The sequence below is a fragment of the Streptomyces sp. NPDC052301 genome (assembly GCF_044593395.1).
Lineage (GTDB): Bacteria > Actinomycetota > Actinomycetes > Streptomycetales > Streptomycetaceae > Streptomyces.
Map to the genome: position 1 here is coordinate 1 of NZ_JBIUBE010000026.1, position 55,042 is coordinate 55,042.

The following is a 55,042-nucleotide window of genomic DNA, read 5'->3' on the forward strand; positions in this document are numbered from 1 at the left end:
AGGATGCGGCGAGGCTCGCGGCCGGCAGGAAGGTCCCGGGGACGCGGCCCGGGACGCGGGGCCGGCAGAGATGGGCGGGACTGCAGGATGCGGCGAGGCTCGCGGCCGGCAGGAAGGTCCCGGGGACGCGGCCCGGGACGCGGGGCCGGCAGAGATGGGCGGGACTGCAGGATGCGGCGAGGCTCGCGGCCGGCAGGAAGGTCCCGGGGACGCGGCCCGGGACGCGGGGCCGGCAGAGATGGGCGGGACTGCAGGATGCGGCGGGGCTCGCGGCCGGCAGGAAGGTCCCGGGGATGCGGCCCGGGACGCGGGGCCGGCAGAGATGGGCGGGGCTGCAGGATGCGGCGGGGCTCGCCGGGTCGACGGATCCGCCGGAGGCGCTACCGAACGGCTCGTACCGCAGTGGCAGCCGGGCCCCGCGGGTCCGGCGGGGCAGGCCGAGCCGACCGGTCCGGCAGGCGCGCTCCCGGCGACTGATCCCGCGAGGGCGCTCCCGGCCGACAGGCCGACAGAGACACTCCGAGCCGACCGGTCCCGCAACGGCAGCCCGCGGGCGACTGCCGCAGGAGCCACCCGGACCACGGAACCGGCAGGCGCGCGCCGGTCCGACCGGTCCGGCACAGGCGCACCGGGTCGACAGAGCCGGTCGAGGCAGCACGGGCCGGCGGAACCGCAGGGCAGCCCCGGCCCGCCCAACCGGTTCGGCAGCCGCGTCTGCCGGTGGCGGCCCGGGGTGCTTTCCCCGGGCTCGGGAAACTTCCTCGTGGAGCGGGAACCCGGGCGGGGCGAGCGGTGTATGAGAGGTAGAACCTGCCGCCGGACCGCGGTCCCGAAGGGGACCGCCCGCTGCCTCGAAGGGACCATGATCGTGCAACGTCGAGCTGTGTCGGCCGTGTTGGCCACCGCCGCCCTCCTGCTGACGGCCGGCTGCTCCTCCGACGGCCCAGGCCCCCCGGGCACCGGCGGGGGTGTGACGTCGAGAGGCACGGCACCGGGCAGCTCTCCCTCCGCCGGGGCCGGCGAGACGACCCCGCCGGCCAAGGGCTCGGTGAAGGTGCTGCGCACGGTCGCCGAGGGACTGAAGACCCCGTGGGGCCTGGCGCCGCTTCCCGGCGGAGGCCTCCTGGTCTCCTCGCGCGACGACGGGACGATCATCCGGATCGACGAGAAGACGGGCCGGAAGACCGAACTGGGCACGGTCTCCGGGGTCTCCCCGGCCGGGGAGGGCGGCCTGCTGGGCATCGCCCTCTCCCCCGACTACGCCTCGGACCACATGATCTACGCCTACTTCACCTCGGCCTCGGACAACCGCATCGTGCGCATGCTGTACGACGGGCACAAGCCGGCCGGTGAGCAACTGGGCGCCCCGGACACGGTGTTCAAGGGCATCCCCAAGGGTGTGATCCACAACGGCGGCCGGATCGCCTTCGGACCGGACGGGATGCTGTACGCGGGCACCGGTGAGAGCGGCAAGCGGGGCCTGGCGCAGGACAAGGACTCCCTGGGCGGCAAGATCCTGCGCCTGACCCCGGAGGGCGACCCGGCTCCGGGCAACCCGTTCCCGGACTCGCCGGTGTACTCCTACGGCCACCGGAACGTGCAGGGCCTGGCCTGGGACGGCAGACAGCGGCTGTTCGCCTCGGAGTTCGGCCAGGACACCTGGGACGAGCTGAACGCGATCAAGCCGGGCGGCAACTACGGCTGGCCGGACGCCGAGGGCAAGGCCTCCGACGCCCGCTTCCAGAACCCGATGGCCCAGTGGCACACCGACGACGCCTCTCCCAGCGGCATCGCCTACGTGAAGGGCGTGATCTGGATGGCGGGCCTGAAGGGACAGCGCCTGTGGCGCATCCCGCTGAAGGGCACCGAGGCCTCTGCGGCACCCCAGGCCTTCCTCGCCGGGGAGTACGGCCGGCTGCGCACGGTGCTCGCGGCGGGCGGCGACAAGGTCTGGCTGGTGACGAGCAACACGGACGGACGGGGGACGCCGAAGAAGGGAGACGACCGGGTGCTGGAGGTGCGGGTGAGCTAGGGGGTTTCGTTCGGATCAGGTCGGATCAGGCCGCGGCGTCCGGTGCGCTGCATCGCAAGGCGGAGGACCACCCGCGTCCCAGCCCTTGCGCACGCCTTCAGTCCTCGCTCGGCTCCGCCTCGGCGGGCGGTGGTTCGGGGAGCCGTATCACCACCGTCCCCGAGGTGAGGTCGATGGGACCGGAGCCGGGGTCGGCATCGCCGACGTCCTCGCGGGTCAGCTCCAGTCGGTTCTGCTCGTCCCGGGTGTGTTTGCGGCCGGGCGCGAACAGTTCCTCGAAGGCGTTGAACACGGCCCCTCCCCCGTCCTCTCCCCTGTGCCGGTCTCTTCAGCGTAGTCTCAGCCCGCCGTTCCGGCAGGGAGCGTCTCGGCCGGGAACAGCCCCAGCCGGTGCGCCACCGCCGCTGCCTCCCCGCGGCCCGCGACGCCCAGCTTGCTCAGGATGTTGGAGACGTGGACGCTCGCGGTCTTCGGGGAGATGAACAGTTCCTCGGCTATCTGACGGTTGGTACGGCCGGCCGAGACCAGGCGCAGCACGTCCCGCTCCCGGCTGGTCAGGCCGAGGGCCGCGGCCGGGTCGGCGGCGGCGAGGGCCTGTTGCGGGGTGCGGGGCAGGGGAAGGCGGGCGCGCTGGGCGAGCCGGGCGACGGCCTCGGCGAGGGGGCGGGCGTCGAGGTGGGCGGCGACCGCCGCGGCCGACCGGAGCAGTTGCACTGCGCGGTCGCGTTCCTTCTCGCCGCCGACGGCGAGGAGGGCCCCGGCGAGGCGGAGGCGGACCCGGGCGAGGTCGTAGGGGCGGTCCAGGCACTCGAAGGCGGCGACCACCGGCGTCCAGGTGTCGACGGTGTCCCGGCCCTCCGCGCGGAGGAGTTCGGCGCGGGTGTACTGGCTGTAGGCGTCCCAGAGGGGGGCGGCGGTGGTGAGTGTGCGGGCGGTCCGCGTGAGGTGGTCGAGTATCTCGGCGCGGCCGGGCAGGGCGGCGGGCAGGGAGCAGGCGTCGGCCTCGGCGGTGGCCGCGGCCAGCAGCAGGGGCCAGCCGTAGCGGTGGGTGCCGGGTGGGAAGCCGATCTCCAGGGCCCGGAGCAGTTCGGCGCGGGCGTCGTCGATGCGTCCCTCCGCGGCGGCGACCCCGAGGGCGATGCGGGCCAGGGGCAGGGACTGCTGGGGCATGGGGTCGTGGGTGCCGTAGTGGGCGCGGGCGGTGGCGAGGCACCGGCCGGCGTCGGCGAAGTCGCCGCGGGCCAGGGCGAGATGAGCCAGTTTCAGGGCGCCCGCGCCGCGGGGCTTGGCGCTGTGCCCGCGCCGGGTCGCGTGTGCGGCGGCCTCGGCGGCCTCCTCCCACTGGCCGAGTGAGTACAGCGCGTCGGACAGGTTGCCCCACACCCAGGCCTCGGAGTCGAGCAGCCCGTACTTCCGGGTGAAGGCGATGCCCTCGCGCAGGAGGGGGGCCGCCTCCCGGTCGCGGCCGACGCTCTGCAGCTCGGACGGCAGGTTCACATAGGCGCGGCCGGCGACATGGTGGACGCCCTCCGCGAGGGTGTCCCGCAGGACCTGCCGCAGCTCCGTGAGTCCCAACTCGTGGTCGCCGGCGTCCACCATCAGGCAGCCCAGGGTGAGGCGGGCGTGCAGTTCGATGTCGCGGGCGCCGACCATGCGCGCGTACTCCACGGCCTGCTCGGCGGCGGCGGAGGCCTCCGGTCCCGGCCGGTGCAGCATGGACCAGTTGGCGGCGAGGGCCAGTACCTCGGCGTGCACCTCCGAAGGCGGCAGGCCGCGCACCAGGTCCTGGGCGGTGGCCAGTTCGTGCCAGCCGTCGCCGCGGGCCTGGGCCTGGACGAGCCGGGAGCGCTGCACCCAGAACCAGGCGGCACGCAGCGGGTCGGGCTCGTCCTCGAGCAGGCGCAGGGCCCGCTTGGTGATCTTCAGGGCGCGTTCGCGCTCGCCGCCGAAGCGGCCGGCGACGGCCGCCTCGGCCATCAGGTCGAGATAGCGCAGCGGGGTGGTGGCCGGGTCGCAGCCGCAGGGGGGATAGACCTCGGTGTAGTCGACCGGGCGCAGGGCGGAGCGCACCTCCTCCGGGGCGCTGTCCCACAACTCCATCGCCCGCTCCAGCAGCCCGAGTTGTTCGGTGTAGGCGTGCCGGCGGCGGGCGACGACGGAGGCGGCCAGGACGGCGGGCAGGGCCTTGGCCGCGTCGCGGGCGTGGTACCAGTAGCTGGCCAGGCGCATCACGCGTGCGTCGGCGCCCACGAGCGTGGGGTCGGCCTCCAGGGCCTCGGCGTAGCGGCGGTTGAGCCGGGAGCGTTCGCCGGGCAGCAGGTCGTCGGCGACGGCCTCGCGGACCAGGGAGTGCCGGAAGCGGTAGCCGTCGCCGGCCGGGGTGACGGTGAGGATGTTGGCGCCGACGGCGGCCCGCAGGGCCTCGATGAGGTCGTCCTCGGGGAGCTGGGCGACGGCGGCGATCAGCCGGTACTCCACGGTGGAGCCGCCCTCGGCGACGATCCGGGCGACCCGCTGGGCGCTCTCGGGCAGCGCCTCGACACGGACCAGGAGCAGGTCGCGCAGGGAGTCGGTGAGGCCGGTGCAGTTGCCGTCACAGCCGGCGACGGCGAGCTCCTCGACGAAGAAGGCGTTGCCGTCGGAGCGTTCGAAGATGTCGTCGACCTGGGCCGGATCGGGTTCGGCGGCGAGGATGCCGGCGATCTGGCGGCCGACCTCCTCGCGGGTGAAGCGGGCCAGTTCGATGCGGCGGACGGTGCGCAACCGGTCGAGTTCGGCGAGCAGGGGGCGCAGCGGGTGGCGGCGGTGGATGTCGTCGGAGCGGTAGGTGGCGAGGACGAGGAGCCGGCCGGCGCGCAGGGTGCGGAAGAGGTAGGCGAGCAGATGGCGGGTGGAGGCGTCGGCCCAGTGCAGGTCCTCCAGGACGAGGACGACCGGGTGGTCGGCGGCGACCCGCTCCAGCAGCCGGGCGGTGAGCTCGAACAGGCGGGCCATGCCCTGTTCGTCGTGGCGGCCGGCGGTGGTCTCGCCCAGGTCGGGCAGCAGCCGGGCCAGTTCCTCCTCCTGTCCCGACGCCGCGGCGGTGAACTCCTGGGGCAGGGCGTCGCGCAGGGCGCGCAGCGCGCTGGAGAAGGGCGCGAACGGCAGACCGTCGGCGCCGATCTCCACACAGCCGCCGACGGCCACGACGGCACGCCGGGCCATGCCGTCGGTGAACTCCTCGACGAGCCGGGTCTTGCCGACGCCCGCCTCGCCGCCGAGCAGCAGCGCCTGCGGCTCTCCCGCGGCGGCACGGGCGAACGCCTCGTTCAAGGTGTCCAACTCGTCGTTGCGGCCGACGAACACGGGACTCACGGACCTGTTCTCCACGGGCCCGAGCATCGCATGAGGTCCGGGCGCCGGGGCAGCGCTTTTCCACAGATCCGGTGTGATCGTCGTACCGGCGGTCGGGAGAGTCGTACCGCCGTACGGAAGGGCCGTACGACTCCGCTGGGAAGCCGTACGGCCCTGCTGCGGCGGGCCGCCCACCCCCGTGGGGCGGCCCGCCGCTCCGTCGTCACCGGCGCGACCGGCGGCCGCGGGCACGGTGGTCATGCCGTGCGCGGCAGCCGGTTCCGGCGCGGGCGGTCGATATGGGACTCGGCGGCCGGGATGTCGGCGCCGGCGGAGGCCGTGCGGCGGGCGGCGCGGCGGGAACGCGCGACCTCGCGGGCCAGGCGCTCCCGCTGGGCGACGCGGCGCAGCTCGGCGGAACGCATCTCGTGGATCTCGAACTGGTACATGGTGTGCCCTTCGGGAGAGTCGGTGTGGCGGTTCGCTGTTCGCGATGCCTCCACTTTCGTCTCCCAGAGGGGTGCGCCACATCGGGAGAGTTCCGCATCTTCGGGCGGCGCCGGGGCCTTACGCGCCCGTAAGGGGCCTTAGGGAGCCCGTAAGGCGGGCATGGATTCCCTAAGGCCCCTCAGGCCTGCGGTTTCTCAGCTCGCCGAGGGCAGGGCGAGCAGAGCGTCGGAGTACTTCAGGACGGCCAGCAGCAGACCGATGACGCCGAGCGCGACCCCCGCCCAGGCGACCGACTTGATCCAGGGGGCCTGCGGCCGTCCCGGGGTGCCGAAGGCGGGCCGGGCGAGCACCACGACGCCGGTGAGCAGCGCGGCCAGTGCGAACAGGCCGGCCCACAGGGCGGTGGTGTGCCAGGAGTTGCCGTAGACCGCCTTGATCTGGGTGGCGACGCTCGCGGTGGAGGAGGTCCGCAGCTGGCCGACGAGCTGCTCACGGGCCCCGGCGACGGTGCCGATCCAGCCGCCGCTGAGCGAGACGAAGCCGAGCGCCGCCGCGACGACGGCACCGGCGCCCTGGCCGACCCCGGAGGGGACCTTCTCCCTCTCGGGTTCCTGCTCCCCCGCGGCGCCGGGTTCCTGCTCCTTTTCGGCTGCGGGGTCCTGCTCCCCCGCCGTCTCCTCCTCGACGGCGTCCGTCTGCGCGGCCTCCCTCTCGGTGGCGGCGTCCACCATCGTCTCGTCGCCCTGCGCCTCGGTGCCGGCCTCGGCGCCTTCCTGTGTCTTCGTTGCCATGCCTGGCACCGTACGGACGCTGTCTGAGAGGTCTCTTAATGATCGTTGTGAGCGGTACGCGCGCGTGCCGCGCGCCACTCGGCGGCGAGGACGGACCAGATCTCGGTGTCGTGGCGGACGCCCCCGTGGAGGTGGTTCTCGCGCAGCACCCCGTCCCGTGACATGCCCAGCCGCCGGGCGACATTGATGCTCGGCAGGTTGCCGGACGCCGCGTGCCACTCCACGCGGTGGATGCCCCGGTCCTCGACGGCCCAGTCGATGAGGATGCGCATCGCGCGGGTGATCAGTCCGCGCCCGGTCGCGGCGGGCTCCAGCCAGCAGCCGACCTCGGCGTTGCCCCGCTCGGCGTCGAAGTTCAGCGTCAGCACCCCGCCCACGAGCTTCCCGTCCAGCCAGATGCCGTGGTAGGAGGCGGTGTCGGCGGCGCGCAGTTCGGCGTACCGCCGCAGCGTCTCGCGCGCGGAGGCCACGTCCGTGACCTGCGAGCCGAACGGAATGAACTGCCCGATGAACTCCCTGCCCCGGTCCAGGTGGGCGAGGAACTCCTCGGCGTGCCAGACCTCCAGGGGGCGCAGTTCGGCGCCGTCGTCACCCAGGGACATCGTGTACATCGTGCTGCTGTTCCTTCCGCAGTTCGTCGACGGGGACCCGGCCGAGCCTCTCATGTGCGGCGCGGCACTCGGGCGGCTCGATGCTGATGCGGGGCAGCCGGCGTTCCAGCCACCCGGGCAGCCACCAGTTGGCGGCACCGAGGAGGTGCATCAGGGCGGGCACGAGCAGGGTGCGCAGCACGAACGCGTCGAGGGCGACGGCGGAGGCGAGCGCGATGCCGAACATGGCGATCACGCGGTCGCCGCTGAGCACGAAGGCGAGGAACACCGAGATCATGATCACCGCGGCGGAGTTGATCACTCGGCTGGTCTCGGCGAGGCCGACACGGACGGCGCGCCGGTTGTCGCCCGTCTCCAGCCACTCCTCGTACATCCGGCTGACCAGGAAGACCTGGTAGTCCATCGAGAGCCCGAAGAGCACCGAGACCATGATCACGGGCAGGAAGGGCTCGATGGGGCCCGCGCGGCCGAGGCCGAGCAGTTCGCTGCCCCAGCCCCACTGGAAGACCACGACGACGACGCCGAACGCGGCGGCGACGGCGGCGATGTTCATCACGGCGGCCTTCAGCGGGATGCCGAGCGAGCGGAAGGCGACCAGCAGCAGGAGGCAGCCGAGCCCGACGACCGCGCCGACGAACAACGGCAGTTTGCCCACGATCACAGCCGCGAAGTCGTCGTGGCCGGCGGTCACCCCGCCCACCTCGATGCCGAGGGAGGTGCCGCTCTCCGCCCCCGGCAGCACCTCGGTGCGCAGCCGGTCGACGAGGTCGCTGGTGTCCCGCGACTGGGGTGCGGAGTCCGGGACGACGGTGAGGTAGGCGGTGTGACCGCCGCTGCCGTAACGCACCGGGGTGACGGAGGCGACGCCCCGCGTGGCGCGCAGGGTGGTGTCCAGGTTGTCGAGGGCGAGCTTGTCGTCGGCACCGTCTACGCGCGTCACCAGCGTCAGCGGCCCGTTGACTCCGGGTCCGAAGCCCTCCGCGAGCAGGTCGTAGGCCTTGCGGGTGGTGGAGGTGCTCGGGTCGTTGCCCTGGTCGGAGGTGCCGAGGTGGAGGGTGAGGGTCGGCAGGGCGAGCAGCGCGACGACGGCGACGGCGAGCGAGCCGAGCAGCTTGGGGTGCCGTTCGACCAGCGCGGACCAGCGGGCGGCGAGCCCGGTGGGCAGCTCGGGCCGCGGCCCGTGCTCGGCGAGCCGGCGCCGCTCGCGGCGGCTGAGGGCGCGGGGGCCGATGTACGACAGCAGGGCGGGCAGCAGCGTGACCGAGGCCGCGACGGTGAGCACGACCGTCAGGGAGGCGGCCACGGCGACCCCGTTGAGGAAGCTCAGACGGAGGATCAGCATGCCCAGCAGAGCGATGCACACCGTCGCACCCGCGAAGACCACGGCGCGGCCGGTGGTGGCCACGGCGTTCACGGCGGCCTCGGTGACGCTCAGGCCGCGTTTCAGCCCGCGCCGGTGCCTGGTCACTATAAACAGCGCGTAGTCGATGCCGACGCCGAGACCGATCAGCATGCCGAGCATGGGCGCGAAGTCGGCGACGGTCATCGCGTGGCCGAGCAGCCCGATGCCGGCGTAGGCGGTGCCGACGCCGACGAGGGCGGTGCCGATGGGCAGGGCCGAGGCGGCGGGCGAACCGAAGGCGAGGAACAGCACGACGGCGGCGACGAGCACGCCGACCGCCTCGGCGGTGTGCTCGCGCGGGGGCTCGGTGAGGCCGATCGCGCTGCCGCCCAGTTCGACTCGGAGCCCGTCGCCCTCGGCGGACTTCGCGGCGCCCACCACGGCTAGGGCCTCGTCCTTGCCGATGTCCTCGGCCTGCTCCGTGAAGGTGACGTCGGCGTAGGCCGTACGGCCGTCCTCGCTGATCCGGTGGGCGCCCTGGCCGCCGTACGGTCCTGACACCGAGGCCACGCCGGGCAGTGCGGCGATCCGGTCGAGGGCGCGGGTCATGGTCCGCTCGACGGAGTCGGCGCGGACGGTGCCCGTGGCGGTGTGCCAGACGACGGTGTCGCCGTCCCCGCCCAGGCCCGGGAAACCCTCCTGGAGCAGCTCGGTCGCGCGCCCGGCCTCGGTGCCGGGGACCTCGTAGTCGTTCGAGTAGGAGGAACCGGCTGCGGCGGCGGCAGCGGTGACCCCGCCGAAGGCGAGGAGCCACAGCAGGACGGCGATCAACCGATGCCGGACACACCAACGCGCGAGGGCTGCCACGGACGTGCTCCCAGAGGACGATTTGTAGATCTTTGGCCGGGAAAAATCGTCCATGAACTGAACAGCCCGCAAAGAATGTATGAGCAATCAAAGATACTCTCGCAGGCAAAAGTGATCGTTTGCCGCGTTCCTCGGCCTCTTCGCAGGAGTGGGAGGGACGTCACAGGACGGTTCGGCGAACCCTGTCGCCTCCCGCGGCACTTCAGTCGGACTGGTCTCCGAACGCCATGACCATCGTCCCCGCGACCAGGAGCCACAAGGCCCTGCGTGTATGGCCCCTGGCGCCGAGGACCGCGGCGAGGGCGCAGACGGCGGCACCGAGTCCGTAGGCGGCGGGCACGAGCGCCGGCGCGGAGCCGGTGAGCCGGAGCAGTGCGGCGGCCAGCCCGGCGAGGGTGAGCAGTCCCCCGGTGCCGGCGGCGGCCCAACGGGCTCTGCGGGCGTCCCCGATGTACTCCTCCGCCTCTTCGGCCCCGGTCGCCGCGGCCTCGGATGCCGCGGGGTCGGTCGTCGGGGTGTCGTCGCTCGCGGCCTCGGTTATCGCGGGGTCGGTGTCGGAATCGGTGCGTCCACTCATGGCGGGCGAGCGTAGCGCCTCCGGCCGGGAGACAGACGTACGGCCCCGGAAGGCAGCCTTCCGGGGCCGTACGGCGGAGTGCGGGATCAGCCCTCGCTGACGCCCAGCTTCTCCAGGATCAGCTCCTTCACGCGGGCCGCGTCGGCCTGGCCACGGGTGGCCTTCATGACCGCGCCGACCAGGGCGCCGACCGCGGCCACCTTGCCGCCGCGGATCTTGTCCGCGATGCCCGGGTTGCCGGCGATGGCCTCCTCGACGGCGGTGGTGAGCGCACCCTCGTCGGAGACGACCTTCAGGCCGCGCTTGTCGACCACCTCGTCCGGAGTGCCCTCGCCCGCGAGGACGCCCTCGATGACCTGGCGGGCCAGCTTGTCGTTCAGGTCGCCCTTCACGACGAGCTCGGCGACCCGGGCCACCTGTGCCGGGGTGATCGCCAGCTCGTCCAGCGCCTTGCCGGACTCGTTGGCGCTGCGCGCGAGTTCACCCATCCACCACTTGCGGGCGGAGGCCGCGTCGGCACCGGCGTCGATCGTGGCGACGATCGGGTCCAGCGCACCGGCGTTGAGGATCGCCTGCATGTCGGTGGCGGAGATGCCCCACTCGGCCAGGAGCCGGGTACGGCGGGCCAGCGGCATCTCGGGAAGCGCGCCGCGGATCTCCTCGACCCACTCGCGCGAGGGCGCGACCGGGACCAGGTCGGGCTCCGGGAAGTACCGGTAGTCCTCGGCCTCCTCCTTCACGCGGCCCGAGGTCGTGGACCCCGTGTCCTCGTGGAAGTGGCGGGTCTCCTGGACGATCGTGCCGCCGGAGGACAGCACGGCCGCGTGCCGCATGATCTCGAAGCGGGCCGCACGCTCCACCGAACGCAGGGAGTTGACGTTCTTCGTCTCGGAGCGCGTGCCGAACTTCTCGGCGCCCTTGGCCATCAGCGACAGGTTCACGTCGCAGCGCATCTGGCCCATCTCCATGCGGGCCTCGGACACGCCGAGGGCACGGATGAGTTCGCGCAGCTCACGGACGTACGCCTTCGCCACCTCGGGGGCGCGCTCGCCGGCACCGACGATCGGCTTGGTGACGATCTCGATGAGCGGGATGCCCGCGCGGTTGTAGTCGAGCAGGGAGTGGGACGCGCCGTGGATACGGCCCGTGGCGCCGCCGACGTGCGTCGACTTGCCGGTGTCCTCCTCCATGTGGGCGCGCTCGATCTCCACGCGGAAGGTCTCGCCGTCCTCCAGCTGTACGTCGAGGTAGCCGTTGAAGGCGATCGGCTCGTCGTACTGGGAGGTCTGGAAGTTCTTCGGCATGTCCGGATAGAAGTAGTTCTTCCGGGCGAAGCGGCACCACTCGGCGATCTCGCAGTTGAGCGCGAGACCGATCTTGATCGCGGACTCGACGCCGGTCGCGTTGACGACCGGGAGCGCGCCCGGCAGGCCGAGGCAGACGGGGCAGGTCTGGGTGTTCGGGTCGGCGCCGAGCGCCGTCGAACAGCCGCAGAACATCTTGGTCTTGGTGCCGAGTTCGACATGGACCTCGAGGCCCATGACGGGGTCGTACGACGCCAGCGCGTCCTCGTACGACACCAGGTCGGTCGTGGTGGTCACGGTGAAAACTTCCCTCTCAGCCCAGCAGGACGTCGTCGTCGCCCAGCCGCTTCAGCTCGCGGTAGAGGATGGCGAGGCCGGTGACGATCGCGACGGCGGAGACCGTGGCGTCGATCAGCCGCAGCGTGTCGTGCTCGGCGCGGGCCTTCTTGATCTGCTTGGCGACACCCAGCGCGCCGAACGCGGTGGTGGCCATCGACAGGTACGTACCGGACTTGGACTTCTTGAAGTCCTTGGCCTTGGACAACTTGCTCACAGCGACGGAGCCTCCTCCAGCAGCGGGTGACCCCACTTTTCCACGAAGGCGGCCTCGACGGCGGCGCCGACCTTGTACAGCCGGTCGTCCTGCATCGCCGGGGCGATGATCTGCAGGCCCACCGGGAGGTTGTCCTCCGGGGCGAGACCGCAGGGCAGGGACATGGCCGCGTTGCCCGCCAGGTTGGTCGGGATGGTGCACAGGTCCGCGAGGTACATCGCCATCGGGTCATCGGCGCGCTCGCCGATCGCGAAGGCGGTGGTCGGGGTCGTCGGGGAGACGATCACGTCGACCTGCTCGAAGGCCTTCTCGAAGTCGCGCGTGATGAGCGTGCGGACCTTCTGCGCGGAGCCGTAGTAGGCGTCGTAGTAGCCGCTCGACAGGGCGTAGGTGCCGAGCATGATGCGGCGCTTCACCTCGGGACCGAAGCCGGCCTCGCGGGTGAGGGAGGTGACCTCCTCGGCCGAGTGGCCGCCGTCGTCGCCGGTCCGCAGGCCGTAGCGCAGGCCGTCGAAGCGGGCGAGGTTGGAGGAGCACTCGGACGGCGCGATCAGGTAGTACGCCGACAGGGCGAGGTCGAAGGACGGGCAGTCCAGCTCGACGATCTCGGCGCCCAGCTCCTTCAGCAGCTCGACCGACTCGTCGAAGCGCTGGATGACACCGGCCTGGTAGCCCTCGCCGCGGAACTGCTTGACCACGCCGACCCGCATGCCCCGGACGCTGCCGTTGCGAGCGGCCTCGACGACCGGCGGGACCGGGGCGTCGATGGAGGTGGAGTCCATCGGGTCGTGGCCGGCGATGACCTCGTGCAGCAGGGCCGCGTCCAGGACCGTACGGGCGCAGGGACCGCCCTGGTCGAGGGAGGAGGAGAAGGCCACCATGCCGAAGCGGGAGACCGCGCCGTACGTCGGCTTCACGCCGACCGTGCCGGTGACGGCCGCCGGCTGGCGGATCGAGCCGCCGGTGTCGGTGCCGATGGCGAGCGGGGCCTGGAAGGAGGCGAGCGCGGCGGAGGAACCGCCACCGGAGCCACCGGGGATCTTGGTGAGGTCCCAGGGGTTGCCGGTGGGGCCGTAGGCGCTGTTCTCGGTCGACGAGCCCATGGCGAACTCGTCCATGTTGGTCTTGCCGAGGATGACGACGTCGGCGGCCTTCAGCCGCTTGGTGAGCGTCGCGTCGTACGGCGGGATCCAGCCCTCGAGGATCTTCGAGCCGACGGTCGTGGGCACGCCCTCGGTGGTGAAGATGTCCTTGAGTGCGAGCGGGACGCCGGCCAGCGGGCCGAGCTTCTCGCCGCGGGCCCGCTTCTCGTCCACGGCGCGGGCCTGGGCGAGGGCGCCCTCGCGGTCGACGTGCAGGAAGGCGTGCACCTTCTCGTCGACGGCCTCGATGCGGGCGAGGTGGGCCTCGGTGACCTCGACGGCCGTGAGCTCGCCGGAGGCGATCTTCGCGGCGGTCTCGGCCGCGGTGAGCTTGATGATGGGACTGTCCGTCATGGTCGTCACTCCTCCCCCAGGATCTGCGGCACCTTGAAACGCTGCTGCTCCTGGGCCGGGGCGCCGGAGAGCGCCTGCTCGGGGGTGAGCGAGGGACGGACCTCGTCCGGCCGCATGACGTTCGTCAGCGGGAGCGGGTGCGAGGTCGGCGGTACGTCTTGGTCGGCGACCTCGCTGACGCGGGCGACCGCGCCGATGATGTCGTCCAGCTGTCCCGCGAAGTGATCGAGCTCTTCGGGCTTCAGCTCCAGACGCGCCAGCCGGGCGAGGTGGGCGACCTCCTCGCGCGTGATGCCAGGCATGCAGCGTTCCTCTGGGGTGAGTGTGTGTGGTTTGAGCCCAATCCTATGGGGCGGGGGCCGGTGCCCGTGAAACGGTTTGCCGGGCCCCCCGCGCTCAGCGGTGCCGGCCGTCCCAGGCGTCGCTCTCGAGGAAGTGGTTGTCGTACCGCTCCTGGACCTCCAGCAGGCTCTCCACGGTGGCCTCGCCGAGCCGGATGCGCTGGAGGTGGCGGAAGTACTCGAAGCGCTCGACGCCCGGGGTGATGACGATGAGCAGATCGGCGGTGGCGCCGGGAGCGGCGGCGAAGGCGTGCGGCCGGTCCGGCGGGACGATGATCAGGTCACCGCGCTCGGCGGTGACGACGTCGTCACCCGAGAGGACCTCGGCGGCGCCGTCGAGCAGGTAGAACATCTCGGCGGAGTTGTGGTGCACATGCGGGCGGGCTCCGTCGGCGCCCTCGGCGAGGGTCACACGGACGGTGGACAGCGCGCCGCCGCAGGCGCTGCTGTCGGCCAGCAGCCTGACGGCGACCGGGTCCCCGCCGACGGCCTCGGCCTCGGCGCCGCGGACCAGCACGGTCTCGTCGAACTTCGGTACGAACAGTGACATCTGGATCTCCCCCTGAGTGGTGTCGTGCCGAGTGGTGTCGCACGTAGTGATGCCGTCAGACCGCGAAGAGCAGTCCGGCACTGATCAGTACAACGACCGCGGTGGCGAAGTGGATCCCGTAGGCGACGGCCTTGGCACCGCCGTGACGCAGGACTATCAGGGTGTCGACGAACGGGATGAGCGCCACGCAGACCATGAACCACGCCTCGGCGCGGGCACCGGCGGAGGCGAGCAGGGCGAGGCCGATCAGCCCGAGGGTGCCGTCCCTCAGCCCCTTGATCGACAGGTAGGCGCCGGCGTCGCCGTGCGGGTCGGCGGGGACGCCGTAGCCGGCGGCCGCCGGGCCGGGCCGGAACCAGAAGCGGTAGCCGAGGAACACACAGAACAGGTCGAGCAGCACAGCCAGGGTGTACGCGGTGACGGTCATGACCCCTCCGATTTCTAGCAACGCTAGGAACAAGAGCGAAGCTATCAGAGCGTCGACAGAAGCGCTAGCGCTGCTAGATTCCTTGGTGTGACGATCCAGACGCGCCGGGAGCGCGAGCGAGCGGAGCGCGAGCGGCTCATCGTGGCGGCCGCCAAGGAACTGGCCGAGGCGGAGGGCTGGGGCGCGGTGACCACACGTCGGCTGGCCGCCGAGATCGACTACAGCCAGCCCGTGCTCTACAGCCACTTCGAGGGCAAGGACGCGATCATGGCGGCGGTCGCGGTGCAGGGCTGCGCCGACCTGGCGACGGAGCTGCGGGCGGCGCGGTCGGCCGCACGGGGCACGCGGGAGGCGCTGGCAGCGGCCGCGGAGACGTACACGTCCTTCGCGCGGCGCCGACCGGCACTCTACGACGCGATGTTCACCCACCTGGTGGATCTGCCGTTCGCCACGCAGGAGGCCCCGGCACCGCTCGAGGACGCGTTCGGTGAGCTGCTCGCCGTCGTGGATCCGGTCGCAGCCGACGGGGAGGAACCGGGCCTGCTGACGGAGACGTTCTGGGCGGGGCTGCACGGGCTGGCGACGCTGATGAGGAGCGGACGGTTGCCGGAGCACCGGCACGAGCGACGGCTTGCGTTGTTGGTCGCGTACTTCGCGGGCGGCTGAGGACGGGCAGCCGCCTGCGGCGAGGTGCCCCGTGGGAAGGGGGAAGCCTCCGGCCGGGCGGACTACTCGGCCGCCGGCAGAGCCGCTCGCGGCCGTTGCCACCCGCGCGACCCCCGCGCCAGCAGCCACGCCGTCGCCTCCTCGGGAGGCATGGCCGCGGCGACGAGCCACCCCTGGACCGCGTCGCAGCCCAGGTCCCGCAGCCGCTCCCACGTCTCGTCGTCCTCCACGCCCTCGGCGACCACGAGCAGCCCCAGCGAATGCGCCAGGTCGACCGTGCAGCGCACGATCTCCGCGTCCTCGGTGTCCACCGCGAGCCGGGCCACGAAGGACCGGTCGATCTTCAGCTCGCTCACCGGCAGCCGCCGCAGATGCACCAGGGACGAGTACCCGGTGCCGAAGTCGTCCAGGGACATCTTCACGCCGTGCCCGGTGAGTCCGGCGAGCGTGTCGGCGGCGCGCTGCGGGTCCTCCAGCAGGACGTGCTCGGTGATCTCCAGCTGCAGCGCCCCCGCGGGGACCCCGTGCCGGGCCAGCCGGGCGGCGACCGAGCCCGCGAAGCCGGGCGTGTGCACATCGCGCGGGGAGACGTTCACGGCGACCGGGACCCGCAGGCCCTGCGCCCGCCACCGGGCGACCTGCCCGAGCGCGGTCTCCAGGACGTACTCCGTCAGATGGGGCATCAGCCCCGAGGACTCGGCGATCGCTATGAACTCGTCCGGCGGCACCTTCCCGCGCTCCGGATGCACCCAGCGCACCAGCGCCTCGAGCCCGGCGACCTGACCGTCGAAGCGGACCTTGGGCTGGTAGTGCAGCTGCACCTCCTGCGCGTCCAGAGCGCGCCGCAGGTCGCCCAGCAGGCCCAGCCGGTCGGGGGTGTTGGAGTCCCGCTTGGACTCGTACACCTCCACGCCCGTACGGTCCCTCTTCGCCTGGTACATCGCCACGTCCGCGCGCCGCAGCAGCCCTTCCGCGTCCAGCGCGTGGTCCGGGAAGACGGCGACGCCGGCGCTGGCCTCCAGCACGAGGGTGAGCCCGTCGAGGTCGAGCGGGGAGCCCAGCGCGGAGACGAGGCCGCGGGCGACCCGGGTGGCCGACGTGGTGGAGTCGGCGACGGGCAGTAACACCGCGAACTCGTCACCGCCGAGCCGGGCGGCCTCCGCGCCGTGCGGCAGCGCCAGCCGCAGCCGGTCGGCGATCTGCAGCAGCAGCCGGTCACCGGCCAGATGACCGAGGGTGTCGTTGACCGACCGGAAACGGTCGAGGTCGATCAGCATGAGGGCGGAGCGGGCGCCGATGCGCTCGGCGTCGTCGAGGGCGGTCCAGATCCGCTCCAGCAGCCACTGCCGGTTGGGCAGTCCGGTCAGCGGGTCGCGCAGCTGCTCCTCGGCGCGGGCCCGGGCCATCCACAGGGTGGAGTCGAGCGCGATGAGCGGGATGGCGAACAGCGGGAGCAGGATCGGCTGGGCGTCGGCGACCACGCACACCAGGGGCGCGATGCCGAGCAGGGCGACGGCGACCAGGCCCTGCCTGACCAGGGCGGTGCGGGCGATGGTGGGCACCCCGCCGCCTCGCGGGGCGTGCAGGTACCACAGCAGGCCGCGGCTGACGGCGAGATAGGCGACCGCGACGAGGACGACCTCGGGTGCGGTGGCGACGCTCCAGCTGCCGGGCCGCCAGGGCTCCTCGACGCTCGGGACCCGGCCGAACGCGCCGAGCAGCAGGGCGCCGGCGCCGATGCCGAGGATGTCCACCGCACCGTGCAGCACGCCCTGCCGCCAGCGGTGGCGCCGCGCGACGCCGACCAGGACGACGACGGTGAGGCTGACCATGCCGGCCGGCACCCAGCCGTAGAGCAGCAGCACGGCGAGGGTGAGGGCGGCGCCGGAGCCGGTGCCGCCCCACCAGCGGGCGCGGCCCAGCATGACGAGGTGACCGACGATGACGCCGGTGAGCAGGGCCAGCGACCAGCCGATCGTGCCGCACGGGAAGAGAGCGTGGTGGCCGGTGAAGGCGCGGTAGAAACCGGCGCCCAGGACGAACCCCGCGGCGGCCACCACGGCGGCGGGCAGCGCGGGCCAGGACAGGTGCCGTTCGGCGTCGGTGTCGGCGCCGGCCAGGCCGGGGGCGGGCTCGACGGTCAGGGGTATGTGGGTGGGGACGTCGGGTGCCGGTCCGGCCGGGCGTGGCGACATGCCCGCGCGCCCGCCGCCCCGTGCCGTCCACCGGGTCCCCCGCCAGGCACCCGCACGGCGGCGCAGGCGCAGCCGTGAGTCCGGGGCGACGCTCTCGGTCGGTTCCATTCCCGTCCCTCTCACAGCCGGCGGTGCCCACGCCACGCGGCCCGATGTCCGACAACCATCAGCAGCTCCGCGTCGAAGAAACCTTCCCCGCGCCCCCGAAGGGCACGAAGATGCCCCGACCGCAGCTGGGCACGGCAGGCGCACACCTCAACAGTAGGCCGCGGAAGGCTTTCACGGGCAGCGGTCGTCGACGGTTGCCCGAATACGCCCGGGCCACCCGTATGCATCTGATATGCGCCGATCGGGTGGCCTTCAACCGCTACTCCCCGGTCGGAAGCGCGACTTCGGCCGCCGCTTCCGGGCCCTGCTCCAAAAGGACGGCGAAACCGTCCTCGTCGAGCACCGGAACCTTCAGCTGCATCGCCTTGTCGTACTTCGATCCCGGGTTGTCACCCACCACGACGAACGAGGTCTTCTTCGACACGGAGCCGGTCACCTTCGCGCCCCGGCTCTGCAGTGCCTCCTTGGCGCCGTCGCGGGTGTGGCGCTCCAGCGTCCCCGTGACGACGACCGTCAGCCCCTCCAGCGGACGCGGCCCCTCGTCCTCGCCCGACACCTCGTCCTCCAGCGGGACTCCGGCGGCCTTCCACTTGCGGACGATCTCGCGGTGCCAGTCCTCCGCGAACCACTCCTTGAGCGCGGCGGCGATGATCGGGCCGACGCCGTCGGCGGCCGCCAGCTCCTGCTCGGTCGCCTGTTCGATCCGGTCGATGGACCGGAACTCGCGGGCCAGCGCCTGCGCGGCCACCGGGCCGACGTGCCGGATGGAGAGGCCGTTGAGGAAGCGGGCCAGCGGGCGGGACTTGGCCGCCTCGATGTTCTCCAGCAGGGCGAGGGTGTTCTTCTTCGGTCCGCCCTCCTTGTTGGCGAAGACGGTGGCGACCTTGTCCTCACCCGTCCTGGGGTCGCGTTTGGGCAGGCCGCTGTCCGGGTCGAGGACGTAGGCCTTGATGGGCAGCAGTTTCTCCACCGTCAGGTCGAACAGGTCGCCCTCGTCCACCAGCGGCGGGTCGGCCGGCTCCAGCGGGCGGGTCAGCGCGGCGGCGGCCACCTGGCCGAAGTGCTCGATGTCCAGGCACTCGCGGCCGGCGAGATAGGAGACGCGCTCCCGCAACTGGGCCGGGCAGGTACGGGCGTTGGGGCAGCGGAGGTCGATATCGCCCTCCTTCATGGGCCGCAGCGGGGTGCCGCACTCGGGGCACTCGCCCGGCATCACGAACTCCCGCTCGCCGCCGTCCCGCAGGTCGACGACCGGGCCCAGGATCTCCGGGATGACGTCACCGGCCTTGCGGATGACCACGGTGTCGCCGATGAGCACGCCCTTGGCCTTGACGACCTCCTGGTTGTGCAGAGTGGCGAACTCCACCTCGCTGCCCGCGACCGTGACCGGCTCGACCTGGGCGTACGGCGTGACACGGCCGGTGCGGCCGACGCCCACCTTGATGTCGATGAGCTTGGTGTTGACCTCTTCCGGCGCGTACTTGTAGGCGATCGCCCAGCGGGGAGCCCGCGCGGTGGAGCCGAGGCGGCCCTGGAGGCGGATCTCGTCCAGCTTGACGACCACTCCGTCGATCTCGTGCTCCACGGAGTGGCGGTGCTCGCCGTAGTGCGCGATGAACTCCCGGACGCCGTCGAGGTCGTCGACCACGCGGTTGTGCGGGGAGGTGGGCAGGCCCCAGGTCTTCAGCAGGTCGTACGCCTGGGACAGGCGGGTCATGCCCGTGAAGCCCTCCAGGGCGCCGATGCCGTGGACGACCATGTGCAGCGGGCGGGTGGCGGTGACGCGCGGGTCCTTCTGGCGCAGCGAACCGGCCGCCGCGTTACGCGGGTTGGCGAACGGCTTGTCGCCGGCCGCGACCAGGCGTTCGTTGAGCTCGAGGAACTTCTCCATCGGGAAGTAGACCTCGCCGCGGATCTCCACCAGGTCCGGGACGTCGTCGCCGTGCAGCCGGTCCGGGATCTCCGCGATCGTACGGACGTTGGGCGTGATGTCCTCGCCTGTGCGGCCGTCGCCGCGGGTGGCCGCGCGCGTGAGGCGGCCGTTCTCGTACGTCAGGTTGACCGCGAGGCCGTCGACCTTCAGCTCGCACAGGAAGTGGTACTCCTGGTCGCCCAGCTCCTTGGCGATGCGGTCGGCCCAGGCGGCCAGCTCGTCGTCGTTGAAGGTGTTGTCGAGCGAGAGCATCCGCTGGCGGTGCTCCACCGCGGTGAACTCCGTCTCGTACGCCCCCGCGACCTTCTGGGTCGGCGAGCCCGGGGTGCGCAGCTCCGGGTACTCCTCCTCCAGTGCCTCCAGGGTCTTCAGGAGCTTGTCGAAGTCCGCGTCGCTGATGACGGGAGCGTCCTTCACGTAGTACCGGAAGCGGTGCTCCTCGATCTGCTCAGCGAGCTGCGCGTGCTTCTCACGTGCCTCGGCGGGCACTGCCGTCTCCGCCTGCTGCTTGTCGCCGGCCACCGTGTCGTCCTCCCGTTACTCTGGGTTGTCCGCGAGGGATCTCGCCGCCCGGACGCAGTGGGCGAGCACCTGGCGCGCGTAGGCGGGGGAAGCGCCCGCCAGACCGCACGCCGGGGTGACCGTGACCGCCTCGGCGAGCAGCCCCGGACGCAGGCCCAGCCTGCGCCACAGCGTCCTGACACCCATGACGCTACCGGCAGGGTCTGACAATGGGCCGTCCGTGCCCGGCACGACACCGGCGAACAGTCCGGTGCCGGCCTCGACCGCCTCGCCGATCGCGTCGTCGTCACGTTCGGTGAGGAGCGCGAAGTCGAAGGAGACCGCGGCCGCACCGGTCCGCCGCAGCAGGGCGAACGGCACGTCCGGGGCGCAGGAGTGGACGACCACGGGTCCGCCGTCGTGTGCGCCCACGACGTCCCGGAGCGTGGCCTCGACGATCTGCCGGTCCACGGACCGGTGCGTGCGGTAGCCGCTGGCGGTGCGGACCTGGCCGCGCAGCACGGCGGTGAGGGAGGGCTCGTCGAGCTGGAGCACGATCCGGGCACCGGGCACGCGCCGCCGGACCTCGGCGAGGTGGAGCCGGAGGCCCTCGGCGAGGGAGGCGGCGAGGTCGCGGCAGGCCCCGGGGTCGGAGAGGGCGGCCTCGCCGTTCCTCAGCTCGAGCGCGGCGGCCAGGGTCCAGGGCCCGACCGCCTGGACCTTCAGATCGCCCTCGTAGTCCTGCGTGAACTCCTCCAGGGCGTCCAGGTCCTCGCCCAGCCAGGACCGGGCCCGCTTGGTGTCCCGCCCCGGCCGGTCCCCGAGCCGCCAGCCGCTGGGCTCCACGCGCGCGTACAGCTCGACGAGCATCCCGGCGGTCCGGCCGATCATGTCGGCACCGGGTCCGCGGGCGGGCAGCTCCGGCAGGAACGGAAAGTCCTCGAAGCTGCCGGTGACCGTCCTGGCGGCTTCCCGGGCATCGGTTCCCGGCATGGACCCGACCCCGGTGGCGGCGCCGAAGCGCGTGTTCTCGTTCACGGGTGAAGCCTACGTAGGTGCGGCCGGCCGGTGCCGCGGTGGTCAGCGCCCCGGCCGCACCGTCAGGTCGTTGATCTCCGCGTCCCTCGGGAGGTCCAGGGCCGTCAGGATCGTCGTGGCGACCGACTCGGGGTCGATCCAGCGCGAGGCGTCGTACTCCTTGCCCTCCTGCTGGTGGACCTTGGCCTGCATGGGGCTCGCCGTGCGGCCGGGGTAGACCGAGGTGACCCGGACGCCTGCCGCGTGCTCCTCGTGGCGCAGGGAGTCGGCGAGGGCCTTCAGGCCGTGCTTGGAGGCGGCGTAGGCGGACCAGCCCGCGTGGGCATTGAGGCCGGCACCGGAGTTGACGAAGATCACATGGCCGCGGGCGGCGCGCAGCTGGGGCAGGAAGTGCCGGGTCAGTTCGGCGGGGGCGATCAGGTTGACGTTCAGCTGGTGGTGCCAGGACTTGGGGGTCAGCTCGCCGACGTGGCCCAGGTCCACGACCCCGGCGACGTGCAGGAGGGAGTCGACGCGGTCCGGCAGGCTCTGGTGGGAGAAGGCCCAGGAGAGCCTGCCGGGGTCGGCCAGGTCGCCCACCAGGGTGCGGGCGCCGGGGAACTCGGCCGCCAGTTCCTTCGCCCGGCCCGCGTCGCGCGCGTGCAGCACGAGTTCGTCCCCGCGCGCGTGCAGACGGCGGGCCACGGCCGCGCCGATGCCGGAACCGGCCCCGGTGATCACATGAGTAGCCATGCCCGCCATGCTCGCATCAGCGGGCGGAGAGCGACTCCTCGAGGTGGGCCAGCGCGGCCGCCGGCTCCGTGGCGAAGAACATCAGCTCGGACAGCGGGCGCGGCAGGAAGCCCTCCTCGTCCATGCGGCGGAACTGCTGCTGGAGACCGTCGTAGAAGCCCGCGGTGTTCAGCAGGACGACCGGCTTCGCGGTGCGGCCGTGCTTCTTCAGCTCCAGGATCTCGGTGGCCTCGTCCAGCGTGCCGGTGCCGCCCACCATGATCACCACGGCGTCGGCCTTCTCCAGCAGCAGCTTCTTGCGTTCGGCGAGGTCGGCGGCGACGAACATCTCGTCGGTGCCGGGCCGCGCCTTGTTCGCCAGGAACTCCACCGACACGCCCAGCAGCCGGCCGCCCGCCTCCTGCACACCGTCGGCGACGACCTTCATCAGACCGCTGTCGGAGCCGCCCCAGACGAGGGTGTGACCGGCCTTGCCGATCAGTTCCGCGAACTCGCGGGCGGGACGGGTGTAACGGTCGTCGAGGTCGGCGGCGGACAGGAAGACGCAGATGTTCATGGCCCCCACCGTACGGCCCCCGCCGCGGGCGGGAAGAAGCACGGGCCCGCCGGTGCTGTTCCGGTATGACCCGAGGACACACGATCACCATCGAACAGGGCGAGCGGCACGTGCGCGTGGTGCACGGCGACCAGGTGCTCGCGGAGACGGACCGGCCCCTGGTGCTGCGCGAGACGGGCTGTCCGCCGCGGTACTACATCCCCGCCGAGGACGTGCGCGTCGACCTGCTGACGCCTTCCGACACGCACACCGAGTGCCCCTTCAAGGGCACGGCCTCCTACTGGTCGCTGCCGGACGCGCCCGACCTGGTCTGGGCGTACCCGGATCCGAAGCCGGACGTCGCCGGGATCAAGGATCACTTCTGCTTCTACGAAACCGACGTGTCGTGACCCGATGAGTCCTCGCCGGTGCGGCAGTCTGCACGGGCATGGACAAGAAGACGACTTCCCGCGACGGCACCTCCCTCGCATACGGAGTGATCGGCCAGGGGCCCACCGTGATCCTGGTGAGCGGCGCGATGTCCACCGGGGGCACCGTGGCGCCCCTGGCCCAGCGGCTCGCGGACCGGTGCACGGCCGTCGTCTACGACCGGCGGGGGCGCGGGGGAAGCGGTGACACGAAGCCGTACGCGGTCGAGCGCGAGGTCGAGGACCTGGCCGCGCTGATCGACGCCGTGGGCGGTGATGCGGCGCTGTTCGGGGTCTCCTCCGGCGGCGCGCTGGTGCTCGAGGCGGCGGCGAGCGGGGTGCCGGCCTGCCGGGCCGCCGTCTACGAGGTGCCGTACGCGGACTTCCTGCAGGGGGGCGCCGAGCGGGAGGCCGTCTACAAGGAGCAGCTGAACAAGGCGCTCTCGGAGGGTCGCCGCGGGGACGCGGTGGAGCTGTTCCTGCGGCTGACGGGCCTCGCCGAGGAAGTGATCCGGGGCGCCCGCCAGTCGCCGATGTGGGCCGGCATGGAGGCCGTCGCGCCGAGTCTCGCGTACGACGACGCGGTGATGGGTGACGGCCTGCTGCCCCGGGACCGGCTCGCCGGGATCTCCGTGCCCGTGCTGGTGGTCGCGGGCGGGGCCAGTCCGGACTGGATGCGCGAGGTGAACCGGGAGATCTCCAGGGCGGTGCCCGAGGGCGCCTGCCGGGTCCTGGAGGGGCAGACCCACATGGTGGAGCCGGACGTGCTGGGGCCGGTGCTGGCCGAGTTCCTGACGGAGGGATGAGGGAGGGGGCGCAGCCCGGGGCGCCGGGGAGGTGTGCCCGCTACACCGTCGCCGCCGTCGCGCGCGTGGTCGACGCGATCGTCGCCGAGCCGACCACGCGCGTGCCGTCGTACAGGACGATCGCCTGGCCGGGGGCGACCCCGCGGACCGGCTCGGTGAAGGTGACGCGCAGTTCGCCGTCGGCCGGCACCGCGGTGACCTCGGTCTCGCCGCCGTGGGCGCGCAGCTGGGCGGTGTAGGTGCCGGGGCCGGTGGGGGCGGTGCCGCACCAGCGGGGCCTGATCGCGGTCAGCGCGGTGACGTCCAGGGCGGCGGCGGGACCGACGGTGACGGTGTTGTCGACCGGGGAGATGTCGAGGACGTAGCGCGGCTTGCCGTCGGGGGCCGGGGTGCCGATGCGCAGGCCCTTGCGCTGACCGATGGTGAAGCCGTACGCGCCCTCGTGCGTGCCGACCTTGGCGCCGGACTCGTCGACGATGTCGCCCTCCGCCTTGCCGAGCCGCCGGGCGAGGAAGCCCTGGGTGTCGCCGTCGGCGATGAAGCAGATGTCGTGCGAGTCGGGCTTCTTGGCGACCGCGAGACCCCGGCGCTCGGCCTCCGCGCGGATCTCCTCCTTGGTGGTGACCGTGTCGCCGAGCGGGAACATCGCGTGGGCGAGCTGCTTCTCGTCCAGCACACCGAGGACGTAGGACTGGTCCTTGGCCATGTCGGAGGCGCGGTGCAGCTCGCGGGAGCCGTCCTCGCGGACGATCACCTGGGCGTAGTGGCCGGTGCAGACCGCGTCGAAGCCGAGGGCCAGGGCCTTGTCGAGCAGCGCGGCGAACTTGATCTTCTCGTTGCAGCGCAGGCACGGGTTAGGGGTGCGGCCGGCCTCGTACTCGGCGACGAAGTCCTCGACGACGTCCTCACGGAAGCGGTCGGCGAGGTCCCAGACGTAGAAGGGGATGCCGATGACGTCGGCCGCGCGGCGGGCGTCGCGGGAGTCCTCGATGGTGCAACAGCCCCGGGCGCCGGTCCGGAAGGACTGCGGGTTCGCGGAGAGCGCGAGGTGGACGCCGGTGACGTCGTGGCCCGCTTCCGCGGCACGCGCGGCGGCGACGGCGGAGTCGACTCCACCGGACATGGCGGCGAGGACGCGGAGGGGGCGCTGCGGGGTCTCAGTCATAGCCCCTCCAGGGTACGGGGCCGCGGGAACCGGGTCCGCCGGATATCCGTTGGAGATCACATGGGGGCGACTCAGGAGCGCGCGGGAGCCGCGCGGGGCGACGAGGACCGGCGGCTGGGGCGGCGGGCACTGCTGGTCGGCGGGGCGGCGGCGGCCGTGGGCACCGCCGTGCTGGCCCGGGAGGAGCTGTCGCACCTGTGGTGGCGGCTGCCGGGCGTGGAGAAGCCCCGGGTGGCGGGCGCGGTGGACTTCAGGGGCGCGCGCTGGGTGGCGGCCTCCCCGGCGAACTACCGGCGGGCGGACCGGCCGGACGACTATCCGGTCGACCGGGTCGTCGTCCATGTCACGCAGGGCGGCTACGCGAGCGCGGTGAAGGTGTTCCAGGACCCGGCGCACGGAGCGGCGGCGCACTACATCGTGCGCAAGGACGGCCGGATCACCCAGCTGGTCCGGGAGCTGGACGTGGCCTTCCACGCGGGCAACCGCGCGTACAACGAGCGGAGCGTCGGCATCGAGCACGAGGGTTTCGTGGAGGACGCCTCCTCCTTCACGGACGCGATGTACGCCGCCTCGGCGCGGCTGACGGCGGCGATATGCGGGCGCTACGGCATCCCCGCGGACCGCGAGCACATCGTCGGGCACGTGGAGGTGCCGGGCACGGATCACACGGATCCGGGGCCGCACTGGGACTGGGAGCGATATCTGAAAAAAATCAAGGCGTAACCCCTTTTTTGTCCGGCAGTGACCGTTTTATCCTGAAGGCCAGACCTACGAGACGAGTGAGGGAGTTCAAGCGGAGTAGCCGACGTCAGCGAGAGAACAGAGAATCTCTTCAACGAGAGGTACAACGATCTCCGCTGGTGCCGACGTCGACGCTCGGGCTGAGAGGCCGGAAGGTCGCAAGGACTGGACCGGAAGGCGACCCCTATTACCTGATCCGGACAATACCGGCGAAGGGAACCCGCCTCGTAGGTCGCTGTCGTGTGCGGTCCGGCCTCAGCTGAGTCCCGCCGCGCGCGCCCGTTCCACCGCCGGGCCGATGGCCTTGGCTACCGCCTCGACGTCCGCCTCCGTGGAGGTGTGACCGAGGGAGAAGCGCAGGGTGCCGCGGGCCAGGTCCGGGTCGGCGCCGGTGGCGAGCAGCACATGGCTGGGCTGGGCGACGCCCGCGGTGCAGGCGGAGCCGGTGGAGCACTCGATGCCCTGTGCGTCCAGCAGCAGGAGCAGGGAGTCGCCCTCGCAGCCCGGGAAGGTGAAGTGGGCGTTGGCCGGCAGGCGGCCCCCGGGGGCCGGGTCCCCTCCGAGGATCGCGTCCGGTACGGCGCTGCGCACGGCGTCCACCAGCTGGTCGCGCAGGGAGCCGATCTCACGGGCGAACCACTCCCGCCGCTCGGCGGCGAGGCGGCCGGCCACCGCGAAGGAGGCGATGGCCGGGACGTCGAGGGTGCCGGAGCGGACGTGGCGCTCCTGGCCGCCGCCGTGCAGCACGGGTACGGGGCTGTACTCGCGGCCGAGGATGAGCGCGCCGATGCCGTAGGGGCCGCCGACCTTGTGGCCGGAGACGGTCATCGCGGCGAGGCCGGAGGCGGCGAAGTCCACCGGGACCTGGCCGAAGGCCTGGACCGCGTCGGCGTGCAGGGGGATGCCGAACTCCGCGGTGACCTCGGCGAGTTCGCGGACCGGCAGGACCGTGCCGATCTCGTTGTTGGCCCACATCACGGTGGCCAGGGCGACGTCGCCGGGGTTGCGGGTGACGGCCTCGCGCAGGGCCTCGGGGTGGACGCGGCCGTGGGAGTCGACGGGCAGGTACTCGACCGTGGCGCCCTCGTGCTCACCGAGCCAGTGCACGGCGTCGAGGACGGCGTGGTGCTCGACGGGGCTGGCCAGGACGCGGGTGCGGGCGGGGTCGGCGTCGCGGCGGGACCAGTACAGGCCCTTGACGGCGAGGTTGTCGGCCTCGGTGCCGCCCGAGGTGAAGACGACCTCGCTGGGGCGGGCGCCCAGCGCTTCCGCGAGGGTTTCGCGGGATTCCTCGACCGTGCGGCGTGCCTGGCGGCCGGACGCGTGCAGGGAGGAAGCGTTGCCCGTGATGCTCAGCTGGGCGGCGAGCGCCTCTGCCGCCTCCGGGAGCATCGGGGTGGTCGCGGCGTGGTCGAGGTAAGCCATGGTGTGCCCGATTCTACGGGCCCGTCGCGGACGGATCCGGCCTACCCGCGGCGGTCGGGCACGGTTCCCCGTCGTCCTCGGGGACCTGTGCAGCGCCTCTCTGCCTCACAGGCTCCAGGACAGCGTGTGGGACACCTGCATCGCTGTCGCCAGGACGGCCAGGTCGGCGATGCCCAGGGCGAGGCCCAGATACGCGCGGCCCCGGCGGGCCGTGCCGCGCCAGAGGGACACCCCTGCCAGGGCGATGGCGATCGGGCCGAGGAAGAGGTTGAGGACGAGCAGGCCGAGGAGGCCGAGGATGAAGGACGCCACGGCCATGCCGTCGGCGTCGCGACCGGGGGAACGGGTGTCGGTGCGGGGTGTGGCCGGTGCGGTGAGTTGCATGGTGCTCAGCTCCTGGGGGTGCGTACGGACGGTCAGTTGGCCGAGGTGCGGCGCCGGCGGCCGTAGCGCTCGCGGATCGCGAAGACGCCGAGCCAGACGGCGATGACGGCGGCCAGGCCGACGGTGACGGTCAGCGGTGCGTGGGCCACGGTGCCCAGCACGACGCCGAGCAGCATGAGTGCGGCGACGAGGAACAGCATGGGATTGGATCCCCCCTCCGAGATGCCTCGTGTGAAGGCCCTGTCGAGGCCTCGTGTAAAGTTTGAGTGAACAGTTGTAGTAACAGTTGTTCACTGACTTCTACTCTAGCGCGTCCCACGGCTTTTCAATTCCAGAGAACAGTTGTTAACTGGATGACATGAGTCACACGCTCGGCATCCGGCAGGCCCAGAAGCAGAAGACCCGGCAGGCGTTCCTCGACGCGGCGCTCGCGCTGCTGGAGGAGCAGAGCCTGAGCAGCCTGGGCCTGCGTGAGGTCACGCGGGCCGTCGGCGTCGCGCCCACCGCCTTCTACCGGCACTTCCGTTCGACCGCCGATCTCGGGGTGGCGCTGGTCGACGAGGCGCTGGGCAGCCTGCACCCGATGGTGCGGACGACGGTGTCCACGGCGGGCGACAGCGAGGAACGCATCGCCCGGGCCATCGAGCTGATCGCCGGCCACGTGGACACCTATCCCGCGCACGTCCGGTTCATCGCCCGTGAGCGGCACGGCGGGGTGCAGCCGGTACGCGAGGCCATCCGGTCCCAACTCGTCCGGTTCGCCGAGGAGGTGAAGGACGAGTTGGCCAAGGACCCGGAGGCGGAGGGGTGGGACGACGACGACCTGCTGATGCTCGCGCATCTCTACGTCGACCAGATGCTGATCACCGCCTCGCTGTTCCTGGAGGCGCTGGAGGCCCCCGCGGAGGAGCGGGACCGGGTCACCCAGCTCGCCACCCGTCAGCTGCGGCTCATCAGCATCGGCCGCAGCCACTGGCACGGCTGAGGGCCCCGAACCCGCGGCCGTGCGCCCCCGGCGGTCACCCCTGCCGGGCCCGGCCCCCGGCCTGGCCCTCCCCCGGCCCCCCGCAGCCGCCACCGGGACCGCCCTGCCCGCCGGACGCGCCGGCCGGCATGTCCGAGGGCGCACCCGACGGCATGCCCGACGGCACCCCCCTCGGCACCCCCGGAGCCGCTTTCGAAGGCGCACCGGACGGCGCCCCGCCCAGTCGGCCGGACGCGCCGCCCGTCGGCATGCCGGACGGCGCCCGGCAGCCCTGCTGCCGACCGGAGTCGCCGCCGGTGGCGGAGGACGGGCTGCCGGAACCGCACGCGGTCAGCAGCAGCGGGGACACCGCCAGCAGGGCGACGGCGGGCAGAAGGCGGGCACGCTTCATGAGAGTCAGCTCCGAGAACGATGAGGAAGTCCTGAGGAGCCGCACTCAACCAACCGTGCCTGGGGAGTGCTTGGGCTCGCCCTGTCCGTGGGCTGTCAATCCGTACAGGGTCACGACGGAACGGGCCGCCGCGAGCAGTTCCGCACGGGCCTGCGGCGGGTCCAGGACCTCCACCCGGTCGGAGAGGGCCAGGAGTTGGCGTACCGCGGGCAGCGCCGGGTACGTCAGCCGTGCGGTGACCCAGTCGCCCTCGCCGTCGTCGTCGGGCAGGGCGGCCAGCTGCGGGGCGAACATCCGTCGGAACATGTCGAGCCGGTCGCGCCCGACCCGTACCGTCACCTCGATCCCCTCCCCCCGCTCCTCGACCTGGCGGCGCAGCACCTCCCAGACGTCGGCGAGTTCCACGCCCGGCCTGCGCCGTACGGGGTCGTCCAGCAGCCGGGCCGAGTGCACCCGGTCGGCGCGGAACAGCTGCGGCGCGGCGCGCCGGTCGGCGACCAGGTACCAGACCCCGGCCTTGGCTACGAGACCGTACGGGTCGACGGTGTACGTCCGGGGCTCCCGCTCCCCGCCGTGCCGGTAGCGCAGCCTGAGGCGCCGGTCGGAGAAGACGGCGTCCTGCAGCGCCTCCAGGTCGACGGCCTGCTGCGGGCCGCTCTTCCAGCGGGTGGCGTCGACCAGGATCCGGCGGCTGGTCACCTCGGCGGCGGGACGGTGCGGCGCCGGAAGCGCGGCCATCACCTTGCGCAGGGCCGAGCCGAGGGCCGCGTCGAGACCGAGCGCGGCATGGGCACCCTGTGCGGCCAGGATGAACAGGGCGCGGGACTCGTCGGCGGTGAGGCCGGTGACGTCGGTGCGGAAACCGGCGAGGAGTTCGATGCCTCCGTGCCTGCCTCGCTCGGCGTAGACCGGCACTCCGGACGCCGACAGCGCCTCGACGTCCCGGTAGATGGTGCGGACCGACACCTCCAGCCGGTCGGCGAGTTCGCGCGCGGGGACGCGGCCCCGGGTCTGCAGGAGCAGCAGGATCGACAGCAGCCGGTCGGACTTCACGCGCCCAAGAATCCCGCCCTCGCGAGGGCCCGCGCAAATGTTGACGGAAACTGTCAGGTTATCCGGACACTCTCGTCCCACAGACGCACGGACCCGACGCACCGGCCCGGCGCACCGACCGAGAGGCAGACCATGACCAGCACCGGCTTCACCGACCCCCGCCCCGTCCACGCCCGCGCCACCGAGCAGGCGGCGGCCCTGATCAAGACGGTGCGCCCGGAGCACCTCGGCGGCCCGACGCCGTGTTCCGAGTACGACGTACGGACCCTGCTGAGCCACATCGTCGGCGGCACCCTGCGGAACGCGGTGATCGGGGAGGGCGGTGACGGGCTCGCCGTGCACCCGTTCGCCGAGGGCGTCGGGGACGACGGCTGGGCCGCGGCCTACGACGAGGTGCGCGTCCGTGTCCTCAGGGCGTGGGAGAGCGACGAGCGGATGACCTCCCTGGTGCGGGTTCCGTGGGGGGAGGTCCCGGGGCACGCGGCACTCTCGGGCTATGTGATGGAGATCGTCACCCACACCTGGGACCTCGCCGAGGCGCTCGGCCGGGCGGACGAACTCGACCCGGCTCTCGCCGGGTTCGCGCTCGCCACCGCCCGTCGGGTCCTGCCCGGCGACCGTCCGGGCGACCACCACTTCGCCGCCTGCCGTGAGGCCGGCGACGGAGCCGGTGTCCACGAGCAGTTGGCGGCCTGGCTGGGGCGCGCCCCGCTCAGCCGAGCCTGACGCGGGCCAGCTGGCGGGACTGGGCGACCAGGCGGTCGTCGGAGTCCCAGACCTCGGCGTCCTCCTCGAGGAAGCCGCCGGCCAGGTTGCGGGTGGTGATCGACACCCGCAGCGGGCCGGGGGCCGGGCGGTGCCGGACGTGGACGGTGAGCTCCACCGTGGGGACCCAGCCCTTCAGGCCGATCTCGAAGGCGGTGGGCGGAAGCGCGTCCACCGCGAGGAGGAGGGAGAGCGGGTCGGGGTCCCGCCCGTCGGCGAGGCCGAACCAGGCCCGCATCTCGCCCTTGCCCGAGGGCGCGCCGAGGGCCCAGCCGAGGGTCGCCGGGTCCAGCTTGATCATCAGGCGGTCGGCGATCTCCGAGCCGCTGTCCATGGGCGCGGGACCGTCCTCGGGGCCGAAGCACTGCTCGAGCGGCGGGATCGCGGGCGGCGTCGCCGTCGTACGGACGTCGTCGGGGAGGGCGGAGAGGTCGCCGTAGGAGGCGAGGACACGGATGCGTTCGACCTCGTTGCCCTCGTCGTCGTACTGGAGGAGCGAGGCCTGACCGGTGGACAGGGTGCGGCCGGTGCGGACCGTCTCCGTGCGGATGACCGCCGGGCCGGGCCGGGAGGCGGTCAGGTAGTGCGCGGTGAGGGTGAAGGGGTCCGGGTGCGGGAGCGTGTCCGCGAGGGCCCGGCCGAGCACGGCCAGCAGGTAGCCGCCGTTGACGGCGTTGAAGATGGTCCAGCCGGCCGAGAGGTCGACGGTGTGGACGCCGGGCTCGCGCCGGCTGACCGCGGTGTCGCGGTCGAACTCGCTGTCGCCGATCACGGCCGACGCCGCAGGTGCGGAAGCTGCTTCTGGCATGAATGAACGGTACAACAGGAAATTACTGAGCGGTAGCTTTGTCTGCTCGGGGTAGCCGGCTGACCCCACCGGGTGAGGCTCCGGCAATTTCTCGGTAAGTGTCCGGACACGTCACCAACCCCGGGCCTCCGATTCCCCTCTATGGGGACATGAGCCTCACCGGGACTCCGTTCCTCTACTCGACCGCCGTGCTGGCCGTGGTCGCGCTGATACTGCCACTCGTGCTGTGGTCGCGCGTGCGCGGGCCCAAGCCCCTGCGGGCCGCGGCCCGGCTGCTGATGCTGCTGTTCGCCCAGGGCACCGCCGTCACGCTGATCTTCGTCCTGGTCAACAACCAGAACAACCTGTACGACAACTGGGCCGATCTGCTCGGCACCGGCAACCATGTCCAGCAGGCGCAGGACCTCGGCCGGGACGGCACCGGTGGCATAGCAGTGAAACGGTTGCCCAAGGTCAAGCAGACCTTCACCGCGGCCTCCGGGCCCGCCATGGGGTCGGCCGGCGGCGTGCGCGTCACCCAGCTCAAGGGCCGGGTCTCCGGGGTGAACGCCGAGGTCTACGTCTGGCTGCCGCCGCAGTACGACGACCCGGCCTACCGCAACAAGAAGTTCCCGGTGGTGGAGCTGCTGCCGGGCTACCCCGGCTCGGCGAAGGCCTGGTACGGGTCGCTGAAGGTGCACGAGCAGCTGCTGCCGCTGATGCGGAGCGGGCAGGTGGCCCCCTTCATCCTGGTCGCCCCGCGCACCAACCTGCTGGCCGGTGTGGACACCGGCTGCGCCAACATCCCCGGCCAGGTCAACGCCGACACCTGGCTCAGCATCGACGTGCCGAAGATGGTCGTGGACAACTTCCGCGCCCAGCCCGCGCCGCGGGGCTGGGCCGTCGCCGGCTACTCGGCGGGCGCGCACTGCGCGGTCAAGCTGGCCGTGGCGCACCCGGACCGCTACCGGGCCGCGGTGAGCCTGTCCGGCTACAACGACCCGATCGGCGAGCGCAACTCGCTCGCCGCGCAGAGCCCCGCCCTGCGCGCGGAGAACAACCCGTATCTGATCCTCAAGAAGTCGGCCGTCCCGCCGCGCATCGCGCTGTACATCTCCGGCGAGTCCGGTGACGGCTATCAGGCGGGGGTGGCGCTGGAGTCCATCGCCAAGGCGCCGACGACCGTGCACGTGGTGTTCCTGCCGCGCAGCGCGGGCGGTCACAACATGGCGCTGTGGCGGCCCCAGGTGGACACGGTGTTCCGCTGGCTGACCCTGCAGATGGGCCAGAACCACGCCCAGGGCCGCGACGGATCTGTCACCGGCGGCACGGGCCCTGTCACCGGGAGCGCCGCCGGAACCACCGGGACTACTCCTCGGTCACCGTCGACCGCCGGTTCCACGCGCGCGGAGCTCGCCAGTGGAACCGCATCGCGAGCAGGCGCAGCACAAAAGCGGTGACGACCGCGAGCCCACTGGTGAGGGGGGTCAGCGCGTCGTAGCGGATGCACAGCACCACCATCGTGGCGCCGACGATCGCCGGGACCGCGTACAGGTCGCGGTCCCAGCGCAGCAGGGAGGGCACCTCGTTGGCGAGCACGTCGCGCAGCACACCGCCCCCGACGGCGGTGGCGAGCCCGAGCGTCGCGGACGCGGTCAGGTTGAGGCCGTAGCTGTACGCCTTCGTCGTGCCGCTGACGCAGAACAGGCCGAGGCCGGCCGCGTCGAAGACCAGCACGCCCGTCTGGATGCGCTCCACGTGCGGGTGCAGGAAGAAGACCACGAGCGCGGCGAGCAGCGGGGTGAAGAAGTAGCCGAGGTCGGTGAAGGCGGCCGGCGGCACGGCCCCGATGACCAGGTCACGGAACAGTCCCCCGCCCAGCGCGGTGACCTCGGCGAGGACGGCGATGCCGAAGACGTCGAAGTTCTTCCGGACGGCCAGCAGCGCGCCGGAGATCGCGAACACGAAGATGCCGACGACATCGAGCGTGTGCTGGACGGAGGGACTGAAGAGTTGCTGGAGCTGCACCCCTACATTCTCACCCGTCGAGAGGTGTGAACCTTACAATGCCAGGCTCACAGGGCGGGCTTCCCTGTGGTGAAGAGCCAGGTGTCGAAGAGGTCGTCCAGCTGCTGTCCGCTGACCCGCTCGGCGAGGCGGATGAAGTCGGCGGTGTCCGCGTTGCCGTACCGGTGGAGCTTCGTCCAGGCGGGCAGCAGCCGGAAGAAGTCCTTGTCGCCGATCCGCTCCCGGAGCATCTGCAGCGTCATCGCGCCGCGGTCGTACACGGCGGAGGCGAACATCGTGTCCCGCCGCGGGTCGGCCACCTCGATCTGCCAGAAGGAGGAGGTGGCGGGGCGGGCGGTGTAGTCGGCGAGGAAGGAGTCGTGGGCCGAGCGGGTGCCCTGGTGCTCCGCCCACAGCCACTGGGCGTAGGTGGCGAAGCCCTCGTTGAGCCAGATGTCCTTCCACCGCGCGACGCTCACCGAGTCGCCGAACCACTGGTGGGCCAGCTCGTGCACGATGGTCGACTCGCTGCGCACGGCCGAGTACGCCGGCTTGCTCTGCACCTCCAGCGAGAACCCGGCCTCCGGCATGTCGTCCACGATCGCGCCGGTCTCCTCGAACGGGTACGGCCCGAAGACCTTCGACCAGTAGTCGGTCGCGGCGGCCGTGACGGCGTACACGTCGACCTTGTTGCTGTCCTTCAGGACGGGGTCGACGGCGACGTAGATCGGGGTGCCGCCGGGGGTGCGGCCGGTGCGCACGTCGAACCTGCCGACGGTGGCGGTGGCGAGGTAGGTCGCCATCGGCCTCGACTCGCGCCAGTGGGTGTACGTCGCGCCGTGCCTGTCGTACGTCGAGACCAGCCGGCCGTTGGAGACCCCGGTCAGGCCCTCGGGCGCCTTGATCCGGATGTCGTAGGTGGCCTTGTCGGAGGGGTGGTCGCTGGACGGGAACCAGGTGGAGGCGGCGTTGGGCTCGCAGGCGACGAAGACGCCGTCGGCGGTCTCCATCCAGCCGTACTTGGAGCCGAACACGATGGGGCCGCCCAGGGGCTGGGGGACGCCTCCGTAGGTGACGGAGACGGTGAAGGTCCGGCCGCGCGGCAGGCCGGCGCGCGGGGTGACGGTGACCTCGTCGCCCTCACGGGTGAACTCGGCGCGCCTGCCGTTCACTTCGACCTTCGTGATCTGCAGCTGCTGGAGGTCGAGGTCGAAGGAGGACAGGTGCTGCGTGGCACGGGCGGTGAGGGTCGTACGGCCGTCCAGGCGGCCGGTGTCCGGAGCGTAGGCGACGTCGAGGTCGTAGTGCAGGGCGTCGAAGCCGCCGTTGCCGAGCCTCGGGAAGTAGGGGTCACCGATGCCGGGGGCGCCCGGGGTCGGGGCGGAGGAGGCGCCGATGACGAGGAAGGAGGCTGCTGCGGTCGCGACAGCCCCCAGACGTGCCGAACGGGAGAGTGCCATGGTCGTCCCTTTCGAGCGTGTACCGATCAGTGGTCGGACACGGACGACTGTGCGCTCTCCCGTTCGGGCATGTACATGACTTTGCCCAGTTGTCATGTGCTACTTGCCGGTTGACTCCTGCGCGCCGGAGCCGGAACCGGACTCGGATCCGGGCTCGCTCGCCTCGGCAGCCTCGGCGGCTTCAGAAGCCTCGGCGGCTTCAGCAGTCTCGGCGGCCTCGGACTCGGACGCCTCGGCAGGGGCTTCCGCGGCGGTCTCCTCGGAGGACTCCTCGGCCAGCTCCGCCGCCACCGCCGCCGACGTCTCCGCCGACTCCGCGAGCACCTCGTCGGCGACCAGTTCGGCCGCCTCCTTCGCCGCGGTCAGCAGCACGGTGTCCTGCGGGGCCTGGTCCTCGAAGTTCTCCGGGTGGTGGCAGGCCACCCGCTGACCGGGCCTCAGCTCGATCAGCGCCGGCTCGGTGGTGCGGCAGATCTCCGTCGCCTTCCAGCACCGGGTGTGGAAGCGGCAGCCCGAGGGCGGCGAGATCGGCGAGGGCACGTCACCCTTGAGCAGGATGCGCTCGCTCTTCGCGTTCTTCCGCTTCGGGTCCGGGATCGGCACCGCCGACATCAGCGCCTTGGTGTACGGGTGCATCGGCGACTTGTACAGCAGGTCCCGGTCGGCGAGTTCGACGATCTTCCCCAGGTACATCACCGCGATCCGGTCCGAGACGTGCCGGACGACCGAGAGGTCGTGCGCGATGATCACGTAGGTCAGGCCGAGCTCCTCCTGGAGGTCGTCCATGAGGTTCACGACCTGCGCCTGCACGGACACGTCCAGGGCGGAGACGGGCTCGTCCGCCACGACCATCCTCGGCTTCAGCGCGAGCGCACGGGCGATGCCGATGCGCTGGCGCTGACCGCCGGAGAACTCGTGCGGATAGCGGTTGTAGTGCTCGGGGTTGAGGCCGACCACCGACAGCAGCCGCTGCACCTCCTTCTTGATGCCGCCCTCGGGCTCGACGCCCTGCAGCCGGAAGGGGGCCCCGACGATGGTGCCGATGGTGTGCCGCGGGTTCAGCGACGAGTACGGGTCCTGGAAGATCATCTGCACGTCGCGGCGCAGCGGACGCATGCCGCTCACGCCGAGGTGCGTGATGTCCTTGCCCTCGAACTCCACCGTGCCCGCGGTCGGTTCGAGCAGCCGGGTGATGAGCCGGCCCATCGTCGACTTGCCGCAGCCGGACTCGCCGACGACACCCAGGGTCTCGCCGGCCCGCACCTCGAAGTCGATGCCGTCGACCGCGCGCACGGCCCCGACCTGCCGCTGGAACAGGCCCTTCTTGATCGGGAAGTGCTTCTGCAGCCCCGTCACCTTCAGCAGGACCTCGCCGGGAGCGGCGTCCTTGGTGAGCGTGGCCGTACCGGCGGACTTCTCTTCCGTGCCGTCGCTCTGTGCAGGGATGCTCACTGCCTTGTCCTCTGCGTTCTCACTCACAGCTTCGGCGCAATCTCTTCGGTCCAGATCCGCTCCCGCTGCTCCTGCGACATGTGGCAGGCGGCCCAGTGCTTGCTGCCGACCTCGGTCAGCTCGGGGCGGACCGTGCGGGTGACGTCGTCCTTCGGAATGTCCGCGTACGGGCAGCGCGGGTTGAAGGCGCACCCGGACGGGATGTTGATCAGCGACGGCGGGGAGCCCTTGACCGGGGTCAGGCGCTCCTGCTGGTCGCGGTCCAGTCGCGGCATCGAGCCGAGCAGACCCCAGGTGTAGGGGTGGCGGGGCTCGTAGAACACCTTCTCCGCCGGTCCGCGCTCGACGCAGCGGCCGCCGTACATCACCAGGATGTCGTCGGCCAGTTCGGCGACGACGCCCAGGTCGTGGGTGATGATGATGACCGCGGAACCGAACTCCTTCTGCAGGTCCCGGATCAGGTCGAGGATCTGCGCCTGCACGGTCACGTCCAGGGCCGTGGTCGGCTCGTCCGCGATGAGCAGCTCGGGGTTGTTGACCAGCGACATGGCGATCATCGCGCGCTGGCGCATACCGCCGGAGAACTCGTGCGGGTAGCTGTCCACCCGCTTGTCCGGCTGCGGGATGCCCACGCGGTCGAGCATCTCGACCGCACGGCGCTTGGCGGTCTTCTTGTCGACGTCGTGGTGGATCCGGTAGGCCTCCACGATCTGCGCGCCGATCGTGTAGTACGGGTGCAGCGCCGACAGCGGGTCCTGGAAGATCATCGCCATCTCCCGGCCGCGCAGCTTGCGCACGTGGTCGGGGTCGGCGGAGAGCAGCTCGGTGCCGTTCAGCCAGATCTCGCCGGATATCTGCGCCTTGCGCTTGCCGTACTGGCCGGCGGTGTGCAGGCCCATGATGCCGAGCGAGGTCACCGACTTGCCGGAACCCGACTCGCCCACGATGCCGAGGGTCTTGCCCTTCTCCAGCGTGAAGCTGAGCCCGTCGACGGACTTCACCAGGCCGTCGTCGGTCGGGAAGTGCACCTTCAGGTCGCGCACTTCGAGGAAGGAGGACGGCGCGGGCGAGGAGCCGGTGGGCTCGCCCACGGCCGCTCCGGTCTTGCTGAGGTCGGTCATGCGAGCCTCACTCGGGGGTCGATCACGGCGTACAGCACGTCCACCGCGAGGTTGGCGAGGAGCACCGCGAGGGAGGTGATCAGGGTGACGCCCAGGATGATGGGAAGGTCCTGGTTCTTGATGGCGGTCAGCACGGCCTGGCCGAGGCCGGGGATGCTGAACGTGGTCTCGGTGAGGATCGCGCCGCCGATCAGGGCGCCGAGGTCCATGCCGAGCATGGTCAGGATCGGGGTCATCGTCGAGCGCATGGCGTGCTTGCCGATGACGACCTGCTCCGTGAGGCCCTTGGCGCGGGCGGTGCGGATGTAGTCCTCGCCGAGGATCTCCAGCATCGTGGCGCGGGTGATACGGGCGTACATCGCCGCGTAGAGGAAGGCGAGCGTGATCCAGGGAAGGATCATGCCGCTGAACCACCCGCCGAAGCTGTCACCGATCGAGACGTACTTGCCGTCGATCCAGTGCAGCCCGTAGCTGAAGATCGCCAGCGAGAGCAGGCCGGTGAAGTAGATCGGGAGCGAGACGCCGCTCAGGGCGACGACCATCGCGCCACGGTCCCAGATGCTGCCCCGCTTGAGGGCGGAGAGCACACCCGCCGCGACACCGAAGATGAGCCACAGCACCGCGGCACCGATCGCGAGACCCAGGGTCACCGGGAAGCGGTCGGTCAGCACCGGCCAGACGGCCTGCTCACTGCGGAAGGAGTAGCCGAAGCACGGGGCGGCACAGTGGGTGACGTCGCCGCCGCCCGAGTAGGTGCGGCCCACGAAGATGCCCTTGAAGAACTCCCAGACCTGCTGGTAGATCGGGTCGCTCAGGCCCAGCTTCTCCCGCACCGCCTCGACGGCGTGAGGGTCAGCCTGCTTGCCCACGAAGCTCGTGGCGATGTCCACGCCCGCCCACTTGGGGACGAGGAAGAAGATGCTGAAGACCACCAGGATGATGACGACCAGCATCACTGCGGCGGCGAACAGCCGCCTGATGAGGTAAGCGAGCACAGCTAACGGCCCGCTGCGGACCACGGGCCGCCGGAGGTCTTCCGGCGGCCCACGGTCGCGCCGCGCCGGCCTTCACCTGCCTTTCGTGCCGTACGGCGGGTGTGCCGGGTTTACTTCGTGGACTTCAGGCCGAGGTTGACGAAGTCGTAGTAACCGCTGTACGCGTTCGTCGTGTACACGTTGGCCAGACGCGAGGAGCGGATGTTGAGCAGCCGCTCGAAGGTGAAGGGCAGGTAGTACGCGCCCTCCATGACCGCATGGTTGATGTCCGTGGCGATCTGGGTCTTCTTGGAGTCGTCCAGCGTGCCGGTGTACTGGTCGAACAGGCCGTCGATCTTCTTGTCCTTGATCAGAGCGTAGTTGTTGTTACCGCTCTGCAGGATGTAGTGGCTGCTCCACAGCGGGATGCCGTAGCCCTGGACGGTCGGGAAGTCCGGGCCCCAGCCCATGATGATGATGCCGAGCTTCTTCTTCGCCACGTTCGAGGGCGAGCCGATGATGCCCGGGGACTGCGAGCCGTCGTACTGGTAGATGTCGGCGGTGATGCCGACCTTCTTCAGCGCGGCCTGCAGGGACTCGGCCGTGGCCACTTCCTGCTGCTTGTTGTTGCGGACCGCGATGGTGGTCTTGAAGCCGTTCGGCTGGCCGCAGGCCTTCAGCTCCTGCTTGGCCAGGTCCGCGCTGCCGTTCTTGTTCTTCGTGGCGATCTGGTACGGGTCGTACTTCTGGCCCTCACCACCGGCGACCGACGGCGGGAGCATGTTGGTGCCGATGTCGCCACCGGCGACCGGGCCACCGCGGGCGGTCTGCAGCGACACGTGGTCGGCTGCGTAGATCACGGCCTTGCGGCAGTGGAGGTTGTCGAACGGCTTGACGCTCTGCGGGAAGACCGCGTAGCGGATGAAGCCGGAGACCGGGTTGTCCAGGTTCGCCTTGTGCTCCTTCAGAGCGATCTGGCGGCCCTGGGCGCCGAGACCGGTCTGGGAGGCGTCGACGTCGTAGTCGCCGTTGATGAGGCGCTGGTCGGAGTCCGCCTGGTTGGTGGAGATGTCCAGGGTGATCTTGTCCGGGTACGCCTTGCGGACCGGGTCCGAGGACGCCTTCCAGCTGGTGTTGCGGACGAGGACGAGGCCCTTGCCCGGGTTGTACGACTGGAACTTGTACGGACCCGAGGAGAACGGGTGCAGGCCGTACTTGGACTTGGTGTCCTTGTCCTGACGGACCGGGGAGCCCGTGGTCATCGCCAGGGTCTGGAGGAAGTCCGAGTTGGGCGTCGGCAGGTGGAAGACGATCGTCTTCGCGTCCGGCGTGGAGATGGCCTTCAGACCCAGGTGGTCCTTGGCGGAGTCCTTGTACGGACCCTTGTAGGTGTTCTTCGGGTCCAGCATCTGCTGGAGGTAGATCGGACCGCCGGACAGCACGTCCTGCGCCCAGACGCGCTCGATGCCGTACTTGATGTCCTGGGAGGTGATCGGCTTGCCGTCCTCCCACGTGACACCGTCGCGCAGGGTGAAGGTGTAGGTCTTGCCGCCGTCCGAGACCTTGCCCATGTCGGTGGCCAGGTCCGGGGTGAGCTCGGCGCCCGCGGCACCGGGCTCGGTCTTGTACGTGACCAGCTGGCGGCTGTAGTAGCGCGAGAAGTCCCACATGAACCCGTAGTAGCCGCGCGTGGTGTCCCACGAGTCGGCGTCCTGCGTGCTCACGAACTTCAGCGTGCCGCCCTTCTTGACCTGGTCGGCCTGGGCGACCTTGTTGACCGCCGCGTTGAAGCCGGCAGCGCCGTTCTTCGAGCCGCCGTCGCCATTGCCACCGCCGCACGCCGCCGTGGTCAGCAGCCCGGCGACCACTGCGGCAGCGGCAAGGGCCTGCTTGCGCCGCCCTGAGGTGCGTTGGGTAGTCACGATCTCGGATCCTCCGGATTTGATGAGAGACCCCGTGGATGAGCTCACGGGACGCTTGGGGTACGGCACTTCAGCGGGACGCCTTCGGGTCGAGCGCGTCCCGCACGCCGTCGCCGAAGAGGTTGAAGGCCAGAACCGTGATGAAGATCGCCACGCCCGGGATCACCATGTACATGGGGTCCGAGTCGTAGTAGTCGATCGCGCTCGAGAGCATCTGTCCCCAGGACGACGTGGGCGGCTTGACGCCCACGCCCAGGAAGCTGAGTGCCGCTTCGGTGAGGATGTTCGTGGGGATCATCATCGTCGTGTACACGATGATGGGCGCGACGAGGTTGGGCAGCAGTTCCTTGAAGAGGATGTAGAACCGCCCGGCGCCGAGCGAACGGGCCGCCTCGACGTACTCGCGCTCACGCAGCGAGAGCGTCTGGCCACGCACCACGCGGCCGATGTACGGCCAGCCGAAGAAGCCGATGACCAGGATCATCACGAAGACGCGCACGCCCGTACCGGTGAGGCCCAGCATCTGGTTGGGCATGACCGAGACCAGCGCGATGATGAACAGCAGCTGCGGGAAGGCCAGGAGGCCGTCCATGACACGGCTGATGAGCGAGTCCACCCAGCCGCCGAAGAAGCCCGCCAGGATGCCGAGGATGGTGCCGAGGATGACGGCGACCACGGCGGACAGGAAGCCGACGAGCAGCGAGATCCGGGCGCCGTACAGGATGCGGGCGAAGATGTCGCGGCCGTTGACCGGCTCGACACCGAGCAGGTGGTCACCGCTCATGCCGCCCATGGAGCCCTTGGGGGTGCTGAACAGCGGGTCGATCAGGCCCTGGTGGTAGACGTCCGGGTCCTGTCCGACGAGCCCCGTGATCACCGGCGCGAGCAGCGCGACGGCGATGAGGAGGACCACGACCACGCCGCCGGTGAGGGCGAGTTTGTCCCGCTTGAGGCGCTCCCAGGCGATCCGGCCCAGCGACCGGCCCTGAACGGCCTTCGCGTCGGTGGCGGCGACCGCCGCTTCCTCGGCCGCACCCGGGGCCGCTTCCGCGGTCGGCTCGTGCAATGGTGCCGTCATTAGGCTGGGACCCCTCTCAACCGGCGGTAGCCGGCCCGCACTTGCCGCTGGTAGCGGCATCAAACAGTCCGTCGTACACAGGGGCGAACCCCTTGAAGGGGGAGTCTTCAACGCTTGCGCGATCAGCCGCCAGCCTTGACGGTGAATGGATGCGCAACCGTGATGCAAGCTGGCGTTTCCTGTTATACGGACAGCGAGTCGCGGTGACCGGACGCAAGCGCCCCGGCCAGGGGCCCCGGGAGCGACGTATCCCGAGGTCGCGGCTCAGTAGCCGCCGTGCACCGGCGGATAGCCGTACCCGGCGGCCGGGGCCTGTGTCCGTGGCGGGGCCTGGAGCTGGGGCTGCGGCGGGGCCGCGTGGGCCTCGCGGTCGTAGAACGGGCGGGCGTGGGTCCGCATCCACATCACGACCGGGTCGTAGTCGTCCGTCATCGCCACCGTGGACACCGGCAGCCCCTCCGGGACCGCGCCGACGGACTGCTGCATCATCGCGCGCACCGAGTCGACCGCGGCGGGCGAGGTGTCGTACACGTCCAGGCCGATGGCGAGGTACGGCGCCCCGAGCGCCGGCTGCACCCAGGCGCGGCGCAGGGAGCGCAGCGCGGGGGTGCGGTGGGCGTTCTGCGCGAGCAGGGCGTAGAACTGCGGGACCTCGATGCCGGGTTCGGTCAGGCGGAGGGGGCCGGCGGGCTGGCGGTCCAGGCCGGTGGCGATGCGGCGCAGATCCAGCCAGGGGATGCCGACGCCGCCGCCCGGGGCGTGCGGGTTGAGCCAGAGGCCGTAGTGGTCCGGGTAGAGGGTGCGGGCCACGTCGAGGCCGTCGACGACCTCGTAGGAGCGGTTCCAGCCACTGGCCGACAGCTCCTGGGCGGAGGTGACGCAGGGGGCGTAGTGGAAGCCGCCGACCTCCATGTCGCCGTACTGGGCGTCCGGGGCGCCGGCCTGCCCGTGCCACAGGAGCATCCAGATCTGGCCGGAGGAGGGGGCGGCGAGGGCGCGCAGCAGGGCCTCGTAGGCGTCGTAGCGTCCGGGGGTGACCTGGCGCAGCATGTGCTCGACGCTGCCGCTGTGGCTCGCGCTCACCTGTTGTACCGGCCCTTCTGGGAGTTGCCCCGCGTTTGTGAACAGCTTAAGCGCCCAGCAGCTCGGGGCCGCCGGCTTCGTGCGCGGGTGCGGGTCGTCCGTGGCCGGCCGCGCCGTTCCCGCGCCCCTCGGCGGTCGACTGCTCCTCGGTCGGCCGATCAGTGACCGTACTGATAGAACGGGCGGACTTTCGTCTTCAGCCACTCGGCCACCGGGTCGTCCGCCACGTCCAGGAGGACCAGGTTGACCGGCCAGCGCACCGGGATCTTGCCCAGGGCTTTACCGAGGGCCTCCAGCGGCAGGGCCCGCAGGTCGCCCTCCCACCGGGAGAGTTCGACGCCTACGAACATCACCGGGTCGGCCGTCTCTATCGCGGCCAGACAACGGCGCGCGGTGAGGACCACGCCGGTGCCGGCGAACTCCGCGGAGGCGGCCGCGAGGAAGTCGACCGGGTCGTCCTGCCAGTCGGGCTCGAAGAGGCGGACCCGGCCGCCGGCGCCGGGGCCGTCGAGCGGGGTGCGGCCGGTGCGGCACAGCTCGGCCACCGCCTGCGGCGGGATCGGGATGCCGACCACTCCGTCGGGATTGACCGCGATGCCGACCTGCGGGGGCAGCCCGCGGGCGAACTCCACGGCCGGGGCGATGGTGTACGCCATGTGGGAGCCGGCGACCTGGCGCAGCTGCTCCTCGGAGCTGAACACCGGCACGTACGCCTGACCCTCGACGTCCAGTGTGGGCAGGTCCAGCGGGCCGCTGTCGGGGCCGCCGCCGTTCGGCAGGGGGATCCACAGGAAGCTGCGGCCGAGGACCTCGACGATCCGGCCGGCCGCGGCGGGTATGCCGAGGGAGGCCGAGAGCACCTCCTCCAGCTCGTTGCCGGGCCAACCGCCGTGCGGGTGGGGGTGTGCCTGTGCCGGGATGTCCGCCGGGAAGTCCGCCGCCGAGAAGTCCATGTGCCTGCCGCCTGCTGGGAACCGCTGCTGTGACCCAGAAGGCTAGCGGGTGGCTGTGACAGTCGTCTCGCCCCGCTCAGCCGGTGAAGTCCACGCGGTGCAGGCCGTCGGCCGCCGCCCGGTCCAGCAGCACCGCCGAGCCGCAGCCGGCGGGCGTCTCGCCGCGCTCGACCGCGTCCAGCAGCCGGGCGGTCGTACGGCGGTGGCGGCGGAAGGCGTAGGGGGAGACGCCCCGGCCCCGCTCGCGCTGGCCCTCGCGGGCGGTCTCGGCCGGGACGTCGAGCAGCAGCAGGTGCAGGGTGCCGCCGCGGCGGCGGGCCTCGCGGGCGAGCCAGGCGCGCACCCAGCGCTGCGTGCCGCAGTCGTGCACGACGACGCCCCCGCCCGCGCGCAGCGCGCGGCGCAGGGCGGCGTAGTGGGCCACGCGAACCGCCGGGCGGTAGAGCGCGTACGGCAGGAAGCGGGGCAGGCGGGCCGCGAAGCGGTCGCGGGTGTCCTGGGAGTCGATGCGGCGCCCGGCGGCCGCGCGGCGCATGAGGGTGGACTTGCCGCTGCCGGGCAGGCCGGTGATCACCGCGATGTCCTGGGGTCCGAAGACCAGCGCGCGCGGGGTGCGGCCGGCGCGGTCGCGCAGGTCGCGGACGGCCGGTGCGGGGTGTCCTGCGCAGCGCTCGCGCGCCGGGGCGGAGGGCTGCTTCGGCACCGCGATGCCGGTGGCGGTGGCGGTGGCGGTGGCGTACGCCGTGGTCCTCTTCACCGTGGTCCGTCCTTCCCTCGATGCTCGGTAATACCCATGCCCGTGTAACGTAAAGAGAAGGTAATGCGCGAAGTCCCGCGGTTCGGTGCGCGTCCTGCCACAGCCCGGTTACAGGTGCGGCCCTGACGAGGGACGGCCCGCCGTGCAATGATGTGGCCGCCAACTGCATACCGGCCGTTTGAATCCGCGCGGGAGAGTCCCCGGCAGCACTGGTGCCGGGGCGCCGAAGGAGCAAGTCCCTCCCTTGAATCTCTCAGGCCCCGTTACCGCGCGGGCGAGGCACATCTGAAAAGCGGGCCGCTGTGTCAGTGGCTCCACCCAAGGTGCAAGCCGTGGTCGTCCCTGTGGCGGTCATGGCGAACCTCTCAGGTTCCGATGACAGATGGGGAGGAACGTTCCTCGCCCCATCCCTGTTGCCCTGGGAGACGACCGACCGATGAGCAGTACCGCACTCCGTCACACCGCGCTGGATGCCGTGCACCGCGCGCTCGGTGCGACGATGACCGACTTCGCCGGCTGGGACATGCCCCTGCGCTACGGCTCCGAGCGCGACGAGCACGTGGCCGTGCGCACCAACGCGGGTCTGTTCGACCTCTCCCACATGGGCGAGATCACCGTGACCGGCCCGCAGGCCGCCGCCCTGCTGAACTTCGCCCTGGTCGGCAACATCGCCTCCGTGGGCGTCGGCCGCGCCCGCTACACCATGATCTGCCAGGCCGACGGCGGCATCCTGGACGACCTGATCGTCTACCGGCTCGCCGAGACCGAGTACATGGTCGTGGCCAACGCCTCCAACGCCCAGGTGGTGCTGGACGCGCTGACCGAGCGTGCCGCCGGCTTCGACGCCGAGGTCCGCGACGACCGGGACGCGTACGCGCTGATCGCCGTCCAGGGCCCGCAGTCCCCCGGCATCCTGAAGTCCCTCACGGACGCCGACCTGGACGGCCTGAAGTACTACGCCGGCCTGCCCGGCACCGTCGCCGGCGTCCCGGCCCTCATCGCCCGCACCGGCTACACCGGCGAGGACGGCTTCGAGCTGTTCGTGAAGCCGGAGCACGCCGTCGAGCTGTGGCAGGCACTGACCGAGGCCGGCGAGGGCGTCGGCCTGGTGCCGTGCGGCCTGTCCTGCCGCGACACCCTGCGCCTGGAGGCCGGCATGCCGCTGTACGGGCACGAGCTGACCACCTCCCTCACCCCCTTCGACGCCGGGCTCGGCCGGGTGGTGAAGTTCGAGAAGGAAGGTGACTTCGTCGGGCGCGAGGCGCTCACCGGGGCCGCCGCCCGCGCCGAGCAGAACCCGCCGCGCGTCCTGGTCGGCCTGGTCGCCGAGGGCCGCCGGGTGCCGCGCGCCGGGTACGCCGTCGTCGCCGGCGGCGAGGTGATCGGCGAGGTCACCTCCGGCGCCCCCTCCCCCACGCTGGGCAAGCCGATCGCCATGGCCTACGTCGACGCGGCGCACGCGGCGCCCGGCGCCGAGGGCGTGGGCGTGGACATCCGCGGCAGCCACGAGCCGTACCAGGTCGTGGCGCTGCCGTTCTACAAGCGCCAGAAGTAGACACTGGGCGCGGAACGTCCCCGGACGTGACCCTGCGCACATCTTCCCTGCTCACGGGCAGGACCAGCAGTCCCCCCTTCATCAGCACTCCCGCGCGTACAGGAGAATTCAGGCCATGAGCAACCCCCAGCAGCTGCGCTACAGCAAGGAGCACGAGTGGCTGTCGGCCGCCGACGAGAACGGCGTCGCGACGGTCGGCATCACCGAGTTCGCGGCCAACGCGCTCGGCGATGTGGTCTACGCCCAGCTCCCCGAGGTCGGTGACACGGTGACCGCGGGCGAGTCCTGCGGTGAACTGGAGTCCACCAAGTCGGTCTCCGACCTGTACTCCCCCGTCACCGGCGAGATCGTGGCGGCCAACCAGGACGTCGTGGACGACCCGGCCCTGGTGAACAGCGCCCCCTTCGAGGGCGGCTGGCTGTTCAAGGTCAAGATCACCGACGAGCCGGCCGACCTGCTCTCCGCCGACGAGTACGTCGCCTTCACCGCGGGCTGAGGAGTCATAGCCGTATGTCCGTCCTGAACACATCCCTGCACGAGCTCGACCCGGAGATCGCCGCCGCGGTCGACGCCGAGCTGAACCGCCAGCAGTCCACGCTGGAGATGATCGCCTCCGAGAACTTCGCGCCGCTCGCGGTGATGGAGGCCCAGGGCTCGGTCCTCACCAACAAGTACGCCGAGGGCTACCCGGGCCGCCGCTACTACGGCGGCTGCGAGCACGTCGACGTCGCCGAGCAGATCGCCATCGACCGGATCAAGGAGCTGTTCGGCGCCGAGTACGCCAACGTCCAGCCCCACTCCGGCGCCTCCGCCAACCAGGCGGCCCTGTTCGCGCTGGCCCGGCCCGGGGACACCATCCTCGGCCTGGACCTCGCCCATGGAGGCCACCTGACCCACGGCATGCGCCTGAACTTCTCCGGCAAGCAGTTCGACGTGGTCGCCTACCACGTGGACGTCGAGACCGGCCTGGTCGACATGGCCGAGGTCGAGCGGCTCGCCAAGGAGCACCGCCCCAAGGTGATCATCGCGGGCTGGTCGGCGTACCCGCGGCAGCTGGACTTCGCCGAGTTCCGCCGGATCGCCGACGAGGTCGAGGCCTACCTGTGGGTCGACATGGCGCACTTCGCGGGCCTGGTCGCGGCCGGTCTGCACCCGAACCCGGTGGAGTACGCGGACGTGGTGACCTCCACGACCCACAAGACGCTGGGCGGCCCGCGCGGCGGCATCATCCTCGCGAAGAAGGACTTCGCGAAGAAGCTGAACTCGTCCGTCTTCCCGGGCTTCCAGGGCGGCCCCCTGGAGCACGTGATCGCGGCCAAGGCGGTCTCCTTCAAGGTCGCCGCCTCGGAGGAGTTCAAGGAGCGCCAGCGTCGTACCGTGGAGGGCGCGCGCATCCTCGCCGAGCGCCTGACGGCGGCGGACGCCCGTGAGGCCGGCGTGAACGTGCTGTCCGGCGGCACGGACGTGCACCTGATCCTGGTCGACCTGCGCGAGTCCGAGCTGGACGGCCAGCAGGCCGAGGACCGCCTCCACGAGGTCGGCATCACGGTCAACCGCAACGCCGTCCCGAACGACCCGCGGCCCCCGATGGTCACCTCGGGTCTGCGGATCGGCACGCCCGCCCTCGCCACCCGCGGCTTCACGGCCGAGGACTTCGCCGAGGTCGCGGACGTGATCGCGGAGGCGCTGAAGCCGTCCTACGACGCGGAGGCCCTCAAGGCGCGCGTGCAGGCGCTCGCCGACAAGCACCCGCTGTACCCGGGTCTGAACAAGTAAGTCACCTTCTGCGGGGCACCGCGCACACTGGAAGTACGGCGTGCGCGGTGCCCGCCCCCTGTACCACTTTTGCACCACCCCGCATTGAGGAGTCATCCGTGGCCATCTCGGTCTTCGACCTGTTCTCGATCGGCATCGGCCCGTCCAGCTCCCACACGGTCGGCCCGATGCGCGCGGCGCGCATGTTCGCCCGCCGGCTGCGCAACGAGGACCTGCTGCCCTCGGTGGCGTCCCTGCGCTGCGAGCTGTACGGCTCCCTCGGCGCGACCGGCCACGGCCACGGCACCCCGAAGGCGGTGCTGCTCGGCCTGGAGGGCGCCTCCCCGCGCACCGTGAACGTGGAGACGGCCGACGAGCGGGTGGAGGAGATCAAGGCGGCGGGCCGGCTCTCGCTCCTCGGCGAGCACGAGATCCCGTTCTCCTTCGACGACGACCTGATCCTGCACCGCCGCAAGGCCCTGCCGTACCACGCCAACGGCATGACCATATGGGCGTACGACGCTTCGGGCACGGAGCTGCTGTCGAAGACGTACTACTCGGTCGGCGGCGGTTTCGTCGTGGACGAGGACGCGGTGGGCGCGGACCGCATCGTGCTGGACGACACGGTCCTGAAGTACCCCTTCCGTACCGGCGACGAGCTGCTGCGCCTCACGAAGGAGACCGGCCTGTCGATCTCCTCCCTGATGCTGGAGAACGAGCGGGCCTGGCGCACGGAGGACGAGATCCGCGCGGGTCTGCTGGAGATCTGGCGGGTGATGCGCGAGTGCGTGCAGCGCGGCATGTCCCGCGAGGGCATCCTGCCGGGCGGCCTGAAGGTGCGCCGCCGCGCGGCCGTCTCCGCCCGCCAGCTGCGCGCCGAGGGCGACGCGCAGGCGCACGCGATGGAGTGGATCACGCTCTACGCGATGGCGGTGAACGAGGAGAACGCGGCCGGCGGCCGGGTCGTGACCGCCCCCACGAACGGCGCGGCGGGCATCATCCCCGCCGTCCTGCACTACTACATCAATTTCGTCCCCGGCGCCGACGAGGACGGCGTGGTCCGCTTCCTGCTGGCCGCCGGCGCGATCGGCATGCTCTTCAAGGAGAACGCCTCCATCTCCGGCGCCGAGGTCGGCTGCCAGGGCGAGGTCGGCTCCGCCTGCTCCATGGCCGCGGGCGCCCTCGCCGAGGTGCTCGGCGGCTCCCCCGAGCAGGTCGAGAACGCGGCCGAGATCGGCATGGAGCACAACCTGGGCCTGACCTGCGACCCGGTCGGCGGCCTGGTCCAGATCCCGTGCATCGAGCGCAACGGCATGGCCTCGGTGAAGGCGGTCACGGCCGCGAAGATGGCGATGCGGGGCGACGGTTCGCACAAGGTGTCCCTGGACAAGGTCATCAAGACCATGAAGGACACCGGGGCGGACATGTCCGTGAAGTACAAGGAGACGGCCCGGGGCGGACTCGCGGTGAACATCATCGAGTGCTGAGCGGTTCGGTGACCCCCTCCTGAGCGCCCGGGTGCGGCCTCGTCCACACCGGTGGGGGGGCAGCAGGCGTTCGCCCCGGTCTCGACTGCCACGGGGCATCTCCTTCGCTGACACCAGCATGTGGGCCTTCAGGAGGTTCTGGACGAGGACCGTCGCCCCCCTCTCGCCGGCCCTGCTCCGCAGGTCCGTCATGGTGAACGACTCTCCGGTGAGGTAGGGCTCGAGGAACTCGGCGGCCTTCGCCGGGATCCGGGCGCGCTCCCGGTTCCCGATGTGGGTGCACAGCACGTGCCCGTCCCCGTCGAGGAGGTCGATGTCCTCGAAGGTTCAGGGCGTACTCCGCCTGGGCGCTCACCTCGGCGGGGGCGGTGCTCACCAGACCGAACAGCTGGGGGGTTGCGCCCCACGTTCGAGGAGCGGGTGGCCTGCCGACCGGCGTTTCCACAAGGAAGTTCTCGGGCTGATGGTGGAGTCCGGGACCGCCTGTCGTGTCTCGTTCCGGGCCGGCGGTCGCCGTCGACACGGAAGACGGGGAACGATCTTCCAGAAAGCCGCTCGAACGGAACCCGGCGATATCGCTGATCGCGATCCCGGCAGTTCCGGAGCGGCTATGAGCCGGCTCGCGAAAGCTCTTTCCTGGGCGTCGATCCATCCACCGTTGCCGCTACGTACGAAGACCTGACAGTAGAGCCACACATTCCGCGTCCGAAGCTCCAAATGGCGTGCGTGGAAAGGTCGTTGGACTCTCCAGTCGCCACGACGAGTGGAATTCCCTCCCGCACTTGTGAATCAATCGTCGTGAAGTCGCCACCGACACCGACGGATGCGGCGCACGCGTCCGGCGTTCCTCCAGGGGCTACCGTGAAGTAACCGCGAACCCCTACGCTGCCGCCGACCAGGCATCGACGATGGGGAGTTCACGCATGCGGTTGGTGAGACGGCTGGCGGCGGTCGCAGGGGCCGCCGCGCTGTTACTGGTGGTTCCGGGCAACGCCCGCGCTGCGGCGCCCAAGTTGTCCGAGACGACGGCGATCGGCACGCACAACGCGTACGACAAGGCCAAGTACACTTATTTCGCCCAGGCGTTGGACTCGGGCGCCTCGCTGCTGGAGCTGGACGTGTACGTCGACAGCCTCAGTCACCGCTGGCGGGTCAGCCACAGCAACCCGCTGGGCAACGACAACAACTGCGAGGCCGCCAAGACCCCGAGCGAGCTGTACAGCAAGAGCCGCAACCAGGACCTCGGCAGTTGCCTGGACAACATGGCCGCCTGGAACCAGCTCCATCCCGACCATCCGCCGATCGTCGTCAAGGTCGAGATGAAGGTCGGCTTCAACAACAACGCGGGCATGGGGCCGGACGAGTTCGACACCCTCGTGCGGCAGAAGCTCGGCAGCAGTGTCTACAAGCCGGCCGATCTGCTGGGCGGCACGTACAGCTCGCTCGACGCGGCCGCGAAGGCGAACGCCTGGCCGGCCCGCGACTCCCTCAAGGGGAAGTTCCTCTTCGAGCTGATCCCGGGCACGGTGGAGCAGGCCAATCCGTTCGACCACTACTGGACGGACCAGGAGTACGGCGACCACCTGCGCGACCTGTACGCGGCCGGGGACATCGCGCAGGCCCAGGCCTTCCCCGCGGTGCTCGGTGCGGCGAACGGCGATCCGCGGGCGAGCCGCTGGACTTCCGACACCTCGATCCGGCCCTGGTTCGTGTTCTTCGACGGTGACGCGGCGACGTACGTGAACAACGGCTACGACACCTCGTTCTACTCCGCGAACCACTACTTCTCGATCATGACGGGTGCCGACGGGGTGTCCCCGGCCATCTCCTCCACCAACCCGACGGACGCCGAAGTCGCCGCCAGGCTGGCCCTGCTGGCCAAGGACCACGCCAGCCTCATCACCTCCGACTGGTCGGTGAAGTCGGCTTCGGTGCTGGGCTCGGTGACCACCCGAGGCTGAGGTTCCGGATACGGCGCCGCGGGGCACAACCCCTACATGCTGCACGGCATCGACGTAAGTGCCTTCCAGTCCTCCGCGTACGACACGGACGGCCTCTCCTTCGCCTTCATCAAGGCGACGGAGGGGCACTCGTACGTCAATCCCCGGCTCACCGCCCAGACCAAGAGGGCCCGTGACGCCGGACTGGTCGTCGGCTTCTACCACTTCCTGTGGCCCGGCGACCTCACCACCCAGGCCGAGTACTTCGTCCAGCACGCGCCCGAACGCGCCGGTGACATCCTCGCGGTCGACTGGGAGACCACGGGCGACGGCACCCACGCGAGCAACGCGGAGAAGGACGCGTTCCTCCGGAAGGTGAAGCGGCTACGGCCGCACAACAGGGTCGTGCTCTACTGCAACCGCGACTTCTGGCTGAACATCGACGCCACCTCGTACGCCGGCGACGGCCTCTGGATCGCCGACTACGTCACCGCGGGCCACCCCCGCATCAAGGCGCACTGGCGCTTCCATCAGTACAGCAGCACCCCCCACGACAAGGACGTGGCCAACTTCGCCAGCAAGGCCGCACTGAGGGAGTGGGCGACGCCCTGAGCAGGGCTGCGGTCAACCTCCCCGAGAACACCAACATCGGCGTCAACGTCCATCTGGGTGACCACAAGTCCCAGTCCCAGCACTACTACCTCAACGACCACTAGCCGTCACAGCCGGCGCAGCGCGTACGACGGCACGACCTGCGGCCCGTTCGTCCCCCTGTCACCGTGGGGGCGAACGGGCCGCGTCGTCTCTCCGGCGGTTTCAGTACCGGAAGGACTCCGGGCGTTCCGGGGAGGCCTCCGCGAGGGCGCGCTCGACTCCCTGCGTGTCCGCGCGGAGGCCGTAGACGGGGGTGTCCGGCTGCTGGCGCCAGGAGTCGTCGATGCCGCCGGCGTCGACCGTGTCGAAGCCGAGTTCGTCGATCAGGGCGAGCACCTTCGCCTTGGCCGTCCGGTCGTCACCGGCGACCGGGAGGGCGATGCGCTCGGGATCGCCGGCGGGGCGGGGGCGGTCCAGGATGTCCTGGGCGTAGGTGCCGTTGAAGGCCTTGATCACGGGGTGGCCGAGGTGCCGCTCGGTCCAGCGGCTCTCGGTGAGGCCGTCGTCCTCGATCTCGGCGATGCGGCCGTCGCGCTGCTTCGGGTAGTAGTTGCCGGTGTCGATCACCGCGACATCCTCGGCCGCGCCGTCCAGCAGGCCGGCCGGCAGGTGCGGAACCGCCTTCAGCGGGACGGTGACGACCACGATCTCGGCACCCTCGGCCGCGTCCTCGGCCCGGACCGCGGTGGCGCCCGTCTCCTCGGCCAGTTCCTCGAGCGTCTCGGGACCGCGCGAGTTGGCCACGGCCACGTCGTGGCCGAGGGCGGTGAGCCGCCGGGTGAGGTTGCCGCCGATGTTGCCCGCGCCGATGATGCCGATCTTCATGACTGGCCCTCCAGGGTCGTTCCATGCACGTGCATGGGTTCTTGCGGGAGACAACCCAGTCGGTCCGGTACCTATTCCGGCGCCGCGGCGAACGGGTGAACGGGCTCAGGGCCGTACGACGATCTTGCCCGTGTGCCGGTTGGACTCCATCAGGCGGTGGGCGTCGGCGATGCGGTCCAGGCCGTCGAAGACCTCGGCGACCACGGGGCGCAAGGTGCCGTCGGCGAGGCCGGAGCCGATGTAGTGGGCGGCGCGCCGGCGGCCGTCGGCGGTGCCGGTCACGGTGAAGTTGCTGTAGCCGTGAACCGTGACGGGCCAGTTCCGCGGTAGTTCGATGGGCCGCTCGGACAGCCAGCCGTAACTGATCATGGTGGCGTCCTCGGCGGCGGCTCCGCCCAGTTCCCGGAAGACCGGACCGCCGATGGCGTCCATGACGATCTCGGCGCCGCGGCCGCCGGTCAGCCGCCGGGTCTCCTCGACCACGTCCTCGGCGTCGGTGACGATCACGTGCTCGGCGCCCAGACCGAGCAGCGCCTGCCGCTTGGCCGCCGTGCGCGTGGTGGCGATCGGGACCGCACCGGCCCGCCGGGCCACCTGGACCGCCGCGCTGCCGACCCCGCTGGACGCCCCGGTGATCAACACCCGGTCCCCGGCCGCCACCCGCGCCCGCTCGACCAGGGCGCCGTACGCCGTGGTGTAGGTGAGCCAGACGGCGGCCGCGGTGACCGCGTCGACGCCGGCGGGGCGCGGCACGACGGAGGTCTCGGGCAGCAGCACGAGGTCGCCGTAGACACCGTGGGAACTGAGGTCGAAGTTGGCCGCGGCGAGGACGGGGTCGCCGGGGGTGAACGCCGTCACGCCCGCGCCGACCGCCGCCACCTCGCCCGCGGCCTCGTAGCCGTTGCGGGAGCCGGGCAGGGTCGGCTGGTACCAGTAGGTCCCGGCGCGGAGCATCGCCTCGGCCCGGTTCAGCCCGAGCGCCTCGACCCTCACCAGCACCTCGCCCGGACCGGGGTCCGGCAGTTCGATCTCCTCGACCGTGAACACGTCGGGGCCACCCAGTTCGTGAAAGAGCACGTTGCGTGCGGAAGTTGTCATGCCGTCGACGCTAGGCCCGGGAGGAGAGACGATCCATGTTCTCCTGTCTCGGTTTCATGTCCGTACGTCTTCCTGCGTCTTCACACGTCTTCACCGTGACAACCCGGTGGCTAGGGTGGGGACATGGACGTGCTCAGTGACGTCGTCGCGGCCATGCGGACCGGGCGGCCGCACTCCGCGCGCCGGGACAAGTACGCGCCCTGGGGGCTGAGGTTCGCCGCCGCCGACGAGGCCGGTTTCCATGTGGTGCTGCGCGGCTCGGCCTGGCTGCTCGCGGAGGGCGGCGAGCCCGTGGCGCTGGCGCCGGGGGACGTCGTGTTCCTCGCGCACGGGCTCGGCCACGCGCTGGTCAGCACACCCGGGGTGCCCACCCACGAGGTACGGCTGCTGCCCGACGGCACCTGGGCCGGGGCGGTCCCGGAGGAACCGCGGGAGGGCTGCCCGGACACGGTCACGCTGTGCGGGACCTACCGGCTCGACCGCGACCGCGCCCACCGGCTGCTCGCCGAACTGCCGGAGGTCGTGCACCTGCCCGCCCGGGTCGGGGCCCGTCGTTCGCTGCGGGCGGCGGTGGAGTTGCTCGGGATGGAGCTGGAGGAACAGCGGCCGGGCACCGACGCGATCGTGACCTCGCTGCTGGACACCTTGCTGCTGTTCATCCTGCGGGCCTGGTGGGAGGGCGAGCTCGCGGCGGGGCGGTCACGGGGCTGGGCGGCGGCGCTGGCCGATCCGGCGGTCGCGGCTGCGCTGCGGGCGATCCACGGCGATCCGGCCCGGGCCTGGACGGTGGCGGAGCTGGGGACCGCGGGCGGGCTGTCCCGGGCGGCGTTCGCGCGCCGGTTCACGGCACTGGTGGGCGAGCCGCCGCTGACGTACCTGACGTGGTGGCGGATGACGACCGCGGGCCGGTTGCTGCGCCACGACGACCTCTCGCTCCGCGAGGTGGCCGGGCGTGTCGGCTACGCCTCGGAGTTCGCCTTCGCCAAGGCCTTCAAGCGGGAGTACGGGGTGGCGCCGGGGCAGTACCGGAGAGGGGGCTGACCGGTCGGCCCCGGCCGCGCAGCAGCCCCGGCGTCTCCTCCAGCTCGCCCATCGGCACCGCCGCCGCGCGCTCCGCGTCCCTCTCGAGGGTCGGTGGAGCGTGCGGATCCGGCGCGGCGCATGACGAAGGGGGTGCCCTTCCCCTCGGGACGGGCACCCCCTACGACGCGCGTCACTTGTTCAGGTAGGCCCAGAACTCGTCGAACGACAGCACCTTGTCGCCGTTGAGGTCGCGGGTCTTGATGATGGCCTCGGCCACCGCGTCGGTGACGTTCCAGTCACCGCCCTGGGCGAGGGCGGACTTGAACTCGGTGGCGGTGATGAATCCGTCACCGTCCGCGTCGATCCGCTGGAACTGCTTGCGTGCTTCCTCGATGTCCGCCACCGATCCGCCCCTTTTGGTCGTGTTTCTCATGCCGTGCTGGCGTACTGACGCTGGTCAGATTAACGGCCCGGCCAGGCCTTCAGCGCCACGACCACCCCCCTGGACTCCTCCTGATGCCCCGGAGGCCCGGACTCGCCCTTGATCACGACCGTCCGCCTCCGGTGCCGTCGTCGGTCATGTCTG

General features: G+C 71.4%; 53 protein-coding genes and 1 riboswitch. Of the genes, 15 read left to right on the forward strand and 38 right to left on the reverse strand.

Going from position 1 to position 55,042, the window contains the following annotated elements:
- The first annotated feature begins 862 nt into the window (after nucleotides 1-862).
- On the forward strand, nucleotides 863-2,032 hold the full coding sequence (locus ACIHEJ_RS39615; RefSeq protein WP_400142699.1) for a PQQ-dependent sugar dehydrogenase: 1,170 nt from the start codon (nucleotides 863-865) through the stop codon (nucleotides 2,030-2,032).
- A 97-nt stretch (nucleotides 2,033-2,129) separates the two neighbouring features.
- Here ACIHEJ_RS39615 and ACIHEJ_RS39620 read toward each other — a convergent pair whose 3' ends face one another.
- The 13 genes from ACIHEJ_RS39620 to ACIHEJ_RS39680 form a co-directional block, all read right to left on the reverse strand.
- Entirely contained in the window at nucleotides 2,130-2,324 is a 195-nt protein-coding gene (locus ACIHEJ_RS39620; RefSeq protein ID WP_400142700.1) for a DUF6191 domain-containing protein, read from the reverse strand.
- 47 nt (nucleotides 2,325-2,371) lie between these two features.
- Nucleotides 2,372-5,413: an AAA family ATPase gene (locus ACIHEJ_RS39625; RefSeq protein ID WP_400142776.1), complete on the reverse strand. Its 3,042-nt coding sequence runs from the start codon at nucleotides 5,411-5,413 to the stop codon at nucleotides 2,372-2,374.
- A 209-nt stretch (nucleotides 5,414-5,622) separates the two neighbouring features.
- Entirely contained in the window at nucleotides 5,623-5,814 is a 192-nt protein-coding gene (locus ACIHEJ_RS39630) for a hypothetical protein (RefSeq protein ID WP_400142702.1), read from the reverse strand.
- 195 nt (nucleotides 5,815-6,009) lie between these two features.
- Nucleotides 6,010-6,606, reverse strand: coding sequence for a hypothetical protein (locus ACIHEJ_RS39635; protein WP_400142704.1), 597 nt, complete (start codon nucleotides 6,604-6,606; stop codon nucleotides 6,010-6,012).
- A gap of 35 nt (nucleotides 6,607-6,641) precedes the next feature.
- A complete protein-coding gene (locus ACIHEJ_RS39640; RefSeq protein ID WP_400142706.1) occupies nucleotides 6,642-7,217 on the reverse strand; it encodes a GNAT family N-acetyltransferase in 576 nt (191 codons plus the stop codon).
- A complete protein-coding gene (locus ACIHEJ_RS39645) occupies nucleotides 7,195-9,426 on the reverse strand; it encodes an MMPL family transporter (protein WP_400142708.1) in 2,232 nt (743 codons plus the stop codon). Before ACIHEJ_RS39645 ends, ACIHEJ_RS39640 begins: the two co-directional genes overlap by 23 nt.
- A gap of 202 nt (nucleotides 9,427-9,628) precedes the next feature.
- Entirely contained in the window at nucleotides 9,629-10,003 is a 375-nt protein-coding gene (locus tag ACIHEJ_RS39650; protein ID WP_400142709.1) for a hypothetical protein, read from the reverse strand.
- 86 nt (nucleotides 10,004-10,089) lie between these two features.
- Complete coding sequence (gene gatB / locus ACIHEJ_RS39655) at nucleotides 10,090-11,604, reverse strand: Asp-tRNA(Asn)/Glu-tRNA(Gln) amidotransferase subunit GatB (RefSeq protein ID WP_400142710.1); 1,515 nt, start codon at nucleotides 11,602-11,604, stop codon at nucleotides 10,090-10,092.
- 16 nt (nucleotides 11,605-11,620) lie between these two features.
- On the reverse strand, nucleotides 11,621-11,860 hold the full coding sequence (locus tag ACIHEJ_RS39660; protein WP_400142712.1) for a hypothetical protein: 240 nt from the start codon (nucleotides 11,858-11,860) through the stop codon (nucleotides 11,621-11,623).
- Nucleotides 11,857-13,356, reverse strand: coding sequence for an Asp-tRNA(Asn)/Glu-tRNA(Gln) amidotransferase subunit GatA (gatA, locus tag ACIHEJ_RS39665; RefSeq protein ID WP_400142713.1), 1,500 nt, complete (start codon nucleotides 13,354-13,356; stop codon nucleotides 11,857-11,859). Before gatA ends, ACIHEJ_RS39660 begins: the two co-directional genes overlap by 4 nt.
- 5 nt (nucleotides 13,357-13,361) lie before the next feature.
- On the reverse strand, nucleotides 13,362-13,658 hold the full coding sequence (gene gatC / locus ACIHEJ_RS39670; RefSeq protein ID WP_004925108.1) for an Asp-tRNA(Asn)/Glu-tRNA(Gln) amidotransferase subunit GatC: 297 nt from the start codon (nucleotides 13,656-13,658) through the stop codon (nucleotides 13,362-13,364).
- Nucleotides 13,659-13,752: 94 nt separating this feature from the next.
- Nucleotides 13,753-14,247, reverse strand: coding sequence for a cupin domain-containing protein (locus ACIHEJ_RS39675; RefSeq protein ID WP_400142714.1), 495 nt, complete (start codon nucleotides 14,245-14,247; stop codon nucleotides 13,753-13,755).
- 55 nt (nucleotides 14,248-14,302) lie between these two features.
- Nucleotides 14,303-14,674, reverse strand: a complete 372-nt coding sequence (locus ACIHEJ_RS39680) for a DUF4267 domain-containing protein (protein ID WP_400142715.1) — start codon at nucleotides 14,672-14,674, stop codon at nucleotides 14,303-14,305.
- Nucleotides 14,675-14,761: 87 nt separating this feature from the next.
- On the opposite strand from ACIHEJ_RS39680, the gene ACIHEJ_RS39685 reads away from it, so the two are divergent.
- On the forward strand, nucleotides 14,762-15,340 hold the full coding sequence (locus ACIHEJ_RS39685) for a WHG domain-containing protein (RefSeq protein WP_400142716.1): 579 nt from the start codon (nucleotides 14,762-14,764) through the stop codon (nucleotides 15,338-15,340).
- A 62-nt stretch (nucleotides 15,341-15,402) separates the two neighbouring features.
- Here ACIHEJ_RS39685 and ACIHEJ_RS39690 read toward each other — a convergent pair whose 3' ends face one another.
- From ACIHEJ_RS39690 to ACIHEJ_RS39710, 5 genes are all read right to left on the reverse strand, one after another.
- Nucleotides 15,403-17,643, reverse strand: a complete 2,241-nt coding sequence (locus tag ACIHEJ_RS39690) for a putative bifunctional diguanylate cyclase/phosphodiesterase (RefSeq protein WP_400142717.1) — start codon at nucleotides 17,641-17,643, stop codon at nucleotides 15,403-15,405.
- Between the two features lie 259 nt (nucleotides 17,644-17,902).
- Nucleotides 17,903-20,098 (reverse strand): NAD-dependent DNA ligase LigA, encoded by a 2,196-nt coding sequence (gene ligA / locus ACIHEJ_RS39695; protein WP_400142718.1) that lies wholly within the window; start codon nucleotides 20,096-20,098, stop codon nucleotides 17,903-17,905.
- Between the two features lie 15 nt (nucleotides 20,099-20,113).
- Nucleotides 20,114-21,115 carry a methionine synthase gene (locus ACIHEJ_RS39700; RefSeq protein ID WP_400142719.1) on the reverse strand — a complete coding sequence of 334 codons (1,002 nt, stop codon included), beginning with the start codon at nucleotides 21,113-21,115 and terminating at the stop codon, nucleotides 20,114-20,116.
- Between the two features lie 42 nt (nucleotides 21,116-21,157).
- Nucleotides 21,158-21,856, reverse strand: coding sequence for an SDR family oxidoreductase (locus ACIHEJ_RS39705; RefSeq protein WP_400142720.1), 699 nt, complete (start codon nucleotides 21,854-21,856; stop codon nucleotides 21,158-21,160).
- Nucleotides 21,857-21,863: 7 nt separating this feature from the next.
- A complete protein-coding gene (locus ACIHEJ_RS39710) occupies nucleotides 21,864-22,403 on the reverse strand; it encodes a TIGR00730 family Rossman fold protein (protein ID WP_400142721.1) in 540 nt (179 codons plus the stop codon).
- A gap of 65 nt (nucleotides 22,404-22,468) precedes the next feature.
- Between ACIHEJ_RS39710 and ACIHEJ_RS39715 the strand changes: the two genes are divergently transcribed.
- Nucleotides 22,469-22,792 (forward strand): DUF427 domain-containing protein, encoded by a 324-nt coding sequence (locus ACIHEJ_RS39715; protein ID WP_366012429.1) that lies wholly within the window; start codon nucleotides 22,469-22,471, stop codon nucleotides 22,790-22,792.
- Between the two features lie 38 nt (nucleotides 22,793-22,830).
- A complete protein-coding gene (locus ACIHEJ_RS39720; protein ID WP_400142722.1) occupies nucleotides 22,831-23,616 on the forward strand; it encodes an alpha/beta fold hydrolase in 786 nt (261 codons plus the stop codon).
- 40 nt (nucleotides 23,617-23,656) lie between these two features.
- On the opposite strand, the gene mnmA is transcribed toward ACIHEJ_RS39720, so the two are convergent.
- The gene (gene mnmA, locus ACIHEJ_RS39725; RefSeq protein WP_400142723.1) at nucleotides 23,657-24,781 is read right to left on the reverse strand and encodes a tRNA 2-thiouridine(34) synthase MnmA; all 1,125 of its coding nucleotides are present in this window, start codon (nucleotides 24,779-24,781) and stop codon (nucleotides 23,657-23,659) included.
- Nucleotides 24,782-24,841: 60 nt separating this feature from the next.
- Here mnmA and ACIHEJ_RS39730 point away from each other — a divergent pair, with 60 nt between their 5' ends.
- Entirely contained in the window at nucleotides 24,842-25,504 is a 663-nt protein-coding gene (locus tag ACIHEJ_RS39730) for an N-acetylmuramoyl-L-alanine amidase (RefSeq protein WP_400142724.1), read from the forward strand.
- Nucleotides 25,505-25,777: 273 nt separating this feature from the next.
- Here ACIHEJ_RS39730 and ACIHEJ_RS39735 read toward each other — a convergent pair whose 3' ends face one another.
- The 3 genes from ACIHEJ_RS39735 to ACIHEJ_RS39745 form a co-directional block, all read right to left on the reverse strand.
- The gene (locus ACIHEJ_RS39735; protein ID WP_400142725.1) at nucleotides 25,778-26,947 is read right to left on the reverse strand and encodes a cysteine desulfurase family protein; all 1,170 of its coding nucleotides are present in this window, start codon (nucleotides 26,945-26,947) and stop codon (nucleotides 25,778-25,780) included.
- A 105-nt stretch (nucleotides 26,948-27,052) separates the two neighbouring features.
- Nucleotides 27,053-27,331, reverse strand: a complete 279-nt coding sequence (locus tag ACIHEJ_RS39740) for a DUF4190 domain-containing protein (RefSeq protein WP_400142726.1) — start codon at nucleotides 27,329-27,331, stop codon at nucleotides 27,053-27,055.
- Between the two features lie 32 nt (nucleotides 27,332-27,363).
- Complete coding sequence (locus tag ACIHEJ_RS39745) at nucleotides 27,364-27,531, reverse strand: hypothetical protein (protein WP_400142727.1); 168 nt, start codon at nucleotides 27,529-27,531, stop codon at nucleotides 27,364-27,366.
- A gap of 158 nt (nucleotides 27,532-27,689) precedes the next feature.
- Here ACIHEJ_RS39745 and ACIHEJ_RS39750 point away from each other — a divergent pair, with 158 nt between their 5' ends.
- Nucleotides 27,690-28,316, forward strand: a complete 627-nt coding sequence (locus tag ACIHEJ_RS39750) for a TetR family transcriptional regulator (RefSeq protein ID WP_400142728.1) — start codon at nucleotides 27,690-27,692, stop codon at nucleotides 28,314-28,316.
- 34 nt (nucleotides 28,317-28,350) lie between these two features.
- Here ACIHEJ_RS39750 and ACIHEJ_RS39755 read toward each other — a convergent pair whose 3' ends face one another.
- Nucleotides 28,351-28,707 carry a hypothetical protein gene (locus ACIHEJ_RS39755; protein ID WP_400142729.1) on the reverse strand — a complete coding sequence of 119 codons (357 nt, stop codon included), beginning with the start codon at nucleotides 28,705-28,707 and terminating at the stop codon, nucleotides 28,351-28,353.
- 45 nt (nucleotides 28,708-28,752) lie between these two features.
- Complete coding sequence (locus ACIHEJ_RS39760) at nucleotides 28,753-29,760, reverse strand: helix-turn-helix transcriptional regulator (protein ID WP_400142730.1); 1,008 nt, start codon at nucleotides 29,758-29,760, stop codon at nucleotides 28,753-28,755.
- Between the two features lie 132 nt (nucleotides 29,761-29,892).
- On the opposite strand from ACIHEJ_RS39760, the gene ACIHEJ_RS39765 reads away from it, so the two are divergent.
- The gene (locus ACIHEJ_RS39765; RefSeq protein WP_400142731.1) at nucleotides 29,893-30,486 is read left to right on the forward strand and encodes a TIGR03086 family metal-binding protein; all 594 of its coding nucleotides are present in this window, start codon (nucleotides 29,893-29,895) and stop codon (nucleotides 30,484-30,486) included.
- Here the strand turns inward: ACIHEJ_RS39765 and ACIHEJ_RS39770 are convergent.
- Nucleotides 30,473-31,333, reverse strand: a complete 861-nt coding sequence (locus ACIHEJ_RS39770) for a thioesterase family protein (RefSeq protein WP_400142732.1) — start codon at nucleotides 31,331-31,333, stop codon at nucleotides 30,473-30,475. The genes ACIHEJ_RS39765 and ACIHEJ_RS39770 overlap by 14 nt on opposite strands.
- Nucleotides 31,334-31,482: 149 nt before the next feature.
- Here ACIHEJ_RS39770 and ACIHEJ_RS39775 point away from each other — a divergent pair, with 149 nt between their 5' ends.
- Entirely contained in the window at nucleotides 31,483-32,772 is a 1,290-nt protein-coding gene (locus ACIHEJ_RS39775) for an alpha/beta hydrolase (protein ID WP_400142733.1), read from the forward strand.
- Here the strand turns inward: ACIHEJ_RS39775 and ACIHEJ_RS39780 are convergent.
- From ACIHEJ_RS39780 to ACIHEJ_RS39825, 10 genes are all read right to left on the reverse strand, one after another.
- A complete protein-coding gene (locus tag ACIHEJ_RS39780; RefSeq protein WP_400142734.1) occupies nucleotides 32,681-33,340 on the reverse strand; it encodes a trimeric intracellular cation channel family protein in 660 nt (219 codons plus the stop codon). The two genes, ACIHEJ_RS39775 and ACIHEJ_RS39780, sit on opposite strands and share 92 nt — an antisense overlap.
- A gap of 47 nt (nucleotides 33,341-33,387) precedes the next feature.
- Complete coding sequence (locus ACIHEJ_RS39785) at nucleotides 33,388-34,779, reverse strand: M1 family metallopeptidase (protein ID WP_400142735.1); 1,392 nt, start codon at nucleotides 34,777-34,779, stop codon at nucleotides 33,388-33,390.
- A gap of 99 nt (nucleotides 34,780-34,878) precedes the next feature.
- A complete protein-coding gene (locus tag ACIHEJ_RS39790) occupies nucleotides 34,879-36,231 on the reverse strand; it encodes an ABC transporter ATP-binding protein (RefSeq protein WP_400142736.1) in 1,353 nt (450 codons plus the stop codon).
- A 23-nt stretch (nucleotides 36,232-36,254) separates the two neighbouring features.
- Entirely contained in the window at nucleotides 36,255-37,352 is a 1,098-nt protein-coding gene (locus tag ACIHEJ_RS39795; RefSeq protein WP_400142737.1) for an ABC transporter ATP-binding protein, read from the reverse strand.
- Nucleotides 37,349-38,347: an ABC transporter permease gene (locus ACIHEJ_RS39800; protein ID WP_400142738.1), complete on the reverse strand. Its 999-nt coding sequence runs from the start codon at nucleotides 38,345-38,347 to the stop codon at nucleotides 37,349-37,351. The genes ACIHEJ_RS39795 and ACIHEJ_RS39800 overlap by 4 nt, the downstream gene beginning before the upstream one ends.
- A 110-nt stretch (nucleotides 38,348-38,457) precedes the next feature.
- Nucleotides 38,458-40,248: an ABC transporter substrate-binding protein gene (locus ACIHEJ_RS39805; RefSeq protein ID WP_400142739.1), complete on the reverse strand. Its 1,791-nt coding sequence runs from the start codon at nucleotides 40,246-40,248 to the stop codon at nucleotides 38,458-38,460.
- Between the two features lie 70 nt (nucleotides 40,249-40,318).
- Nucleotides 40,319-41,326, reverse strand: a complete 1,008-nt coding sequence (locus ACIHEJ_RS39810; RefSeq protein WP_400142740.1) for an ABC transporter permease — start codon at nucleotides 41,324-41,326, stop codon at nucleotides 40,319-40,321.
- A gap of 264 nt (nucleotides 41,327-41,590) precedes the next feature.
- Entirely contained in the window at nucleotides 41,591-42,376 is a 786-nt protein-coding gene (locus ACIHEJ_RS39815) for an enhanced serine sensitivity protein SseB C-terminal domain-containing protein (RefSeq protein ID WP_400142777.1), read from the reverse strand.
- Nucleotides 42,377-42,567: 191 nt separating this feature from the next.
- On the reverse strand, nucleotides 42,568-43,362 hold the full coding sequence (locus ACIHEJ_RS39820; RefSeq protein ID WP_400142741.1) for an enhanced serine sensitivity protein SseB: 795 nt from the start codon (nucleotides 43,360-43,362) through the stop codon (nucleotides 42,568-42,570).
- A gap of 76 nt (nucleotides 43,363-43,438) precedes the next feature.
- Nucleotides 43,439-44,119, reverse strand: coding sequence for an AAA family ATPase (locus ACIHEJ_RS39825; RefSeq protein WP_400142742.1), 681 nt, complete (start codon nucleotides 44,117-44,119; stop codon nucleotides 43,439-43,441).
- A gap of 179 nt (nucleotides 44,120-44,298) precedes the next feature.
- Nucleotides 44,299-44,398: riboswitch (glycine riboswitch) on the forward strand.
- Between the two features lie 157 nt (nucleotides 44,399-44,555).
- On the opposite strand from ACIHEJ_RS39825, the gene gcvT reads away from it, so the two are divergent.
- The 6 genes from gcvT (at nucleotide 44,556) to ACIHEJ_RS39855 (ending at nucleotide 51,468) form a co-directional block, all read left to right on the forward strand.
- Complete coding sequence (gcvT, locus tag ACIHEJ_RS39830) at nucleotides 44,556-45,674, forward strand: glycine cleavage system aminomethyltransferase GcvT (protein ID WP_400142743.1); 1,119 nt, start codon at nucleotides 44,556-44,558, stop codon at nucleotides 45,672-45,674.
- A 115-nt stretch (nucleotides 45,675-45,789) separates the two neighbouring features.
- A complete protein-coding gene (gcvH, locus tag ACIHEJ_RS39835) occupies nucleotides 45,790-46,170 on the forward strand; it encodes a glycine cleavage system protein GcvH (RefSeq protein WP_400142744.1) in 381 nt (126 codons plus the stop codon).
- A 14-nt stretch (nucleotides 46,171-46,184) separates the two neighbouring features.
- Nucleotides 46,185-47,450, forward strand: coding sequence for a serine hydroxymethyltransferase (glyA, locus tag ACIHEJ_RS39840; RefSeq protein WP_400142745.1), 1,266 nt, complete (start codon nucleotides 46,185-46,187; stop codon nucleotides 47,448-47,450).
- A gap of 98 nt (nucleotides 47,451-47,548) precedes the next feature.
- On the forward strand, nucleotides 47,549-48,916 hold the full coding sequence (locus ACIHEJ_RS39845) for an L-serine ammonia-lyase (protein WP_400142746.1): 1,368 nt from the start codon (nucleotides 47,549-47,551) through the stop codon (nucleotides 48,914-48,916).
- Nucleotides 48,917-49,839: 923 nt separating this feature from the next.
- Nucleotides 49,840-50,877, forward strand: coding sequence for a phosphatidylinositol-specific phospholipase C domain-containing protein (locus tag ACIHEJ_RS39850; RefSeq protein ID WP_400142747.1), 1,038 nt, complete (start codon nucleotides 49,840-49,842; stop codon nucleotides 50,875-50,877).
- A gap of 36 nt (nucleotides 50,878-50,913) precedes the next feature.
- Nucleotides 50,914-51,468, forward strand: coding sequence for a glycoside hydrolase family 25 protein (locus ACIHEJ_RS39855; protein ID WP_400142748.1), 555 nt, complete (start codon nucleotides 50,914-50,916; stop codon nucleotides 51,466-51,468).
- A gap of 204 nt (nucleotides 51,469-51,672) precedes the next feature.
- On the opposite strand, the gene ACIHEJ_RS39860 is transcribed toward ACIHEJ_RS39855, so the two are convergent.
- Together ACIHEJ_RS39860 and ACIHEJ_RS39865 are read right to left on the reverse strand one after the other, a co-directional pair.
- A complete protein-coding gene (locus tag ACIHEJ_RS39860) occupies nucleotides 51,673-52,335 on the reverse strand; it encodes an NADPH-dependent F420 reductase (RefSeq protein ID WP_400142749.1) in 663 nt (220 codons plus the stop codon).
- 105 nt (nucleotides 52,336-52,440) lie between these two features.
- On the reverse strand, nucleotides 52,441-53,433 hold the full coding sequence (locus ACIHEJ_RS39865) for a zinc-dependent alcohol dehydrogenase family protein (protein WP_400142750.1): 993 nt from the start codon (nucleotides 53,431-53,433) through the stop codon (nucleotides 52,441-52,443).
- 123 nt (nucleotides 53,434-53,556) lie between these two features.
- Between ACIHEJ_RS39865 and ACIHEJ_RS39870 the strand changes: the two genes are divergently transcribed.
- Nucleotides 53,557-54,474 carry an AraC family transcriptional regulator gene (locus ACIHEJ_RS39870; protein ID WP_400142751.1) on the forward strand — a complete coding sequence of 306 codons (918 nt, stop codon included), beginning with the start codon at nucleotides 53,557-53,559 and terminating at the stop codon, nucleotides 54,472-54,474.
- Between the two features lie 172 nt (nucleotides 54,475-54,646).
- On the opposite strand, the gene ACIHEJ_RS39875 is transcribed toward ACIHEJ_RS39870, so the two are convergent.
- Nucleotides 54,647-54,859, reverse strand: a complete 213-nt coding sequence (locus ACIHEJ_RS39875) for an EF-hand domain-containing protein (protein ID WP_400142778.1) — start codon at nucleotides 54,857-54,859, stop codon at nucleotides 54,647-54,649.
- Nucleotides 54,860-55,042 lie beyond the last annotated feature (183 nt).

Excerpts from the sequence above, each read along its gene's own strand:
- ACIHEJ_RS39755 (WP_400142729.1), bottom strand. The coding sequence starts at position 28,707 with ATGAAGCGTGCCCGCCTTCTGCCCGCCGTCGCCCTGCTGGCGGTGTCC.
- ACIHEJ_RS39775 (WP_400142733.1), top strand. The coding sequence starts at position 31,483 with ATGAGCCTCACCGGGACTCCGTTCCTCTACTCGACCGCCGTGCTGGCC.
- ACIHEJ_RS39715 (WP_366012429.1), top strand. The coding sequence starts at position 22,469 with ATGACCCGAGGACACACGATCACCATCGAACAGGGCGAGCGGCACGTG.
- ACIHEJ_RS39745 (WP_400142727.1), bottom strand. The coding sequence starts at position 27,531 with ATGCTGTTCCTCGTCGCCGCACTCATGCTGCTCGGCGTCGTGCTGGGC.
- ACIHEJ_RS39625 (WP_400142776.1), bottom strand. The coding sequence starts at position 5,413 with ATGCTCGGGCCCGTGGAGAACAGGTCCGTGAGTCCCGTGTTCGTCGGC.
- ACIHEJ_RS39740 (WP_400142726.1), bottom strand. The coding sequence starts at position 27,331 with ATGCAACTCACCGCACCGGCCACACCCCGCACCGACACCCGTTCCCCC.
- ACIHEJ_RS39860 (WP_400142749.1), bottom strand. The coding sequence starts at position 52,335 with ATGAAGATCGGCATCATCGGCGCGGGCAACATCGGCGGCAACCTCACC.
- gatA (WP_400142713.1), bottom strand. The coding sequence starts at position 13,356 with ATGACGGACAGTCCCATCATCAAGCTCACCGCGGCCGAGACCGCCGCG.
- gcvH (WP_400142744.1), top strand. The coding sequence starts at position 45,790 with ATGAGCAACCCCCAGCAGCTGCGCTACAGCAAGGAGCACGAGTGGCTG.
- ACIHEJ_RS39865 (WP_400142750.1), bottom strand. The coding sequence starts at position 53,433 with ATGACAACTTCCGCACGCAACGTGCTCTTTCACGAACTGGGTGGCCCC.
- ACIHEJ_RS39690 (WP_400142717.1), bottom strand. The coding sequence starts at position 17,643 with ATGGAACCGACCGAGAGCGTCGCCCCGGACTCACGGCTGCGCCTGCGC.
- ACIHEJ_RS39675 (WP_400142714.1), bottom strand. The coding sequence starts at position 14,247 with ATGTCACTGTTCGTACCGAAGTTCGACGAGACCGTGCTGGTCCGCGGC.
- mnmA (WP_400142723.1), bottom strand. The coding sequence starts at position 24,781 with ATGACTGAGACCCCGCAGCGCCCCCTCCGCGTCCTCGCCGCCATGTCC.
- ACIHEJ_RS39785 (WP_400142735.1), bottom strand. The coding sequence starts at position 34,779 with ATGGCACTCTCCCGTTCGGCACGTCTGGGGGCTGTCGCGACCGCAGCA.
- ACIHEJ_RS39870 (WP_400142751.1), top strand. The coding sequence starts at position 53,557 with ATGGACGTGCTCAGTGACGTCGTCGCGGCCATGCGGACCGGGCGGCCG.
- ACIHEJ_RS39720 (WP_400142722.1), top strand. The coding sequence starts at position 22,831 with ATGGACAAGAAGACGACTTCCCGCGACGGCACCTCCCTCGCATACGGA.
- ACIHEJ_RS39650 (WP_400142709.1), bottom strand. The coding sequence starts at position 10,003 with ATGAGTGGACGCACCGATTCCGACACCGACCCCGCGATAACCGAGGCC.
- gcvT (WP_400142743.1), top strand. The coding sequence starts at position 44,556 with ATGAGCAGTACCGCACTCCGTCACACCGCGCTGGATGCCGTGCACCGC.
- ACIHEJ_RS39815 (WP_400142777.1), bottom strand. The coding sequence starts at position 42,376 with ATGCTGCGCCAGGTCACCCCCGGACGCTACGACGCCTACGAGGCCCTG.
- ACIHEJ_RS39640 (WP_400142706.1), bottom strand. The coding sequence starts at position 7,217 with ATGTACACGATGTCCCTGGGTGACGACGGCGCCGAACTGCGCCCCCTG.
- ACIHEJ_RS39850 (WP_400142747.1), top strand. The coding sequence starts at position 49,840 with ATGCGGTTGGTGAGACGGCTGGCGGCGGTCGCAGGGGCCGCCGCGCTG.
- glyA (WP_400142745.1), top strand. The coding sequence starts at position 46,185 with ATGTCCGTCCTGAACACATCCCTGCACGAGCTCGACCCGGAGATCGCC.
- ACIHEJ_RS39735 (WP_400142725.1), bottom strand. The coding sequence starts at position 26,947 with ATGGCTTACCTCGACCACGCCGCGACCACCCCGATGCTCCCGGAGGCG.
- ACIHEJ_RS39795 (WP_400142737.1), bottom strand. The coding sequence starts at position 37,352 with ATGACCGACCTCAGCAAGACCGGAGCGGCCGTGGGCGAGCCCACCGGC.
- ACIHEJ_RS39855 (WP_400142748.1), top strand. The coding sequence starts at position 50,914 with ATGCTGCACGGCATCGACGTAAGTGCCTTCCAGTCCTCCGCGTACGAC.
- ACIHEJ_RS39765 (WP_400142731.1), top strand. The coding sequence starts at position 29,893 with ATGACCAGCACCGGCTTCACCGACCCCCGCCCCGTCCACGCCCGCGCC.
- ACIHEJ_RS39730 (WP_400142724.1), top strand. The coding sequence starts at position 24,842 with ATGGGGGCGACTCAGGAGCGCGCGGGAGCCGCGCGGGGCGACGAGGAC.
- ACIHEJ_RS39630 (WP_400142702.1), bottom strand. The coding sequence starts at position 5,814 with ATGTACCAGTTCGAGATCCACGAGATGCGTTCCGCCGAGCTGCGCCGC.
- ACIHEJ_RS39810 (WP_400142740.1), bottom strand. The coding sequence starts at position 41,326 with ATGACGGCACCATTGCACGAGCCGACCGCGGAAGCGGCCCCGGGTGCG.
- ACIHEJ_RS39770 (WP_400142732.1), bottom strand. The coding sequence starts at position 31,333 with ATGCCAGAAGCAGCTTCCGCACCTGCGGCGTCGGCCGTGATCGGCGAC.
- ACIHEJ_RS39750 (WP_400142728.1), top strand. The coding sequence starts at position 27,690 with ATGAGTCACACGCTCGGCATCCGGCAGGCCCAGAAGCAGAAGACCCGG.
- ACIHEJ_RS39705 (WP_400142720.1), bottom strand. The coding sequence starts at position 21,856 with ATGGCGGGCATGGCTACTCATGTGATCACCGGGGCCGGTTCCGGCATC.
- ACIHEJ_RS39615 (WP_400142699.1), top strand. The coding sequence starts at position 863 with ATGATCGTGCAACGTCGAGCTGTGTCGGCCGTGTTGGCCACCGCCGCC.
- ACIHEJ_RS39710 (WP_400142721.1), bottom strand. The coding sequence starts at position 22,403 with ATGAACATCTGCGTCTTCCTGTCCGCCGCCGACCTCGACGACCGTTAC.
- ACIHEJ_RS39635 (WP_400142704.1), bottom strand. The coding sequence starts at position 6,606 with ATGGCAACGAAGACACAGGAAGGCGCCGAGGCCGGCACCGAGGCGCAG.
- gatC (WP_004925108.1), bottom strand. The coding sequence starts at position 13,658 with ATGCCTGGCATCACGCGCGAGGAGGTCGCCCACCTCGCCCGGCTGGCG.
- ACIHEJ_RS39680 (WP_400142715.1), bottom strand. The coding sequence starts at position 14,674 with ATGACCGTCACCGCGTACACCCTGGCTGTGCTGCTCGACCTGTTCTGT.
- ACIHEJ_RS39820 (WP_400142741.1), bottom strand. The coding sequence starts at position 43,362 with ATGGACTTCTCGGCGGCGGACTTCCCGGCGGACATCCCGGCACAGGCA.